This window comes from Pseudomonas sp. GX19020 (genome assembly GCF_023371075.1).
Classification (GTDB): domain Bacteria; phylum Pseudomonadota; class Alphaproteobacteria; order Rhodobacterales; family Rhodobacteraceae; genus Pseudogemmobacter.
Map to the genome: position 1 here is coordinate 566,504 of NZ_JAMCCR010000001.1, position 56,739 is coordinate 623,242.

Genomic DNA, 56,739 nt, shown 5'->3' on the forward strand with positions numbered 1-56,739 from the left:
TCGCGCCTGCGGCAAAGGCCCCCGCCTCGCCCGGAATATGGGCACGGATACCACTGGAAAACCAGGCCCTGAGCCGGCCGATCCATTCCTCTCCGTCGCGCGGCGGCTCCAGCAGCAGGACCGGGGTCTGGCTGTAGCCGACCGCGCCGAGGCCCTGGAAAAACGCCATGCGGCGGAAGTCAAAGCCCCCGGGTTCTGCCGCATCCTGAGGGGCCGAGAGATGCCCGGTCAGGATCACCGTCTCGCCGGCGGCGGGACTATGGCCATAGGCGTTTCCGTGCAGCGCAACCCGCACGCGATACGGCACCCGCGCGGGATCGGTGCGCTCCAGCACAACCTGGTCCAGTGTGATCCTGACCGCATCCGAGGCGGAAGTGTCGATCTCGACCACACGCCCCCCGATCGGACCGTAATATCGGAAATCAAGCATCGGGGCCGCGATCATATGCGCGCGCAGCCCCGCTGTCAGCAGGCCAAGCGACAGCGCCAGAACGGCGCCTCCGATGCTGCGAAAGGGAAAAGGCGCAATCCGGGCCGCGACTGCCGCCAGAACGGCGAGGGCGACAAGCGTGCCATAGACCAGCGCTCCCGGCTCGCTTTCCAGCGCGAACCACAGCCCGATGCCGCTGCCAAAAAGGATCACCGCCAGCGGCAGAAGATGCCCGCGCGCGTCTTCGAGCGCGATCAGCGGCGCGATCAGTGCCCCGTTCAGCGCCAGGATCAGCCTGCGGCAGAACCTGACAAGGTGACGCCAGACCTGCCGTGACAACGCAGCCGGATGATCCGGCCCCCCGGACACCGCCTCATTTGCGCCTGTGGCGGCAATGCTGTCAGCCACCTTGCCCTTCCCCCTCGACCGCGCATAAATGCAGCGCAACTGCGCCTGCCTTTGCCGCAGTCACCGATCTTCCTCCGGGAAAGCAGTCAACCGCTCCCCGACCCGCCAGAAATGTCCGCCAGATAACAGCCAGCCATCGCGGCGATCTTCCTCCGCCATGGTTTCCGAAAGGTTAACACCCGCCATGTCCACCTCCGCCGCCCCCGTCGTCACCCGTTTCGCGCCTTCGCCGACCGGCTATCTCCATATCGGTGGCGCGCGCACGGCGCTGTTCAACTGGCTTTATGCGCGCGGTCGGCGCGGCAAATTTCTCCTCAGGATCGAAGATACTGACCGCGAGCGCTCGACCCCCGAGGCGACGGCGGCGATCCTGCAGGGGCTGACCTGGCTCGGCCTTGACTGGGATGGCGACGTGGTCAGCCAGTTCGAACAGAAGGACCGCCATGCCGAGGTCGCACGCGAAATGCTGGCGCGCGGCACCGCCTATAAATGCTTTTCGACACCTGAAGAAATCGCCGCCTTCAAAGAGGCCGAAAAGGCGCGTGGCGTGAGCTATCCGGTGTTCGTCTCGCCCTGGCGCGATGCCGATCCGGCCAGTTTCCCCGATGCGCCCTATGCCATCCGCATGAAGGCACCGCGCGAAGGCGAGACCGTGATCCGCGATCAGGTCCAGGGCGATGTGGTGATCAGAAATGACACGCTCGACGACATGATCGTGTTACGCTCGGACGCTACGCCGACCTATATGCTGGCGGTGGTGGTGGATGATCATGATATGGGCGTGACCCATGTGATCCGGGGGGATGATCACCTCGTCAATGCCGCACGTCAGCAGATGGTTTACGATGCGATGGGCTGGGCTGTGCCGGTCTGGTCGCATATACCGCTGATCCACGGGCCGGATGGCAAAAAGCTCTCGAAACGCCATGGCGCGACCGGGCTCGAGGAATATCAGGCCATGGGCTACCCGGCCTCTGGTATGCGCAATTACCTGACCCGGCTGGGCTGGGCGAATGGCGATATGGAGATTTTCACCAGCCAGGAAGCGATGGAGGTTTTCGATCTGAAAGGTATCGGAAAAGCCCCGGCACGGCTGGATTTTAAGAAACTGGAAAACACCTGCGGCCATCATATCGCGATGGAGGAGGATGCCGCACTGCTGCATGAAATTGAGGCATATCTGGCGGCTGCCGGGAAGCCTGAATTGACGCAGACCCAGTCTGAGCTGCTGCACAAAGCGATGTACTGCGTGAAGGACCGCGCGAAGACTTTCCCGGAACTTATTGAAAAGGCGCATTTTGTGATGGTATCGCGCCCGATCACTCCCGATGAGAAAGCCGCGGCCAGCCTTGATGCGGTATCCCGTGGTATACTGAATTCATTGACGCCGCAGCTGCAAAATGCTAGCTGGACGACGGAAGCGCTTGAGACCATGCTCAATGCGGTGGCGGCCGAAAACGGCATCGGATTCGGCAAACTTGCTGCACCGCTGCGGGCTGCACTGGCGGGGCGGGCCGCGACGCCTTCGGTCTTTGACATGATGCTGGTCATCGGTCGCGACGAAACTATCGCCAGGCTCTCGGACGCCGCAGTCTGATCTGCGACGGCCCCCGGGGCCAGGTGTACGCTCCGCGAGGAGCAGCGAAGAAGCCACGAAACCGCCGCGCTTACGCGGGCGGTTTGCCACACGGGGAACCTGGGAAAATGTCTGACAGAAAAGCGACACTGACGCTCGACGGCAAGGAGTTCGACCTGCCGGTTATGAAACCGGTACTTGGCCCCGACGTGCTGGATATCCGCAAGCTCTATGGGCAGGCTGATGTCTTTACCTATGACCCCGGCTTCACCTCGACCGCATCCTGCGAAAGCGCGATCACCTATATCGACGGCGATCTGGGCGAGCTTCTGTATCGCGGCTATCCGATCGAACAGCTGGCCGAGAAATCCAGCCATCTCGAGACCTGTTTCCTGCTGATGTATGGTGAGCTGCCGACCGCGGCGCAGCTGGCCGACTTCAACACCCGCGTGACCCGTCATACGATGGTGCACGAGCAGATGATGAATTTTTTCCGCGGCTTCCGCCGCGATGCTCATCCGATGGCGACCATGGTGGGCGTGGTCGGCGCGATGTCGGCCTTCTATCATGACAGCCTCGACATCACCGATGAATGGCACCGCGAGGTCGCCTCGATCCGGATGATCGCGAAACTGCCGACCATTGCGGCCATGGCCTATAAATATTCGGTCGGCCAGCCCTTCGTCTATCCGAAGAATTCGCTCAGCTATGCCGGCAATTTCCTGCATATGTGCTTCTCGGTTCCGGCCGAGGATTATGTCGTCAATCCGGTCCTCGAAAAGGCCATGGACCGCATCATGATGCTCCATGCCGATCACGAGCAGAACGCCTCGACCTCGACCGTGCGTCTGGCGGGCTCTTCGGGCGCCAACCCCTTTGCCTGTATCGCGGCCGGCATCGCCTGTCTCTGGGGGCCGGCCCATGGCGGCGCCAACCAGGCCTGTCTCGAGATGCTGAAAGAAATTGGCACTGTCGAGCGGATCCCGGAATTCATCGCCAAGGCGAAAGACAAGAATTCCGGCTTCCGCCTGATGGGCTTTGGCCACCGGGTCTATAAGAATTTTGACCCGCGCGCCAAAGTGATGAAGGAATCGGCGGACGAGGTGCTCGAGCTTCTGGGTGTCCATAACAACCCGCTCCTGCAGGTCGCGAAAGAGCTGGAGCGCATCGCGCTGGAAGACGAATATTTCGTCTCGAAGAAGCTCTATCCGAATGTCGATTTCTATTCCGGCATCATCCTCGAAGCGATGGGTTTCCCGACCTCGATGTTCACCCCGATCTTCGCGATCTCGCGCACGGTCGGCTGGATCTCGCAATGGAAAGAGATGATTTCTGACCCGACCGGCAAGATCGGTCGCCCGCGCCAGCTCTATGTCGGCCCGCAGAAACGCGACTATACCGACCTGCGCTCGCGCTGAACGGATCAATATGTTGGGAAAGGCGGCTCCTGCGCGGGCCGCCTTTTGCATTGGCCGAACTAGACAGAAGGGGGGCCAGCCCCCCTCGGCTCTGCCGAGCCTCTCCCCCCGGGATATTTAAGGACAGATGAAATGGCCCTGGTCTTTGGCTTTTCATCTGTCCTTAAGTATCCCCGCCGGAGGCATCCCGCCAAAGGCGGGACAGGCCCTTGCCGGTCAGGGGATTTGGCGTCAGGTAAGAGGGGTGCTGCAAGAAGGCCAAATCCGTGTCGCAAAGACTGATCCTGATCGATCTCGCCCGCAGCCTTGCGCTTTTGTGCATGGTTATATTTCATTTCACCTGGGATTTGGGCATGTTCGGCCTGATCCCGCCCGGCACCGCCTTTACCGGCTTTTTCTGGTATTTCGCGCGTCTCACCGCCGGCAGTTTTATCTTCCTTGCCGGTATCGGATTTTACATTTCGCATGCATCCGCGATCCGCTGGCCCGCCTTTTTCCGCCGTCTGGTAAAGATCGCCGCAGCGGCGGCTCTGGTCTCTGTGGCGAGTTATCTCGCGATGCCGGAGGCCTGGATCTTTTACGGCATCCTGCATTCCATTGCGGTCTCCTCAATCCTCGGGCTCTTTTTCCTGCGCCTGCATGCGGTTGTCCTGCTTGCCATCGCGGCCCTGGTATTTGCCCTGCCCTGGTATTGGTCGCATCCGGCATTCGGCGGGGTGCTGGTCTGGACCGGGCTCTCAGGACAGGTGCCCCTCACGGCCGATTTCGAGCCGTTCTTTCCCTGGTTCGCGCCCTTCCTCGCCGGTATGGCTATGGCGCGGATGTTCGGGGATCTGAATCTGTGGCAGCGACTGTCCCTGCCGCCCTCGCGCATCCTGAACCGGCTGGCCTGGCCTGGCCGCCATTCGCTCGCGATCTATCTGATCCATCAGCCTTTGCTGATCGGAGCGCTGGCTTCACTGGTCTGGCTGATCTCAGTCGTCAGCTGATCCCCCGCCCCTTGCCGCGCCAGATGCCAGCGCAGCCGCTCCGTCTCCGGCACGCTTTCATGCAGCCGCTCGCTGGGATCGCGCCCGATCACACGTCGCCTGCGATAGAGAAAGGCTGCGCCAAGGCCGCGCCAGGTGCCGACCATCGGCGCGGCGGGGTCACAGGGAAACCGCCTGCGCCAGCCCTCTGGCAGCTCCAGCCCCGCCTGGGCCGCGCGGTCCAGCATCCAGACCAGCGGGATATTTGACAAAGGCCGCGCTGCGGCAAAATTCCCCAGATGGCCACCGATATCGCCATGCGCTCCGCGAAACCAGACCTGTTCGATATGGGTGCCACCGCCCGGATGGCCCTGCCAGAGCACCGGATCAAAAACCACGCGGGTCTCGTCCAGCGCCAGCGCCTGGAGCGCGAAATCCAGGTCCGCCACCGGATGCGGATCGTGGAAGGCATAGCGCCCCTCGGTCAGCATCCACAGAAGCGGAAAGCGCAGGCCGAGCGCCTTAACCGTCTCCCAGACCCCGATCATCCGGATCGGCGCCCGTGCATGGCAGGAGGCCTGGCGGAAGGCCTTCAGACCAGCATCATTGCCACGCCGCTGATACCAGCGCCAGGCGAGGTGCAGATTGCGCTCGGTCGCGGCCTCATGACGCAAAAGCCCCACTTTCGCGATCACCCCGGCCAGGCTGCGCACTGCGAATGCGCCGCGCGAATAGCCGAAGAGGAAAATGCGGTCTCCCTCGCGGTAATGGCTGGCGAGATGACCATAGGCGCGCAGAATCTGTTCCTCGATCCCCCGCCCTTCAACGAGATCCATGATGCGCTTCCAGCCACGCCAGGGAATGCCCTTGTCATAGTAAAGCGACCGCCCCGCCTGCGCCTTGCCGGTCGAGAGGAGCAGAAAAACCCTTCCCGCATTTGTGCGTTCGCCCTGGCGCAGGGAGGCCATGGTGCCGTCAAGGATCACCACATGATCCACCCGGCGGCGCGCAAAGCCCGGGACTGCGGGGCTCGCAGGCTCCACCTCGGCGCGCGGGCGCGGCCGGAAAAAGCGCGAGAAGAGAGCGCGCAGTCCTATGATACTGTCCTTTCCGGGCAATCCCTTGCGGGCGGCCCTGCCGGGCCTCTGTCCATGGAAAGACTAGCCCCGCCACAGGTTTTGTCCAGCGGCGGGGCGTGCAGAAGATATGGAAATCACGTCAGATTGTCAGCGCAGGCTCAGATCGCAAGGGACAGGACGGTCGCCATCTGCAATTCACCAAAGCCGTTGAAACGGCTGTTCGTGACGACCGAATAGGACCCCATGCCATGCAGCACGACGAAATCGCCTTCCTCGGCATCAACCGGGAAAGCCATCTCACCCGGCAGACGGTCAACCGAATCACAGGTCGGGCCAAAGGTGATGCGCGGGCTCGGATCGCCTGTCCGCAGCACACCCTCCGGCGAAATCACCTGAAGCCGGTCGATCATACCGATCTGCGGCATCTCATTCAGCGATCCATAAACCCCGTCATTGAGGAAGACATGGGCATCGTCGCGGATCGCCTTGATGCGGGCGACCAGGGTGAAAGCATCACCGCAAAGCGCGCGACCCGGCTCACAGACAAGCGCCGGACGGCCCTCGCCGAACGCTTCATCGGCGGTGCGGCCGATGGCGGCAAAAATCGCGTCATAGTCCGGCATCACCGCCGAAAGGCGATGATTCGGGAAGCCACCGCCGACATTGAGACGCGCGATCTTCACACCGGCCTCGGAGGCGATCTCAGCCGCCTTGCGGATATAGGTCGCCCAGGCTTCCGGATCGGTGCATTGGGTGCCCGGATGGAAGGTCAGCGAGGGGATATAACCGGCCCCGGCCACGGTTTTCAGCAGATCTACCGCCAGCTCGGCGGTCGCGCCGAATTTCGCGCCGAAATTATAGGCCGCGCCGCCCACCGGCAACTTGAAACGGACCGAGATCTCGCAGCCCTCCGCCGGCACCAGCGCGATCAGCTTGACCAGTTCAGAGCGCGAATCGACGCTGTAGCTTTTGACGTTTTTCGCAACCGCATGCGCGATCTCGGCGCGCGAACGAACCGGGTTATGGTAATGGATCGCCGCATCCGGCACGAGATCGCGGATCAGGTCGATCTCGAAGGGCGAAGCACAGTCAAATCCGCGGATCCCGGCGGCCGCCAGGTTCTCGACCATCTCTTCGCCCGGGTTCGATTTCACCGCATAGGTGACCAGCCCGGGGAAGCCCTGGAGAAAGCGCCGCGCCGCGGCCTGGGCCACGCTGGGCGCGAAAAAAAGGACCGGATTTTCAGGCTGATGCAGCCTGATGAATTCGGTCGGATTGTTGAAGATCGTCCGTGAAAGTCCCATCGGCGTTTCCCTTTCAGCCAACAAGACGCTTCGCCCTTCCCCTGCATTCCGGGTCGGGCACCTGCGTGGTTTAAAGAAACCAGGCCAGGTGCGTATGAGCCGCCCTTTTCCTGCCAGAAGGATGCTGCATATGTGTGACAATCTCACCGAACAAAACTATAGAAATGACTGAAATCATCGTTATTATGACGATACGGGGAGACAAACTGCATGGATGATCTCGACAGAAGCCTGATCGGCCTTCTCAGCGCCGATGCGCGGATCTCGGTAGCGACGCTGGCGCGGCGCCTCAAGGTCGCAAGATCCACGATCCAGGCAAGGCTTGAGCGGCTGGAAAACACCGGAATCATAGCGGGTTACACGCTGAAACTGGGGGAAGCCGCACGTGAAGGCCGGCTGCGGGCTTCGGTGCTGGTAACGATCGAGCCGCGTGGTCAGGCCGCGATTCTGACCCGGCTGAAATCGATCCATGAGGTCGAGAAGGTCTACACGACCTCGGGGCGGTTCGATCTTTTGCTGCAGATCTCCTGCCCCAATACGCAGATCCTCGATCAGGTGCTGGATCAGATCGGCGCGATGACCGGGGTGAAAAGCTCGGAAAGCCTGATCCACCTCTCGACCCGCATCGACCGGGCAGTGTAAGGCGGGCGCTGAACCTGGGGGCCTGTCATGCTGTCATATCAACACGCTTTTCACGCCGGAAACCTGGCCGATGTGCAAAAACACGCGCTCCTGGCCTGGGTGCTGGATTACATGGTGCAAAAGGACAAACCGGTTTCCTATATCGAGACCCATGCCGGGCGCGGCCTCTACCGGCTTTCCAGCCCCGAGGCGCTGAAGACCGGTGAGGCGGCTCAGGGCATCGGGCGCCTTGCGGATGCCTTCCCGGAAGGCCACCCCTATCCCGAGCGGCTGGAGGAAACCCGCGCGATGTTCGGCGCCGATGCCTATCCGGGCTCGCCCCTGATCGCGGCGCTTGGGCTGCGCGAGACCGACAAGCTGCATCTGGCAGAGCTGCATCCCCAGGAAAATGCGGCGCTGAAAGAGGTACTTGGCTCCTGGGGCGCACATATCCGCAAGGAAGACGGCTTTGATTTCGCGCTGTCCCTGACGCCGCCGACACCGCGGCGCGGGCTGATGCTGGTTGATCCGCCCTATGAGGTGAAATCCGACTATGACCATATCCCGAAGTTTTTCGCGCAGGTCTCGCGGAAATGGAATGTGGGGGTATTGATGCTCTGGTATCCGATCCTGCGCGATGCGCCGCATGTGCCAATGCTCAGGACACTGGCGGCGCAGTTCCCCGAGGCATTGCGCCACGAGCTGCGTTTCCCCCCCGCCCGCGAAGGCCATCGGATGATCGGCACGGGCATGTTCATCGTAAACCCACCTTTTGGCATCGAAACCGAGACCGCACGCCTGACCCGTATCTTCGCCGATCCGGGCTGAAGGCGCAAAGGGGGCCAGCCCCCTCGCGGCAAAGCCGCTCACCCCCGGGATATTTAGAGACAGATGAAGGAGCTGTTCATCTGTCCCTTAAATATCCCCGCCGGAGGCTCCCGCAGTTGTCAGGATCGCGGGGTTGCGGCGCTGGCGCGGGCCTTATCTTCGCGCTACTCTTGTGGGCATGATTCAGAACCTTCTACGCCATTTGCTGGCCCCCGCCCCCGAGCCCCTGAAAGATACCGATGCGAGGCTGGCGCTGGCGGCGCTTCTGGTGCGGCTGGCCCGCAGTGACGGGCTTTATGCCATTGAAGAGGTGGAGCGCATCGACCGGATCCTGATGACACGCTACGAGCTGGACGCTTTCGCTGCAGCCGCGCTCAGGACCGAGGCCGAGGCGGTGGAGGCCGAGGCGCCGGATACTGTCCGGTTTACACGCGCGCTGAAGGCCGCCACCTCGCCCGAAGAACGGGGCGAGCTGATGCAGGCGCTCTGGTCGGTGGCCCTGGCCGATGGCAGCCGTGATGCGGATGAGGACCGGCTTTTGCGCATGGTCTCAAGCCTGTTCGGCCTTTCCGATGTCGAAAGCGCCGAGGCGCGGCAGCGGGCGGCGCGCAGCCTGTGATTGCCGCGCTTGGCATGTATGATACCGATCGGACCGAAGGCGCGAATGACCGGCTCTGGGCGCTGATCCGCGAGGGGTTGCGCGCGCGCGGGATTGCCGCTCCAGAGGCGCTGACACGCGGCGACGGTGCTTATATGGCGGGCTGGCTTTCCCCCGATCTCGTGCTGGCGCAATGCTGCGGCTACCCGTTTCGCGCGCGGCTCAGAGGCCGGGTGACGCTGATCGGGGCAGGAGATCATCGCCTGGCCGGGACCCCTGCCGGGCGGTATCATTCGGTTCTGGTCGCCCGCGACGATGATCCGCGCGCGGATTTCACCGATTTTGACGGTGCGGCTTTTGCCTGGAATGATGATCTCTCACAATCAGGCTGGGCGGCGCCGGCGCATCATGCGGCCCGGTCCGGCATCCGGCTTGCGCCGGCCTGGCGCAGTGGCGGCCATCGCGCCTCGGCCAGGGCAGTGCGCGCCGGAAAGGCCGATCTCGCAGCGCTTGATGCGGTGACCTGGGCGATCATGTGCGAGGATGACAGCGGCGACGCCGCCGGGTTGAAAGAGATCGGCCGTACCGGGGCCACCCCTGCCTTACCTTTCATCGCGGGGAAGGATCTCGATGCGGAGGCGGTTTTTGCGGCGCTTGACGCTGCGATCCGGGGCCTGACGAATGAGGACCGTGCGGTTTTGCATCTCTACGGGCTTGTCACCGTCCCTGAGGCGGATTACCTCGCGGTGCCCGATCCCGGCGCGCCCGTCCCTGCAGCCTGATCCGATCCTCCGATCAGACAGATTGCCGCAGTTCAGACGACGGATTGCCGGAATGCAGGCGCAGGATGCTGCAAAACCACGTTGCAAACCGCGCAGATCTGCGTCCTACTGACAGAATTATACCTGCGACCTGTCATAGGGCGATCCGACAAAAAGACGGGCGCGGGCGAAAAGTACAACAGGGGAAGATATCAGGTTTATGGCAGAGGTGCCCGTAATCGAGATCCGGGGGCTGCATAAGTCCTATGGCCCGCTCGAAGTGCTCAAAGGTGTCGATCTTGTCGCGCCACGCGGTCATGTGATCTCGCTGATCGGCTCTTCGGGTTCGGGGAAATCCACGCTGTTGCGATGTTGCAATCTGCTGGAAGACAGCCAGCAGGGTGATGTGAAATTTGAAGGCGAAGCTGTGCGCTGGAAGGGCGAAGGCCTGCGCCGCCATCCATCCGACCGCGCCCAGGTCACCCGCATCCGCACCAATCTTTCGATGGTCTTCCAGCAGTTCAACCTCTGGGCCCATATGACGATTCTTCAGAATGTCATGGAGGCGCCGGTCACCGTGATGAAACGCGACCCGGCCGAGGTCGAAGCGAAAGCGCGTGAATATCTCGCAAAGGTGGGCATTGCCGATAAGGCCGATGCCTGGCCGGCGCAGCTTTCGGGCGGCCAGCAGCAGCGTGCCGCCATTGCCCGCGCCCTGTGCATGGAGCCGCGCGCGCTTTTGTTCGACGAGCCGACCTCGGCGCTTGACCCCGAACTGGAGCAGGAGGTCATCAAGGTGATCCGGGCGCTGGCCGATGAAGGCCGCACCATGATCCTTGTGACCCATGACATGAAACTGGCCTCGGATTGCTCGGATCATGTGATCTTCCTGCACCAAGGACGGATCGAAGAGGAAGGTGCGCCGGCGCAGCTTTTCGGCCAGCCAAAATCGGAACGCCTGCGCGGCTTCCTTTCGGCCACGATGGTCTGAGGCCGGCATGTCCTGCATCGCCACCATTTCTGCCATCACCGCCAGTGTCTGGCTTGCCTCGACCGGCGGGGACGGGACGCTGGTGATTGGCACCGAAGACACCTTTCCGCCCTATATCCTGCGCGATGAGGCGGGAGGGCTTTCGGGCTTTGATTACGATGTGATGACCGAGATCTGCAGCCGTACGCATCACGACTGCCAATGGGAGGTCGCGCAATTCGGCGAGCTGATCCCGGGCGTCGCCGAGGGGCGGTTCGATGTGGTGCTGGGTGGCATGGCGATCACGCCGGAGCGCCGCGCGGTGGTGGATATGTCGATCCCCTATACCTTTGGCAATTCGCTGGAATGGTTTGTCGGCTTTGCCACTGCGCCGCCGCCCGAAGCGGCCCGGATCGCAGTAGAGGCGGGCACCATGCATGAAACTTGGTTGCGCAAGGAAAAGCTGGATTATCGGTCCTATACCTCTGAGCCAGCAGTGCTGAACGCCGTGGCCCAGGGCGCGGCCGACCTGGCGCTCGGGCCCTTTTCAGACCGCACAGATCTTGAAACGCTGATCGCCGGCCAGGGTCTGGAATATGTCTACAGCCAGGAGATCCCCGATGAGGGCACCGGCATCGCCGTGTGCAAGGGGAATGCGCTCAAGGCTGAAATCGACAGCGCCATCGCCGCTATGGAAGCCGATGGCACGCTGGACTCTCTTCACGACACCTGGTTCTGACCCCGGAACCGGCACAAACCCCAGAAAAGCAACCTTCGGGAGATGACAATGAAGAAACTGCTGCTTGCGACCGCCCTCACCGCGCTTGGCGCCGGTGTAGCTGCTGCCGATCCGGTGCGGATCGCCACCGAGGGCGCCTATGAGCCCTATAACCTCATCAATGACAAGGGCGAGCTGGACGGGTTCGAGATCGCGCTTGGCAATGAGCTGTGCAAGCGCGCTGAGCTGGAATGCATCTTTGTCAAGAATGACTGGGATTCGATCATCCCGAACCTGCAATCGGGCAATTACGATGCTATCATGGCCGGCATGTCGATCACCGATGAGCGCCGCGAGAAGATCGCCTTCTCGGAAAACTACACCCAGCCCGCGCCCTCGTCCTATGCCGCAATGTCGGCTGATACGCCGCTCGACAGCGGTGTGATCGCGGCGCAGACCGGCACCATCCAGGCGGCGCATGTGGCGGCTTCGGGCGCCAAGCTCCTTGAATTCGCAACGCCTGACGAGACCATTGCCGCAGTGCGGAATGGTCAGGCGGCTGCGGTCATGGCCGATGAAGATTACCTCCTGTCGCAGATCGGCGATGGGCTGGAAATCATCGGCGATGATGTGCTGCTTGGCGACGGGATCGGCATCGGGCTGCGCAAATCCGACACCGAGCTGAAGGCAAAATTCGACGCGGCCATCCAGTCGATGAAAGCAGACGGCACGCTCAACAAACTGACGGATGAGTGGTTCGACGGCAATTACACGCCGTTCTGATCCGGGTCTCGCCCGCGTGATCTCCGGGAGGCTGCGGCCTTCCCGGGGCCCGCGCGGGCATCCCTTTCGCGCCTTGCACCCGGTCACCCAGACCGGGGCAAGGTGCCCCTCCTCACCCGTCTGCCACTGGTCAGCCGCATTGTGAATGCCCTGACCGGAGCCGCCGCGCCAGGGCAAGCCCATGTTCGAATTCTGCGCCGATCCGAAGACCATTGAAGGGCTGAGCTGGCTTTCCTGCTATCTCACCACGCCCAAACATATGGAGTTCTATTTCTCCTTCCTCACGGTGATGGCGCTCTTGCTGGTGACCGCTCCGGCAGCACTGGCCTTCGGCTTTGGCGGTGCCATGGCGGCGCGGTCGCATATCGCGCCCATCCGGTGGATCGGCAAGATCTACACCGCCATGGTGCGCGGCGTGCCCGATATCGTCTTTTTCCTGTTCTTCGTGATCGCGCTGGATCAGGGGATCGAATGGGTGATGCATCAGGTCCGGTGCCCGGACTGGTCTGAACCGATCCGCCAGGGGCTTGAATTCCGCGTCTGCCCGGCGGCGAAAGTGCCGCCCAATAACGCGTCGCTCTTTGTACATCAGGCCTATGCCTTCCTGCTTGCCGTGCTGACATTTGCCATTGTTTTCGGAGCCTTCGCTGCCAATGTTCTGAAAGGTGCGATGGATGCCGTGCCACGCGCCCAGATCGAGACCGCCGAGGCCTATGGCCTTTCGCCGCGCCAGACCTTCCGTCGTATTCTGGTGCCGCAGATGTGGACCTATGCCCTGCCCGGCCTTTCAAACCTCTGGCTGATCCTGATCAAGGCGACGCCTTTGCTGTTTCTTCTGGGGATCCAGGACATCGTCTATTGGGCGCGCGAACTGGGCGGCTCCAAATCCGCGCGGTTCGATTATCCGCATGGCGACTGGCGGCTTTATTACTTCCTTGCCCTGCTGGTCTTCTATCTCGCGCTGACCCGGGTGTCCGAGATCGGCCTCGGCCGCCTCACCCGCCGCCTTTCGCATGGCCAGGCCACCCGCGCCGGCGAAACCCTCAGGAAGGATGCGGCATGACCTGCTGGGATACCGTTCAGGCCTATTGGCTGCGCTCGCTGGGCTTTGGCGAAAACGCACTGCCCCTCACCAATATCTCGCTCTGCGATCAGTTCGTGCTGATCGGATCGGGGATGCTCTGGAACCTCTATTTCGGCCTGCTGGCGCTCTCCCTGGGCTTTGTCTTTGCCGTCGGCCTTGCCATGGCCAAAGCCTCGCGCAACAAATGGATCCGCAAGCCCGCCGAGTGGTATATCTTCATCTTCCGCGGCTCGCCGCTGTTTATCCAGTTTTTCCTCGTATATTTCTTCATCACTACCGTGCTGCGTGGTTCGGTCGATGTGTTCGGCCTTTTCACCATTCCAACCGCCTGGCTGGCCAATGCCTGGGCGGGTGCGGCCCTCACCCTCTTCCTCAACACATCCGCCTATAGTGCCGAGATCTTCTACGGGGCGCTGATGACCGTGCCGAAAGGCGATCTCGAGGCGGCCGATGCCTATGGCATCACCGGGCGTGACCGGTTTTTCCGCATTGAATGGCCGACCATGTTGCGGCTCGGCTGGCCCGCCTATACCAATGAGGCGATCTTTCTCTTCCACGCCACGACGCTGGTGTTCTTTTCCGGCTTCCCGGCATTTCAGCAACGCGGCGACGCGCTCTATTACGCGAATTACCTCGCCGACAAGACCTTCAACCCCTTTGTCCCCTATCCGATCGTCGCCTTCTATTTCATCATCCTGACACTGGTTCTGATCGGGATCTTCGGTCTGGTGAACCAGCGGCTGAACCGTCACCTGCCCTCGCATCAGAAGAAAAGAATTCGCTTGCGTCCTCAGCTGATCCGCTAGTATCCTATATTTGATCAAATTATCCGGGCACCCGCCCGGACCCGCTCGACCACAGCGTTTCAATCGGGGCCAATGCCCGGCGGGAGAGGCGATCAAACCAAGGGAAGGACCAGGGCATGGTCCGGCACCTTGCGCATCTTGTGGGCCGGCCGTCTTCCACGATGGTCGTCAGGCCACCACGAGCGATGGCGCGAGGGCGCGTCCATGCTTGCTGGTTTAAATCAATGATGAAGGACTGGCTCAGAAAACATCCGCAGGTCCGCACAATTCGTGTGGCCGCGGCTGATCTCAACGGGCAGGCGCGCGGCAAGCGCGTTCCGGCGCGCTTTGCCGATAATGTGGTGAAAAGCGGCGTACGTTTCCCCTATTCTGTCTTGAACCTCGACATCTGGGGTGAAGATATCGACGACAGCCCGCTGGTATTCGAAGAGGGTGACCAGGACGGCACCCTGCGCCCGACCGAGCGCGGCTTCATGCCGATGCCCTGGCTGGAAAGCCCCTCGGCTTTGCTGCCGATCTGGATGTACCGCGAAAACGGCAAACCCTATGAGGGCGATCCCCGCCATGCTTTGCGCGCGGTCGTCGATCGCTACAAGGCACGGGGCCTGACGCCCGTCTGCGCGATGGAGCTCGAATTCTTCCTGATCGACGATTCCGGCAAGACGATGCAGGTGCCGCTTTCGCCCCGTTCCGGCAAGCGCCGCAAGGCGGCCGAGGCACTGTCGATCCGCGCGCTGGACGCTTTCGACGTCTTCTTCACCGATCTCTATGACGCCTGTGAGGCGATGGATATCCCGGCCGATACCACAACCTCGGAAACCGGGCTTGGCCAGTTCGAAGTCAATCTGATGCATTGCGACGACGCGCTGCGCGCCGCAGATGATGCCTGGTTCTTCAAGATGCTGGTGAAGGGGCTGGCGCGCCGTCACGGCTTTGCGGCGTCTTTCATGGCGAAGCCCTATGCCGATTATTCGGGCTCGGGCCTGCATACGCATTTCTCGGTGCTGGACCAGAAGGGCGACAATATCTTCGATTCCGGCGGCCCCAAAGGCACCGCCCTGCTGCGCCATGCCGTGGCCGGCTGTCTCGAGGCGATGCATGATTCGACCCTTTTGTTCGCGCCGCATGCCAACAGCTTTGACCGGCTCGTGCCCGATGCCCATGCCCCCACCGCGATCTGCTGGGGCTATGAGAACCGCACCGCCGCGATCCGCATTCCCTCGGGCAACCCGGCGGCGCGGCGGATCGAGCATCGCGTGGCGGGGGGGGATGTAAACCCCTATCTGATGCTCGCAGCCATCCTTGGCGCGGCACTTTCGGGGATCGAAGACGGCAAGGAACCGGTCGCGCCGATCAGCGGCAATTCCTATGCGCTTGATCTGCCGCAGATCCCGACCACCTGGCAGGATGCCATCGACGCCTTTGAATTCTCGCCGCATGTCGCGCGGTTCCTGCCGCCCGAACTGATCGCCAATATGGTGATGACCAAGCGTCAGGAACTGCATTACACCGCCGAACTTTCGCCCGAGGAACTCGTCGAACTTTATCTCGATACCGTATGATCTGACCCGCGATACAGTCCGGCCCCCCTTGACCAGAGGCGGGGCCGCACCCACCATCCATATGACCGCAACTTCGTGACCCAGAGCGCCCCAATGATCATCGGCATCCTGCAAACCGGGGCCTCCCCCGACGCCCTCAAACCCACCATGGGCGATTATCCCGATTTCTTCGAGCGCCTGCTCGCGGATCGCGGGCTGGAATTCCGCCGCTTCACCGTGATGGAGATGGATTTCCCGTCTTCCGTCCATGACTGTGACGGCTGGCTGATCACCGGTTCGCGATTCGGCGCCTATGAGGATCACCCGTTCATCAAGCCACTCGAAGCCTTTATCCGCGAGGCCTATGCCGGACATGTGCCGGTCGTGGGCATCTGCTTTGGCCATCAGATCATCGCCCAGGCGATGGGCGGCCGCGTCGAGAAATATAAAGGCGGCTGGTCGGTCGGCCCGACCGATTACCATTTCGGCTCCGGCCCTGATGCCGAGACGATCACGCTGAACGCCTGGCACCAGGATCAGGTGGTCGAAAAGCCCGAAATGGCCGAGGTCATCGCCTCGACCGATTTCTGCTCCAATGCCGGGCTGCTTTACGATGACCGCATGTTCACCGTGCAGCCGCATCCGGAATTCAAGAAAGATTTCATCGAAGGTCTGATCAAGTATCGTGGCCCGGGCCTCGTGCCACAAGCGACACTGGATGCCGCGACAGAGAAGATCGACACGCCGCTTGGGACCACGACCATGGCGGAAAGAATCGCGGATTTCTTTCTCTCTCACCAGACAAGGGCCGCACAGCGCCGCGCGTGAAGCGCAGGCCAGGGCCCCAAACCAGAGTGTGAAACATGTCCAACTGGACGGAAAAACTGCCCAAAGCGGCACGGGACTATATCGGTAAACGTCGCGTCGATGAGGTGGAATGCGTGATCGGCGATATTGCCGGTGTGGCACGCGGTAAGGCGATGCCTGCCGCGAAATTCGCAAAACAAACCAATTACTTCCTGCCGAACTCCATCTTTCTGCAGACCATCACCGGTGAATGGGCTGACAGCCCCTTCGACGCCTTTACCGAGCCGGATATGATCCTGGAGCCCGACTGGTCCACCGCGACCGCCGCGCCCTGGACCGCCGATATCACGCTCCAGGTGATCCATGATGCGAAAGATCAGCAGGGCAATCTGGTGCCGTTTTCGCCCCGCAATGTGCTGCGCCGGATCGTTGGACTTTACGAGGAACAGGGCTGGAAACCGGTCGTTGCGCCCGAGATGGAATTCTTCCTGACCGCGCGCAATATCGACCCCAATATGCCGGTAATCCCGCCGATGGGGCGCACCGGGCGCCGCGCCGCCGGGAAACAGGCCTACAGCCTTTCCGCGATCGACGAATATGGCAAGGTGATCGACGACATCTATGATTTCGCCGAAGCCCAGGGGCTGGAAATCGACGGTATCCTGCAGGAAGGCGGCGCCGGACAGATCGAGCTGAACCTCGCGCATGGCGACCCGATTGAACTGGCGGACCATGTGTTCTTCTTCAAACGCCTGATCCGCGAGGCGGCACTGCGCCATGATTGTTTCGCGACCTTCATGGCCAAGCCCATCGCGGGCGAGCCTGGATCTGCCATGCATATCCACACCTCGGTCGTGGATCTGAAAACCGGCAAGAACATCTTCTCCGGTGCCAAGGGCGTCGAGACCGAAGAGTTCCAGCATTTCATCGCCGGGATGCAGAACCATATGGGCGCCGCAATCGCGCTGATGGCGCCCTATGTGAATTCTTACCGCCGTTACGTTCCGGATTTCGCGGCGCCGATCAATCTGGAATGGGGCCGCGACAACCGCACGACCGGCCTGCGGGTACCGATCTCTGGTCCGGCGGCGCGGCGCATCGAAAACCGCCTGCCGGGGATGGATTGCAACCCCTATCTCGGCATCGCGGCGACCCTGGCCTGCGGCTATCTCGGGCTGATGGAAAAGAAAGCCGCGCGCCCGGAATTCACCGGCTCCGCCTATATCGATTCGGATGAGATCCCGGTGAACCTTGGCGATGCGCTGGATCTTCTGGATGAGGACCTGGCCCTGAAAAACGTGATGGGCGTCGATTTCATCAAATGCTACGATTCGGTGAAACGCAACGAATACAAAGAGTTCCTCCAGGTCATCAGCCCATGGGAGCGTGAGCATCTGCTCCTGAACGTGTGATGGCGGTCAATCTTCTGCACGCCAATGACCAGCAAGGGCAATATCCCGACAGCTGGTATGCGGCGACCCGTGTAGCCCTTGCGCCCTTCCCGCGCGCCACGGGCGAAATCCGTGCAGATGTCTGCGTTGTGGGGGCCGGCTATACCGGCCTCTCAAGCGCGCTGCATCTGGCGCAAAAAGGGCTGAAGGTCGTGGTGCTCGAGGCGCATCGCGTCGGTTTTGGCGCCTCGGGCAGGAATGGCGGCCAGGTCGGCTCCGGCCAGCGCCAGGACCAGGACTGGCTGGAGAAGGTCGCCGGGCGCGAAAATGCACGGCGGCTCTGGGATATGGCGCAGGATGCCAAAGCGCTGGTGCGCGATCTCGCCGCCGGGATGGAAGCGGTCCATTACCGCCCGGGCATCGCCCATGCCTGCTGGCACCAGTCCGAGGTCGATCACGCGAAGCACTACTCCGAAAAGCTTGCCCGGGATTATGATTACCACGAGGTCGAGCCGCTCGACCGCGAGGGGCTGCGCGCGCTGGTGGGGTCTGAGGCGTTCAAAGGCGGTGATATCGACCGCGGCGCCGGCCATATTCATGCGCTGAATTTCGTGATCGGGCTGGCAAAGCTGGCAATGGCCGCCGGAGTGCAGATTTTCGAGGAAAGCGAAGTCACCAGGCTGATCTATGGCGACAAGCCGGTGGCCGAAACGGCCGGGGCCCGGGTCACGTGCGACCATATGGTGCTGGCGGTGAATGGCTATGTCGGCAGCCTGGAAAAGACCATCGCGGCGCGGGTGATGCCGATCAACAATTTCGTGGTGGCGACCGAGCCGCTGGGCGCGCGCGCGAAAGAGATCCTTGCCACGCCCATCGCCGTGCATGACACCAAATTCGTGGTGAATTACTGGCGTCTGTCGGAAGATGACCGGCTGATCTTTGGTGGCGCGGAAAGCTATGGCTACCGTTTTCCCGATGTTGCGAAGGTGGTCAGAAAGCCCTTGCTGGAGATCTATCCGCAGCTGGCTGAAACCCGGATCGATTACGCCTGGGGTGGCACGCTGGCGATCACCGTCAACCGGATGCCGTGCTTCGCGCGACCGGCGAAAAATGTGCTCTCGGCCTCGGGCTATTCGGGACATGGTGTCGCGCTGGCGACGCTTGCGGGCAAGATGATTGCCGAAGCGGTTTCCGCCGAGGCCTCCGGGCGGACGGGGGGAACAACAAGGGGCGGCTTTGATCTGCTGGCAGACCTGCCGCATCGCCGTTTTCCGGGTGGCCAGGCCTTGCGCTGGCCCCTGCTGGTCAGCGCCATGACCTGGTTCTCGCTGCGCGACCGGCTGGGCTGGTGACAATGTGCCCTGCGCACTGCAGGGGATGGCGGGCATAAGAATGACAACGGGCGGGGGCATAATGGCCCCCGCCCGTTGTCCGTTCAGAACCACTTACGGTGTCCGGATCCTTACTGGTCCTGGATCATCGCATAGATCTGATCTTTGATGCGCGAGCGCGACCGGCGCAGCGCGTCCTCATGTTCTTCCGACACGGTGTCGATCCGCGTCTCGGCGCGGTGAACCTGATCATTCACCGTGTCATATTCTTCGAGCAGCTTCGCGAAACGGGCATTCGAGACCTTAAGCTCGGTGATGCGGGCCTCTTTGCCCGGAAATTCCTCTTGCAGCGTGTGCGGCGTGTTCGACATCGGCAGTCTCCTTCTTCCGTGTTGAGAAGAGGTTAAAACATATGCCATCCCACCACTTTGACGCCGATCAAATAAGTGAAATTCAGCGTTGGCTGGTCGCCCAGGCGGGATTTATCCAGGGCTCGTTGTTCAGCGCCGGCAAGGGCTGGCGTCCCAGGATATGATCGGCGGCCTTTTCGCCGGTCATGATCGAGGGGCCATTGAGATTGCCATTGGTCACCTGCGGGAAGATCGAGCTGTCGGCAAGGCGCAGCCCTTCGACCCCGATCACCCGGCATTCCGGGTCTACCACCGCCATCGGGTCATCGCGCCGCCCCATGCGCGCAGTACCGCAGGGGTGATAGGCACTTTCAGCATGTTCGCGGATAAAGGCGTCGATCTCGGCATCGGTGCCGACAGCCGGGCCCGGCTGGATCTCGGATTTCACATATTGCGCCATGGGATCCTGCGCGAAAATCTCACGCGTGAGCCGCACACAGGCGCGGAAATCGACCCAGTCATCGGGATCCGACATATAGTTGAAGCGGATCACCGGCGCGTCTTCGGGACGGGACGAACGCAGCGTCACCGAGCCGCGCGACTTCGACCGCATCGGCCCGACATGTACCTGGAAGCCATGGCCGCCCGCCGCCGCCTTGCCATCGTAGCGCACGGCAATCGGCAGAAAATGGTACTGAATATCAGGATATTCGACGCCTGCGCGCGATCGGATAAAGCCGCAGGCCTCGAACTGGTTCGATGTTCCCGGGCCGCGCCCGAGGAACAGCCAGTTCGCACCAACCCAGGCCTTCCCGAATAAATTCCAGTATTTATAAAGCGTGATCGGCTGCGTCGCCTGGAATTGCATATAGATCTCCATATGGTCCTGGAGATTCGCGCCGACGCCCGGGCGGTCAGCCAGAACTTCGATCCCGTGTTCTTTCAGATGTGCCGCCGGTCCGATCCCGGACAGCATCAGGAGCTTTGGCGAATTGAGCGATGAGGCGGCGAGGATCACTTCCGAACCCGCGCGGATCACCTGACGCCCGGCCTTTGTATCGACCTCGACCCCGACCGCGCGGCCATTCTCGATCACCACCTTACGGGCAAGGCCGCGGATAACCTGAAGATTTCCGGTCTTCAGCGCCGGTTTCAGATAGGCATTGGCCGCCGACCAGCGCCGGCCTTTCCAGATCGTCGCCTCCATCGGGCCAAAGCCCTCCTGCTGGCGGCCGTTGTAATCCTGTGTCACCGGATAGCCGGCGGCCGCCCCCGCCTCGATAAAGGCGTCAAACAGCGGGTTGTCACGTGGCCCCCGGGTGATGTGCAGCGGGCCATCCGTGCCGCGCCATTCCGGCCCCTCGCCGCCATGGGAATGTTCCATCCGTTTAAAATAGGGGAGAACATCGGCATAGGACCAGCCATCCGCCCCCATCCTGGCCCAGGTGTCGTAATCCTTCGCATGACCGCGCACATAGACCATGCCATTGATCGAGGAAGACCCGCCGATCACCTTGCCGCGCGGTGTGGCAAGCACCCGGCCGCCAAGATGCGGCTCGGGTTCGGATTTCAGACCCCAGTCGTATATGCCCATATTCATCGGGTAAGAGAGCGCACCCGGCATCTGGATGAACGGCCCGAAATCCGATCCGCCATGTTCGATCACCGTCACACGCTTGCCGGCTTCGGTCAGCCGATACGCCATGGCGCATCCCGCCGAACCCGCACCGACGATGACATAATCAGCAACCATCTTCTTCCCTCCGGCCAGACAAGCCGTCTCCGCCTGCCGGAACGGGGTCCGACAGCCGGGCCAGGCGCCCTCTGTTTCATCGTTTCCGGGATCTGCGACCCGGCGCTTGTTCCGCTCAGTAAGGCGCGTCGACCGGGCCCAGACCCAGATAGACCGACTTTACCTGAGAGTAATGTTCGACAGCCGCATGGCCGTTTTCACGCCCGACACCCGACAGTTTCGACCCGCCAAAGGGCGCCTCTACCGGCGTCAGGTTATAGGCGTTGATCCAGCAGGTGCCGGCCTCAAGCTCTGCGATCACGCGATGCGCGCGGGCGATATCCCTGGTAAAGACCCCTGCCGCGAGACCGAATTCGGTCGCATTGGCGCGGGCGATCACCTCGTCCTCGGTCTCGAAATCAAGAACCGCCATCACCGGGCCGAAGACCTCTTCGCGCGCGATCTCCATCTGATCAGTGACATCGGCAAAAACCGTGGGCTCGACAAACCAGCCGTCATTCGAGGCCCCGCGCCCACCGCCGGTGACCAGCCGCGCACCCTCGGATTTTGCCCGCGAGATAAAGCCCGTGACCTTTTCCAGCTGCGCCTGCGAGACCAGCGGCCCCATCTGCACCGCCTCATCCAGCGGATCTCCCATCCGGATCTGCCGGGAACGCTCGGCCAGACGCGCGAGGAAGCGGTCTTTCAGCCCCTTTTGCACGAAGACCCGGGTGCCATTGGAACAGACCTGACCCGCCGAATAGAAATTCGCGAGCATCGCCGCGCCGACCGCATCCTCAAGGCTCGCGTCGTCAAAAATGATCAGGGGCGATTTGCCGCCAAGCTCCATCGTGACGTGACGCAGCCCTTCGGCGGCTTTGGCATAGACCTTTTGCCCGGTCGGAACCGAGCCGGTCAGCGAGACCTTGGCCACGCGGCTGTCAGAGATCAGGCTGGCGCCGACCGCGCCCCTGCCCTGCAGAACGTTGAAAAGCCCCGCCGGAAGACCTGCCTCAATGAAGATTTCCGCCAGTTTCAGCGCGCCAAGCGGCGTGACTTCCGAAGGTTTGAACACCATCGCATTGCCCATCGCCAGCGCCGGGGCCGATTTCCAGCAGGCGATCTGGCTGGGGTAGTTCCAGGCGCCGATGCCGACGCAAACGCCCAGAGGTTCGCGGATTGTATAGACCATATCCTGACCCAGCGGGATCGTCTCGCCGGTCACTGTGGGCGCGAGGCCCGCGAAATATTCCAGCGCATCGGCGCCTGATGGCCAGTCTGCGACCCGTGTCTCCTGGATCGGTTTGCCAGTATCGAGGGTTTCAAGCTGCGCGAGCTCCTCGCCGCGTTCGCGGATGATCGCGGCAGCGCGCGACAGCACCCGGGCGCGTTCGACCGGGCGCATGCGGCGCCATTCCTTCTGTGCCTGCACCGCAGATGCCACCGCCTGATCCACCAGTGCCGGCGTTGCCTCATGGAGCCGCGCGATCACCTCGCCGGTGCCGGGAAAGAGAACGGTGATCTCCGCCCCCGCACTGTCCTCGACATAAACGCCGCCGATAAAATGGCTCGCCTTCGGTTGCGCCTTCATGCCTTGTCTTTCCTTCCAAGTTCCGCATCCAGATAGGCCAGCGCCATCCGCGCCGCCCCTGCCCCGTCCGGCGTGCCCTTTTTCAGGACCTCGCGCAGATAGAGCCCGTCAATCATCGCACCAAGCGCCTCGGCCAGTTCCCCGGCCCGGCTGCCTGCCAGCCCGCGCAGGGGCGCCAGCAGATTCGACCTGAGCCGTCCCTGATAAATCGCCAGCAAACGCCGTGCGCCTTCAGATGTCTGGGCCAGAACCCAGAAATTCAGCCAGGCCCCGACCACCTCGCGCCGGAAGTTCCCGGGGCTGAAAGAGGCGCGCAAAATCGCCCTGACCCGCGCCTCGTCGCCCTCGGCCACCGCCAGCGCACCGCGCACCTCGGCGCCGTAAAGCGAAAGGATATGGCGCATCGCGGCCAGAAAGATTTCTTCTTTGGAACCAAAGTAATGATGCGCCAGCGCCGAAGACATGCCAGCCCGCTTTGCGATCTGACTGACCGTCACATCGAGCGAGCCGGTGCGCCCGATCTCGACAATGGTGGCTTTGATCAGCGCATCCTTTCGGATAGGCTCCATTCCAAGCTTCGGCATCGCCCATATCCAACAAAACTCTTGCCATATGGGAAAAGCATGAAGTTTATTGACTCGTCAATCAACAATAACTTTTAAATGACATCACCAGACAGACCGGCCGAGAGACTGGCCGCACAATGTCCAACAGACCGGGAGCCGAAATGACCCTGCGTTCCATCTTCCTCGCCAGTGCCGCAACCCTCACCCTTTCCGGCGCCGCCCAGGCGGCAGGCTGCGACAAGATCGTTTTCTCGGATGTCGGCTGGACCGATATCACCGCCACCACCGCCGCCACGACCGAAGTGCTCAAAGCGCTCGGTTATGAGACCGAGGTCAAGATCCTCTCGGTCCCGGTCACCTATGCCGGTCTCGCCCAGGGCGATATCGATATCTTCCTCGGCAACTGGATGCCAACGATGGAGGGCGATATCGCCTCTTACCGCGAGGCGGGCACGGTCGACACCGTGCGCACCAACCTGACCGGCGCGAAATACACCCTTGCGACCAATGAGGCCGGAGCGGCTGCAGGGATCTCGGATTTCTCGAATATCAAAGACCAGGCCGATGCGCTGGAAAGCAAGATCTACGGCATCGAGGCCGGCAATGACGGCAACCGCCTGATCCTCGACATGATCGGCGCTGACCAGTTTGGCCTTGGCAAATTCGATATCGTCGAAAGCTCGGAACAGGGCATGCTGGCCCAGGTGGAACGCAACAGCGCGGCCAGTAAACCGATCGTCTTCCTCGCCTGGGAGCCGCATCCGATGAACTCGAATTTCAAACTGACCTATCTTTCGGGCGGTGATGATGTCTTTGGCCCGGATTTCGGCGGTGCCATCGTGAACACCAATACCCGCAAGGGCTATGTCGCTGAATGCCCCAATACCGGCAAGTTCCTCGAAAACCTGGAATTCTCGCTGGCGATGGAAAATGAGATCATGGGGGCGATCCTCAATGACAGCACCGATCCGAATGAGGCGGCGAAAGCCTGGCTTAAAGCCAATCCCGACGCCTGGAAGCCCTGGCTTGCCGGTGTGACCACCAAAGACGGCGGCGACGCAGTGGCGGCGGTCGAAGCCGGCCTGAACTGATGCAGGCAGGGTCCGGGCCACGCGCCCGGCCCCCGTCTGACCGGCCCCGTTTTGCACCGGTAAACCCGGCCGGGGCCGCCCCTGACACCGCAGCCGGAGAGGGTCGCCTCAGGCGCAGCGCGCCGCCGCCGCCCGCTCCGTTTGCCCGGTTTCCTTCCTGGACAGGCAGCAATGGACTCATTCTTCGCCTCGGTTCTCGCCTTTTTCGGCTATGACAAGATCGCAAAAATCCCCATCGGCGCCATGGCGAAGACAGTGGTGGACTGGCTCAAGCTGAATCTCAGCTGGCTGTTCGACGCCATCAGTGACGCGCTGAGCTGGCTGATCAACAGCACGCTTGATGTGCTGCAATATCCGCATCCTTTGGTGGTGGTGGCGATCTTCATGGCGCTGACCTGGTGGCGGCAAAGATCCTGGCAGCTTTGCCTGCTGGTCCTCTTTGGCTTTTTGTTCATCCTGAACCAGGGATATTGGAAGGAAACCACGCAAACCCTTGTTTTGCTGTTTTATTCCTGCATCACCTGCATGGCTGTCGGCGTTCCCATCGGCATTGCCTGCGCCCATCGCCCAAAGCTCTATGCCGCGCTTTCGCCGGTGCTTGACCTGATGCAGACATTGCCGACCTTCGTCTATCTGATCCCTGCGGTCGTGTTCTTCGGCCTTGGCATGGTGCCCGGGCTTCTGGCCACGGTCGTCTTCGTGCTGCCGGCCCCGATCAGGCTGACCTATCTTGGCGTGTCCTCGACCCCCCTCGCCCTGACCGAAGCGGCCACCGCCTTCGGCGCGACACCGCGCCAGAAGCTGCTCAAGGTCGAACTGCCCTGGGCTTTGCCGCAGATCATGGTGGGGCTCAACCAGACCATCATGCTGTCTTTGTCGATGGTGGTGATCGCGGCCATGGTCGGCGCAAATGGGCTTGGCATTCCGGTGGTGCGCGCCTTGCAACAGGGCAATACCGCGCTCGGCTTTGAATCGGGGCTGATCATTGTGGTGGTCGCCGTCATGCTGGACCGTATGCTGCGGGTGAGACGCAAATGACCAGAAAAGCTGTAGAATTCGACCGCGTCTCTATCGTGTTCGGCGACCGGCCGGACCGCGCCCTGCCGCTGATGGACGAAGGGCTGTCGCGGGCCGAGATCCAGGCCCGCACCGGCCAGGTGCTGGGCGTGCATGACTGCAGCCTGAGCGTCGCAGAGGGCGAGATCCTCGTGCTGATGGGCCTCTCGGGGTCGGGCAAATCAACGTTGCTCCGGGGCGTCAATGCGCTCAATCCGGTGGTGCGCGGCGAGGTCAGGGTCCATGATGGCAGTCAGATGGTCTCGGTCACCAGAGCCAGCGCCGAAGAACTGCGCGGGTTGCGTGCCAACCGCATCGCCATGGTCTTCCAGCAATTCGGTCTGCTGCCCTGGCGCACCGTGCGCGACAATGTGGGCCTCGGCCTCGAACTTGCCGGGATCAGCCCGTCGGAACGCCGCGACCGCGTCGACACTCAGCTGAAGCTTGTGAACCTCAGCCAATGGGCCGACCGCAAGGTCGGAGAGCTTTCGGGCGGTATGCAGCAGCGTGTCGGCCTTGCGCGCGCCTTTGTCACCGAAGCGCCGATCCTTCTGATGGACGAGCCCTTCTCGGCCCTCGACCCGCTGATCCGCGCCCATCTTCAGGACGAGCTCCTCGACCTTCAGGCAAGGCTGAAACGCACCATCATCTTCGTCAGCCATGACCTTGATGAGGCCTTCAAACTCGGCAACCGCATCGCTTTGATGGAGGGCGGACGCATCGTGCAATGCGGCACCGCACGCGAGATCATCGCGAACCCGGTCTCGGATTACGTCGCCGACTTCGTGGCCCATATGAACCCGCTCGGCGTTCTCACCGCGCGCGATGTGATGGAGGCGGGCACCGCCCTCCCCGCCGGTCGCGAAATCCATCCCGAAATGCCGGTTCGCGAGGTGATGGAGGCGATCACCTCCGGCACCGAAACCCTCGCCGTCATTGAGAATGGCGCGCGCCTCGGCACGATCCGCGCCAATGCGCTCCTTGGGAAACTGCTGAACCCGCGCGCCTGATCCCAGGCCATACACGCCCCGTTCCCCCTGACCCAACACCTCCCGCCGGAGGCAACCGCTGAAAGCCGCAGATTTTAGTTCCCGGGTCAGGGACCAGAGCGAGAACAAAGGGCCCGCCGATCCCCCGGCGGGCCCTTTATCATTTCCCCGCGACTGTAACACGCCCGCCGGAGGCAGAGCGCCCCGAAGAGGCACCCCCTTTACCCAAGCGCATAGCCCGCGCCGCGCACCGTTCTGACCGGATCATCGCCGCCGAACTGCATCAGCGATTTGCGCAGACGCCCGACATGAACATCCACCGTCCGCGTATCGACATAGATGTCACGGCCCCAGACCCGGTCCAGAAGCTGCTCGCGCGACCAGACCCGCCCCGGTTTTTCCATCAGCGTGGTCAGCAGACGGAATTCGGTCGGCCCGAGCTTCAGCACCTTGTCCGAGCGGTAGACACGATGCGTCTCGGGATCGAGCCGGATATCGCCATATTCCAGCACCACACCGGCGGTCGAGGGCCTGACCCGGCGCAGCTGCGCGCGGGTACGGGCCATCAGTTCGAGAACCGAATAAGGCTTGATGACATAATCATCCGCCCCGGTTTCAAGGCCCCGGATCCGGTCCACCTCTTCGGCGCGGGCCGAGAGCATGATGATCGGGGTCGACCGGGTCTCGGGCCGCATTTTAAGCCGCCGGCACACTTCGATGCCGGAAAGCTTGGGCATCATCCAGTCAAGGATGATGATATCGGGCGCCTCTTCCTCGACAAGGATCAGGGCATCCTCGCCATTATCCGCCGGAACCACCCGGAATCCTTCGGCGTCGAGGTTATAGGCGAGGACCTCCCGCTGCGCGGGCTCGTCCTCGACCAGAAGCACGGTCGGTCTGCCGTCCTGTGCCATATGCTACTCCTTCACATTCCGTCCAGGTCAGACCGTCTCGGAAACGGCATCATGTTTCGGACGGTCATCAGAGGGCAGCTCGCCCTCGACCAGATAAATCACCTGCTCAGCGATGCCCGTGGCGTGATCGCCAACGCGCTCGATGTTTTTCGCAATGAAATGCAGATGCATACAGGCGGTGATGGTGCGCGGATCTTCCAGCATATAGGTCAGCAGCTGGCGGAAGAGACCGGAATACATCTGGTCGATTTCCTGATCACGGGCGCGGATCTCGCGGGCCCGCACCGCATCGCGCGCGATATAGGCGTCCAGCGCATCCGACATCTGCTGGACCACAAGTTTCGCCATCCGCCGCACGGTACCGGTGGCGGTGCCCACAGGCGCCATACCCATCAGAACGAGGCTGCGTTTCGCGAGGTTCTTCGCGTAATCGCCCGAGCGTTCCAGCGCGGTCGAAAGCCGCATCACCGTCAGGACGGTGCGCAGATCCGAGGCCGCCGGTGAGCGCTGTGCGATGATCCGGGCACATTCGGTCTGGATCAGCTCTTCCAGCCCATCGATTGCGCGGTCGCCCTGGCGCACCTTTTCCGCCAGCGCCTCGTCGCGCAGTTCCAGCGCTTCGGCCGCATCGAGAAGCGCCTTCTCAACCAGGCCACCCATCTTCATCACCTGGGCCTGGACACCTTCCAGATCGCGGTCAAAGGAAGAAACAATGTGACTGTCTTGCATGGTCTCTTCTCCCCTCAGCCGATGCGGCCGGTGATATAGGATTCAGTGCGCGGATCTTTCGGATTGGTGAAGATCTGCGAGGTTTCGCCATATTCCACCAGGTTGCCGAGGTGGAAGAAAGCGGTTTTCTGGCTGACACGGGCGGCCTGCTGCATCGAATGGGTCACGATCACCACCGAGAAATTCGAACGCAGCTCGTCGATCAGCTCCTCGACCTGTGCGGTCGCAATCGGGTCAAGCGCCGAACAGGGTTCATCCATCAACAGAACCTCCGGCGAGGTCGCCACGGCGCGCGCGATGCACAGACGCTGCTGCTGACCACCCGAAAGGCCGGTACCGGGCGCATGGAGGCGGTCCTTGACCTCATTCCACAAAGCGGCCTTCCGGAGGCTCGATTCCACAACCCCGTCAAGTTCCGCCTTGGAACGGGTCAGACCATGGATGCGCGGGCCGTAGGCCACATTGTCATAGATCGACTTCGGGAAGGGGTTCGGCTTCTGGAACACCATGCCGACCTTGGCGCGCAGCTGCACCGGGTCGACCCGCTTGTCGTAGATATTTTCGCCATCAAGCAGGATCTCACCCTGGACCTTACAGATCGGGATCGTGTCATTCATCCGGTTCAGCGTGCGCAGGAAGGTCGATTTTCCGCAGCCCGACGGCCCGATAAACGCGGTGACAGCCTTATCGGGGATATCGACCGAGACATCTTTGATGGCCTGGCTCTCGCCATAATAGACCTGGACAGTGCTGGCCTTGATCCGGATGCCGTTGGTCTCAACGGTGCGATCAGCAATACGCATATCATTCATGTTCATTACTCGCTTTCGCCTGTTCGCTGCTTACCAGCGGCGCTCGAACTTGCGGCGCAGGAAGATGGCCGTCAGGTTCATGATGAGAAGGAAGACCAGCAGGACGATGATGGCACCGTTCGACCGTTCGATAAAGGCCGGGTCCGAGCGCGAGGCCCAGGAATAGACCTGCACCGGCAGCGCAGTCGCGGGATCCGAAAAGCCACCATCCCAGGGCGCCGACGGATAGTTGGCGACGAAGGCCACCATGCCGATCAGCAGCAGGGGTGCGGTTTCGCCAAGCGCCGAGGCAAGGCCCAGAATGGTGCCGGTCAGGATGCCCGGCATCGCGAGCGGCAGCACATGGTGGAACACGGTCTGCATCTTTGAGGCGCCGATCCCAAGCGCCGCGTCACGGATCGAGGGCGGCACCGCGCGGATCGCCGAACGGGTCGCAATGATGATCGTCGGCAGGGTCTGCAGGCTGAGCACCAGGGCCCCCACAAGCGAGGCCGACATCTTCAGCGCCTCGACGCCCATCTGGCCGCCCATGACGTTGATGAAGATCGCAAGACCCAGGATCCCATAAACGATCGAGGGCACGGCTGCGAGGTTCGCGATATTCACCTCGATCAGATCGGTCCAGCGGTTCTTCGGCGCGAATTCCTCAAGATAGATCGAGGCCGCCACACCGACCGGCACACACATGATCAGCACGAGAAACATCATGTAAGCCGAGCCGAGGATCGCGACACCCAGACCGGCGGTCTCTGGACGGGTGTCCGAGCTGTCGGTATTGGTGATGAAATCCCAGTTCCAGACCGTAGCCAGCATCCCGGCCTCTTTCATCCGGTCTGCGATATCGAGCTGCCCGAGGGTCACATTCGAGTCGCGCTCTGCGCTTTCCCGGGTGACGCGGCCTTTCATATAGCCGTCGATCCGGCCGCCGAGCACGATGCTCGCATCAATGGTCTGGCCCACCAGCGCGGGATTGGCGAGCACATCGGCCCGCAGCTCCCCCGCCGCCCCTTTCGAGATCATGTCGGTGATTTCCTTTTGCGGAACATCATCGGTCTTGATCCCATTGGCTGCGAGCGCTGCCAGGAAGGCCTCATTGACGACCTTGTTATAGGTCATCGTGGTCTGTTTCGTCAGGTCATCGCGGTTGCGATTGCCGGCAGGGTCGATGACTTCGGCCGAAAGCGTGATCGGGAAGGTCGCCTTGGTCTGAAAGAAGGCCGAGGTACCGTCGCGGAAGATGGTGAAGAGCATCAGGGCAAGGACGGCGAGGCTGAACAGGATCGCCGAGAGGCCGAGTATCTTGAAGATGCTTTCGGTGCGGTTCCTTGCCTTCATCCGCGCCGACTGGCCGATGATCGAGACCTTCGGCTTGCCCGGCGCCGAAGCCGGGCCGCCGAGAGGGCCATTTGCGGAAATTTCGCTCATTCGTATTGCTCCCGGTATTTCCGCACAATCCAGACGGCCATCACATTCAGCAAAAGCGTGATGACAAAGAGCGTCATGCCCAGTGCGAAAGCCACAAGGGTTTCAGGGCTGTTGAAATCGGTATCCCCGGTCAGCTGACCGACGATTTTCACCGTCATTGTGGTCATGGCCTCAAAGGGGTTCAGGCTGAGCTTGGCCGCAGCCCCTGCCCCCATCACCACGATCATCGTCTCACCGATGGCGCGGGAGGCGCCCATCAGGATCGCACCGGCAATCCCCGGAAGGGCGGCGGGCAGCACGACCTGGCGGATGGTCTCGGATTTGGTCGAACCTAGGCCGAAGGCCCCGTCGCGCAGGCTCTGCGGCACTGCATTGATGATGTCATCCGACAGAGACGAGATGAACGGGATGTTCAGCAGACCGATCACGATACCGGCGGTCATCACCGAGGCCGCCGAATTCCCCAGCCCCATCGGTGCCGAGAAGAAGTCGCGCAGGAAGGGCCCGACCGTGATCAGGGCGAAAAGACCATAGACCACCGTCGGGATGCCGGCGATCACCTCAATCATCGGCTTGACCCAGGCCCGGGTGCGCCTCGAGGCATATTCCGCCAGATAGATCGCGGCGAAAAGACCCAGCGGCACCGCGACGAGAAGCGCGATGATGGTGATATAGATCGTGCCCCAGAAGAGCGGGATGAAGCCAAGATCCGAACCACCGCCGAATTTCGGGTTCCAGGTCAGACCGAAGAAGAAATCCCCGATCGGATACTGGCTGAAGAAGTTGAAGCTCTCGGACAGAAGCGACCAGATGATGCCGACCGTGGTCAGGATCGCGATCAGCGAGGCCAGCATCAAAAGCCAGAGCACGACCTTTTCAACGCGGTTCCGCGCCCAGAAATCCGGCGCGGTCAGCTTCAGCGCCCAGGCCAGTGCGGCCACGGCGATCAGAAGGATCACAACCGCACGCACCACCGAAGCCGAGGCGACCGACTCGCGATACTGGATCGCAGCCGCCAGAACCTCGGGCGATACGGGGGCAGCCAGCGCCACACCCACCGTGCCGAAAAAGGCGCGCAGATCTTCGGACGCATTAAGGGCCCGGATCCCGGCCTCATCAAGCGCCCCAGCCGAAACCGCGCCATCCAGACCACCTGCGATCTTGCGCACATCCGACATGGCCAGCGTGGCAGCGGTCGTATCCTGCGCCATGGCTGCCGGCAGATGCGTCAGCGCGGCGCTCTCAATGAAAAATGGTTGTATCAGCAACCAGGCGATCAACGCGATAAACGCGGGCACAAAGGCCATGATCGCGGCATGCCAGCCATAATAGGCGGGCAGAGAATGGAGTTTTTTCGTCTCACCCCCGGCCAGTGCCAGCGCGCGCTGGCGACCGAGGATGAAACCGGCGGCAGCGAGCACCGCGAGGATCATCAATAGAGGCAGGACCGTCATGACCACGTCCGTTCGGGTTACAGGAAGCCCTCATACGGGCAGTTCCCTTCTGCGGCCGTGATGCTTCGGTTTTGTAACCCCAGTGTGACAGTTTCGCAAAAACTTGACCGGACGGAGGATATCGCCACCAGAGCCACAGCGCCGTTTCCCAATGCGAAACCTCAGAAAGGGGGCGCTGCCCCCCACGCGCATTCGCGCTCCCCCCGGGATATTTAAGAGACAGATGAAAAGGGGCATCTTTTTCATCTGTCTTTAAATATCCCCGCCGGAGGCTCCCGAAAGCAGCAAAAGGGCGGATGTCAGTCTTTTGCCAGCAGCGCGTCAATTTCATCGCGCCCGGCCATGGCAGAGGCGGCCCCTGCACGGATGACGCTGAGACCCGCTGTTGCATTGCCGAATCGCAACGCAGTTTCGATCTCCATCCCTTCGGAAAGCGCGACCGCGAAGCCTCCGTTAAAGGCATCACCCGCGCCTGTTGTCTCAACCACCGGGCCAGCGCTGACGACCGGGATATGCAGCTGTGTCTCACGGTCACGATAGAGAACACCATTCGCGCCGAGCGTCACCACCACCGCGCCAACCCCGCGCGCGAGGAGCGCATCCGCCGCAGAAACGGCGGAGGCGATATCAGTGACCGGAATGCCGGTCAGCAGCTCGGCCTCGGATTCGTTTGGCGTCAGATAATCGCAAAGCGCCAGCAGCGCGTCATCAAGCTCTGCCGCCGGGGCCGGGTTGAGGATAGTGGTCACGCCCGCTTCGCGCGCGAGGCGCAGCCCGGTCCGCGCCGCCTCGATCGGTTGTTCGAGCTGCGTGATGAAAACGCCCGCGCCCCGGATCAGATCTGCCCGGGCCTCGAGATCCCCGGGCGTGATCCGCCCTCCTGCCCCGGCGGCCACGATGATCGCATTATTGCCGGTCGCCGCCTCGATGAAGATGAAGGCCGAGCCGGTATGGCTTGTTGCATCTTCGGTGACTTCAGGAATCACACCGGCGTCGGACCAGACCGTGCGCGCCATTTTCGCGAAATCATCCCGGCCGAGTCGGGTGATGATATGGGCACCGCCGCCCGGCCCTGCGGCTTTTGCCGCCGCCACAGCCTGGTTCGACCCTTTGCCGCCCGGCTCCAGCTTGAAATCCTCGCCCATGATCGTCTCGCCGATCTTGGGCTGACGGCTGGCGCGATAGACCGCATCGGCATTGAAAATGCCAAGCACCACCACAGGTTTGACTGCACTCATCATCAGCTCCGGTCTTGAAGGTCACGCCTCGGGCGCGATGACGCCCTTGCGCAACATGAAACAGCCGTAGAACCGGCGCTCTCCGGTGACCACCACCGCATAGGCCTGTTTCGCGAGATCGTAAAAGGCGAAACGGTCGATCCCCGGCAGCGGGCGGGCGCGACCTTCGGCACGGTCGATCTCGGCCTGGACCTCTGCCTGCACCTCGGGGCGGGCATCGGCGTCGCCGACAACCTCCATCCGGCCCGCGAAATCCGGCACGAAATCATCGAGCGGCAGTACCGAGAGGATCGCATTCGCCGCCTCGGCCGCCGTCAGGTTCTCCATCAGCAGGGGCCGGCCCAGCACGGTCTCTTTCGCCACCGAATGGGCGGGGAAATTGGTGTCGACGAGGATCAGCATATCGCCATGTCCCATCGCGCGTAGTGTGCCCAGCACATCGGCATTCAGCCGGTGGTCAATTCCCTTGAGCATCCATATTCTCCCTGAACCTGCGGCGAAGATATGTCGCCGGGTCGGCGGCGTCCAGAACCCCGCTCGGCCAGAACCCCGCCCGGGAGGATACAGATGCAGATCCGCGATGAGAGACGTGAGGACGAGGATCTCATCTCCGCCCTGATCACCACAGCCTTTCTGGAGGCGCCGCACAGGGATGGCAATGAGGCCTGTCTGGTCAGCGGTCTGCGCGCGGCGCAGGCACTGTTGCTGTCGCTGGTCGCCGAAAAAGACGGCCAGCTGATCGGCCATATCGCGGCCTCACCCTGCAGGATAGGGGGGCAAAGCGGGTATGCGCTGATTGCACCCGTCTCTGTTTTGCCTTCCCGCCAGGGTCAGGGCATGGGTTCCGCCCTGATGCAGGCAGCGCTGCAACGGCTGGAGGCGGCGCGGTCTCCCGGCGCGGCGCTGGTCGGTGATCCGCACTATTATCAGCGCTTTGGTTTTGCGGCGCGCGCGGGCCTCGGCTGCGCCGGGATCCCGTCAGATTATGTGCTCTCACGCGGGCTGACCGGAGCGGCACCGGTGGGAGAGCTGGATCTCCACCCGGTTTTCAGCGGTTGAAACGCAAAAAGGGCCGCGAGGTTTCCACCGCGGCCCCTGATGTCACCTGAAACGGGATCAGCCGAAAACGCGGGTCAGGGCGACGTCGATGGCCCCGGTGATCTCGTCGATATTGTCCGGCGTCGCGATCAGCGCCGGTGCAAGGCAGAGCGTGTTGTTGAAGCCCGGCAGTGAGCGGTTCGTCACCCCGATGATCACCCCCTGCGCGCCGCATTCCGCCACAACCTGGGCCGCGAGCTTTTCGGCCACCGGCTCTTTGGTGCCGCGATCCGCCACCAGCTCGGCGCCAAGGAACAGGCCTTTGCCGCGCACATCGCCGATCACCTTGTGCTTTTCCATCAGCGCCTGGAGATTCGCGAGGCAGCGATCGCCCATGGCGACCGTATTGCCGATCAGATCCTCGTCCTCGATGATCCGCATGTTTTCCAGCGCCGCTGCCGGGCCGGAGGTGCAGCCGCCAAAGGTCGAAATGTCGCGGAAATAGCTCAGCGGATCCGAGGCATCATCCTTGAACATTTCGAACACGCGCTCGGTGGTCACGGTGCAGGAGATCGCCGCATAGCCCGAGGCAAGGCCCTTCGCCATGGTCACGAAATCGGGCTTGATGCCGTAATGCTGATAGCCGAACCAGGCACCGGCGCGGCCCATACCGCAGACGACCTCGTCGATATGCAGCAGGATATTGTATTTCGTGCAAATCTCCTGCACGCGTTCCCAATAACCTTTCGGGGGCACGATCACGCCGCCGCCTGCGGTCACCGGTTCCAGAACGATGGCACCGACCGTGTCCGGGCCTTCGCGCAGGATCACTTCCTCAATGGCGTCAGCGGCGCGCTCGCCGTAATTCTCGACATCCCACTGCTTGCGGTATTCCAGACAATGCGGCACCCGCACGAATCCGTCGGGGAACGGCCCGTATTGGCTGGACCGCTCGTCCTGGCCGCCACTCGCCAAGGCGGCGATGGTGGTGCCGTGATAGTCGCGGTCACGGTAGAGGATCTTCCATTTCTTGCCGCCGTGATGACGCGCTGAAATCTGGCGCACCATCTTATAGACCTTCTCATTCGCCTCGGAGCCCGAGTTCGAATAATATACCCGGGTCAGGCCCGGCATTTTGGTGATCAGCTTTTCGGCAAACAGCGCGCCCGGGACCGTGCCCGCCGCACCGGCGAAATAGTTCATTTTGATCAGCTGGTCACGCACGGCATTGGCGATGGACTCGCGGCCATAGCCGACATTCACCGTCCAGACACCGCCCGAAACCGCGTCGATATATTCCTTGCCTTTGGCATCCCAGACCCGGATGCCCTTGCCCTCGACGATCACGCGCGGGTCAGCGGTTTCAAACGCCTTATGCTGCGCCAGATGGTGCCAGACATGGGCGCGGTCGGCTTCGACCACGCGCCCCATATCGTTCATGCCCTGAATGCCTTCCATGGCTCTGCCTTTCCCTGCGAGATCGCCTTCGCCGCGAGTATCGCGGAAATCGCGCTGCGTCATTAGGGCCAGACGCAAAATGGCCCTAAGACCAGAAGCCCGATTGCCGGCGGATGCATAAAATCTGCGAAAGATCGACGAATTTTCAGGCAGCTGACCGGGCCGGAACAACCTTTCCTTAAGTTTCAGCGGTCTATCCATATCCGGATCAGAGGTGTTGCTAACAGGGGGCCATGGCCATGCCAGGTTCAGAGCTGCCAGTTTCGGGGCTGCCAGATTCGGGTATCGCGGATGCAGGCTCTCCGGATTCGGACCCGCCAGACCCGGATCGTCCGGCGTCAGACCTGGCGGGTTCAGAGACCCGCGCGCAATCTGCAAAGCTCGAACTGACGGAGCGGGCCGATCCGCTGGGCGATCCTGCAATTCTGGCTTTCCTGCGCCGCCATCAGCACCAGCCGGTCGAGGTCGATGCCAGCCGGCTCCGCCTCCCCAATGGGCCACTGATCGAAACACTACTTGTTGCGGCCAGAACCTGGCGCGCCAGGGGAATCGCGTTTTCCATAACCGGCCTCGCGCCCGGTCACATCGAACAACTGCGCTGGCTGGGTCTCGCGGCCCCTCTCGGCCTTGATCCCGGGGCGGAGGTGCTGCCGGTATGACCCTGCGTATCCTGGCAATTGATGATTCCCTGACCATCCGCACATTGCTCCGGCAGGCGGTCGAGAATGCCGGCTTCGCCTGTGCCACTGCGAATGATGGCAAAGACGGTGTCGATATGTTCAGCGAGGTCGATCCTGACGTTGTGATCACCGACATCAATATGCCCCGGCTCGACGGTTTCGGCGTGATCGAGGCCATTCGCACCGGCACACATAATACCCGCGTGCCGATTCTGGTGCTTTCCACCGAAAGCGGCGAGGCACTGAAAGCGCGTGCCCGGGCCGCAGGCGCCACCGGCTGGCTGGTAAAGCCTTTCGAGGATCTGCAACTGATCGCCATCTTGCGCCGTGTCACCGGTTATGCCGGCCCCGGCCATTCCGAACGGGAACAGGCCTGACCATGTCAATGCAATCCATTCGTGACACGTTTTTCGAAGAATGCGAGGATCTGCTTGAGGCGCTGGCCGAAGGTCTCGCCAGGATGGAGACCGGCGAGGCCGACAGTGAATGTCTCAATGCCGTCTTCCGCGCCGTTCATTCGATCAAAGGCGGGGCCGGTGCCTTCGCGCTCTCGGATCTGGTCGCCTTTGCCCATCGGTTCGAGACGGTCCTTGATGAAATCCGTTCGGACCGGCTCGATCTGAGCGATGAGGTAATGCATATATTGTTGCGTTCGGCAGATCATCTCGCCGATCAGGTCGAGGCCGCGCGCGAAGAACGCAGCATCGATGCAGAGGTCACAGCCGCGTTTCTTGTCAATCTTGGCACCTGCCTCGGTGATGCCGGTTTCGCGCAGCCGGCCGCCGATGAAGATTTCGGCTTCAGTGCCATCACGCTGGATTTCGGCGCAAGTCCCGGTCTGCCCGCCCTTGACCTTCCGGACCAGGAATTCCCAATCCCGGATCTGTCCCTCCCCGATCCTCTGATGTCTGGCTCCGGGGTGAGGGCGGCGCCTGCGCCCGCCGGTCTCCCCCCCGACAAGACCATCAGCGCTCCCCGCCACCGGATCCGCTTCATTCCCTGGCCGCAGCTTTACAGCAATGGCCATGATCCGCTGGTATTGATCACAAGCCTCGCAGCCCCCGGCGAGCTCGAGATCAGACCGGATCTCTCCTCCTTGCCGGAACTGGCTGAGTTCGACCCGGCAAAGCCTTGTCTTGCATGGGATATTCTGGTTGCAAGCCATCTGCCCCAAGCGGCAGTCGAGGCCCATTTCGAATTCGTGCGTGGCCTGTGTGAGCTTTCCGTCGCGGCGGAAATCACGCCTGCGAGCGGGATCGAAGACCCGGCTGTCGCGCTCCCCTCGCCTGCGCCTCTGACAGAGCCTCTGAGGGAGCCTCTGACATTTCAGACGCGCGCCCCCGAACCAGAGCAGGTCGCCCTCTCCCCCTCAGCCGGCCCTGCACCGGATGCGGAGATCGGGACCTCCGCACCTCCGCCAGATAAAGACACGGCGAGAGAAACAATTGGCGAAGGCGCCAGCGCCCTTCTCCGGCGCCGTCTTCCGAAAAGCGAGGATGATGCCGAAGGGCGTGGTCCAAAACCCACATTGCGTGTCGATCTGGAGCGGGTGGACCGGCTGATCAACGCGGTAGGCGAGCTGATCATCAACCAGGCGATGATCGAACAGAGCGTGACCGACCTGTCCCTGCCCGCAGACACAGAAATCATCTCCCATACCGAGGATTACCGCCTGCTTGCGCGTGACCTGCAAGAGGCGGTGATGGCAATCCGTGCCCAGCCGGTGAAACCGCTCTTCCAGCGCATGTCCCGCATCGTGCGCGAGGCGGCCGAAGCAACCGGTAAAGCCGCGCATCTGGTCACCATTGGCGATGCGACCGAAGTCGACAAGACAGTGGTTGAGAGGCTGGCGGATCCGCTGACCCATATGATCCGCAATGCTGTTGATCACGGGCTCGAAAGTGCCGCAGCTCGTGCGGCGGCTGGCAAGGATCCTGAAGGCACTATTCGCCTCTCTGCCGCACACCGTTCCGGCAGCGTGATCATCACCATCAGCGACGATGGCGGCGGGCTGGACCGCAGTCGCATCCTCGCAAAAGCAATCTCACACGGCCTGGTGGCAGAGGGTGCCGAACTGACCGATGCAGAGATTGATAACCTCTTATTCCTGCCTGGTTTTTCTACGGCCGAGAAAATCTCGAATCTCTCCGGGCGGGGGGTTGGCCTTGACGTGGTGAAAAACGCTGTTGCAGCCCTTGGCGGTCGGATTGCGATCAGCTCGACCCTTGGCAGCGGCACCGAGTTTACCATTTCACTGCCCCTGACCCTTGCCGTGATGGATGGCATGGTCATTTCCGTAGCCGGCCAAACCATGGTCATTCCGATCGCATCGGTGATCGAAACCATCCGCCCGACTGCCGCCGATCTGCATCTCCTTGGAACCTCCGACCGATTGCTCTCCATCCGTGGCCGTTTCCTGCCGATGATCGATGTCGCCGAATGCCTTGGTTTCGGTCGACGGGATCCGGCTCAGGCCTCACTTGCCCTTCTGGTGGAAACCGATGCCCAGGCCCATTGCGCACTGATGGTGGATGCCGTGCTGGATCAACGGCAGGTGGTGATCAAGGGCCTCGATTCAAATTACGGCGCCATTCCCGGCGTCTCGGCGGCAACTGTGCTGGGCGACGGCCAGATCGCCCTGATCCTCGATACCGAAGCCCTGACCTCGAACATGTCCGGGCTGATCAATGGGCGCAACGGCGCAAACTATCTGCCGCCTGCGGCCGGCGCCACAGCGGACCCGGCCTCTCAGTCCTTCCATCCGCTGGCCGCGCGGGCCCAGGCCCTGCCCCAGCCCCAAACCGGAGGCCCCCATGCAATCCATTGATCCCGCGAGCCGCCTTGACGTCGAATTCGTCACCTTCTTCGCCGGCGCGCAGAGCTTCTCGCTCGATATCTCCCATGTCCGCGAGATCCGTCGCTGGAGCACGGTCACGCCCCTGCCCCATGCGCCGAAAGAGGTTCTTGGCGTGATGAACCTGCGCGGCTCGGTCATCCCGATCTATGATCTCTCCGCCCGGTTCGGCCTTGGCCCCACCCAGGACAATCCGCGCAATGTGGTCGTGGTCGCCACCATCGGCAATCAGACCGTCGGTCTCCTCGTCGAGGCGGTCTCAGAAATCCTCTCGGTCGCCAGAAACCAGATCCAGGAGACACCCGATATCCGCTCTGAAAGCACGCGCGCCTCCATCACCGGCATCATCCAGATGGAGGAAGGCATGACCCGGGTGATCGATCTCGAGGCGGTCATTCAATGCAAATCGAAACAGGCAGCATGACCCGGACCGCCCCCCGTCCCCTCATCCCCCCCGAACCCGAAATCAGCGATTTCAGCAATGCCGAATTTCGCCGGGTCGCCGATTATGCACAACGCGAATTCGGCCTCGTCTTACAGGAAAACAAAAAACAGGTCGTCCAGTCCCGGATCACCCGGCTGTTGCAGGAGTTTCAGTGCAGAGATATCGCCTCTTTCTGCTCAAGACTGGAATCGGGCGATTTCCAGGCCGAACGTGAGGCCTTCGTCACTGCGCTGACCACCAATGTGACCAGCTTCTTCCGTGAAGCGCATCACTTCGACATCTTCGCAGAAAACCTGCTGAAACCCAGCCTGTCCGGCCTCAGATCAGGCCAGAGGCTCCGGGTCTGGTCAGCCGGATGCTCTGCCGGCCAGGAACCATATTCGGTCGCGATGCGGATCCTTGATCTGCTGCCCGATGCGGCAAAGCTCAATATCCGCATTCTCGCCACCGATATTGACCCGGCCATTATCGCAAAGGCACGAGCTGCGGTCTATCCCGCAGAGGAAGCGCGCGGCATCCCGCCCGCCTTTCGCAAGAGTTTTATCACCACCCGGGCCGCAGGATGTTTCTCTCCGGATCCATGTGTCACCGGCCTGATCCGCTTTGCAGAGCTTAACCTTGTTGGAGACTGGCCGATGCGCGGGCCATTTGACGCGATCTTTTGCCGCAATGTGGCAATCTATTTCGACAAGCCAACCCAGGCCCGCCTCTGGAGCAGATTTGCAGCCTTGCTGCGCCCAGGCGGGCTGCTCTTCATCGGCCATTCCGAACGCATCTCAGGACCGGCCATGAACCACCTCGTCAGCGCAGGGATCACCACCTATCGCCGCAGCAAGGACATAAAAGGATAAACCAATGAGTTTGAAAGAAAACCTTCGCGTGATGGTTGTTGACGACATGTCCGTCAGCCGCGCTTTGATCTCGCAATCCCTCGAAGAAATCGGCATCAGACATTTCGCCACTGAATCCGACAGCGGCGCGGTCCTGGGCAAGCTCGCAACCAGCCCAGTGCATCTCGTCATATCCGACATGAATATGCCGGGGCTTTCCGGTCTCGATCTGCTCGCGGCCCTGCGCGGGAACACCGCGACGCAGAAGATCGGTTTCATTCTGATCACCGGAACCCCCTCTCCCGAGGTCCTTAAACGCGGCCAGGAGCTGGGCCTGAACAATCTGATCCGAAAACCGTTCACCGCTGCCACGGTAAAAACGGCAATCGAAAGGGTGGTGGGGCCGCTATGACGCAATCTGGATCTGCCTGTCCGAAGGTGCAGGCGCAATATGATCGCAATGGTCTCGCTGCACTGCTGACAGCGATATCCCGTGGGCTATGCGACAGCCGCGATATGCTATTGCGAGTCGAAAAGGCAATTCTCACCACCAATGGGAACGCGCCCGCCGGCATGCAAGATATCGACCGTATCGGGCAACGGCTCGACGATCTGCGACGGCTGCTTGAGGATCTCGCTGCTGCCAGTGACAATATTCCCCCACCGCTCCCGGCGCCCAAACTGGCCAGCCGCATCAGACTCGCCGAAATCCGCAGGATAATTCCGGGCCTTGCCACAGAAATGACCCGCCCTGAGCCGGCACCGGATGATCCGGTTCTGTTCTGAACTCTCACAACCAAGCGGATAAAATACGCCATGACCCGCCTGCCAGGATTGCACTTCTCCAGCACAGGCCACCGCATTTGCAGCCGGGTCAGCCCTGCCCCTGTCCTGTTCACAGAGGGAGGCCGCGCATGAAAAGGCAGAAAGTCATGATTGCCACGGCCCGTGCCATCAGCGGTGCAAGGCTGAGCCGGCGTATTGGCGAGCTGCCCGGCTATGAGATCTGCGGCCAGGTACAAGACCTTTCCTCCGCCTATATGCTCAGCGAGAGCAGTGAGCCAGCACTTGCACTGATCGGAAGCGACCTCACACGCTTGCCGGAATTCGAAGGTCTTTTGTCGCTGTTTCGCGTCGCACAAACCGCCTGGCTGGAAATTCCGGACAGCCTTACCGGCGAAATCCGCCAGAACGGCAGCGATCCCACGGCCTTGCCAGGCCTGGTCCAGTGGCTGGAAAGCGCCAAAAGACAATGCCCTGTTACTTCCCCTGTGTCCTCCCGCCCAAATGCAATTGCTGCACAAAACGAGGCCGGCGGTACATTTTTGGCCGACCGCATCATTCTGATCGGCGCCTCAACCGGCGGGATCGATGCCCTTTTGACGATTCTGTCGGCCTTTCCCGCGAATTGTCCGCCCTGTGCCATCGTCCAGCATACCGGCGCGGGTTTCTCAGACAGTCTCGTGCGCCTCTTTTCCCGTTGCTGCGCGGCGAAGGTTGTGCCCGCCGCGCCTGGACGGGCGCTGCTTCCCGGCACGGTTGTGATTGGCGCGGGCTGCCCTGGCCATCTGATCGTGAAACACGGCACGCCCCATATCTGCGACCTGGATTCAGGGCCACCGGTCTCGGGCCATACGCCCTCGGTGGATATCCTGTTTCAATCCGCGCTCAGCTTTGCGCCTTCGGTCACCGCGGCGCTCCTGACCGGCATGGGGCGTGACGGGGCGGCGGGGCTCCTTGATCTGCGCCGCGCCGGGGCCGTGACCTTCGCCCAGGATGAGGCAAGTTCCACGGTCTATGGTATGCCCCGCGCAGCGGTCGAAATCGGCGCCGCGATGGAGAGCCTGCCGCTGAACCGCATCGCCGGTCAACTGTTGGGCCATTGCCGCAAACGCCAGCCAATGCCCCTGGCGCGCTGACTGCAGGCATGAACACCCCTGATTGCCAGGAGGTCTCTGTCGGAAACCCATATGTAGCATAGTGGCTCAGCCGTTCCCGTTAGCCCTGTCAGTTCAGATCGATAGCAAGGAAGCGTCGCCGGCGGTTCCTTCTCATCTGCGAAGGTGTTCAGACCAAACAGACCCCGCACAGAAAACCGTCCGGGCGGGTCACTCCGCCTGAGATCCCCTGCTCCGGTCCCTTCTTCAAGCGCTGCAGCGCCCCCGGCGGGAAACCGCCCTTCAGGCCGCTGCACCTGTTTCAGTCATCCAGCCGGATGGTGATCCGCCGGTTATTGCGGCCTTTGTTGACGATTTCACCGACCGTGAGACGCCCGACCTCGCCGATACGCGCGACATGGGTGCCACTGCAGGGCTGCAGGTCGATTTGTGCCGGCCCTTCCCCGATCCCGACCAGCCGCAACCGGCCATGACCCTGGGGCGGCCGGACTGAAAGCGTGCGGATCAGCTCCGGCCTTGCCTCAAGTTCCTCTTCGGTGATCCAGCCCGTGGTCACTTTCAGATCGGTATCAATCAGCAGGTTCAGCTGCGCGGTCAGCCGCTGCACATCCGGCAACGGGTCGGGAATATCAAAATCCAGCCGGCTCTTCGCTGCGCCGATCTGGCCGCCCGTGACCGGACGCGCCACCACTGCCGCGAGCAGATGCAGCGCCGTATGCATCCGCATATGGCGATATCGCCGGCCCCAGTCGAGGCGTTGCACCACCCTCGTTCCCACCGCCGGCAGCGCCTGCGGCAGGCCTGGCACCAGCACGACATTCCCATCGCCGGTGCGGGTGGTCGTGCCGACCGGGATCCTGCCGCCCTCCCAGATCAACTGGCCGGAATCGCCGGGCTGGCCACCGCCGGTCGGGAAAAAAATGGACCGCTCAAGCACGATGCCGCCTTCGGGGGAATGGCCGGTGACAAGCGTTTCACACTGCTGAAGATAGGGCTCGGTCCTGTAATGATGCTGCATCTTACCCCTGCCCGGTGCCGCGCAGCGCTGCCCCGATTTCGCCTGCATTCCCAAGCGTGATCTCGGCGCTGGTCGAGGGCAACTTTATCCCCTCGGCAATAAAACGCTGCACGATCATATGGTTGATATCACTGCGCACCGAGCCCTGGAAATTCACATCGCGCAGAATGACCCTGATCTCGAAATTCAGCCCGCCGTTGAACCCCTGCAAAACGATGGTCGGCGCCGGGTTCAGGATCACCATGGGCTGTGCTTCTGCAATCTCGCGCAAAAGCTTCTCGACCCGCCTCGTATCCTCGGTCCAGGCCACGGTCACCGGCACAATCAGGCGCCCGGCCAGACCAAATCGGGTCCAGTTGGTGACGCGCTGGCTGACCAGATCGGCATTTGGCACGACGACGACATTGCGGTCAAAGGTCTGAATGCGGGTCGAGCGCACCGAGATCGTTTTCACGATGCCCTGGGTGGTACCGACCTCGATCCAGTCACCCTCGGAAACCGGGCGCTCGATCATCAGGATGATGCCGGAAACGAAGTTCTGCACGATGTTTTGCAGGCCGAAACCGATACCGACCGAAAGCGCCGAGGCGACGATGGCGAGGCCAGAGAGGTCTATCCCGGTCGCATTGATCGCCACCAGCGCCGCAAAGAAAATGCCGACATAACCGGTTCCCGAGACCAGCGCGTTCTGGCCGCCGCGATCCATCCGGGTACGCGGCAGGATAGAATTGCGCAACGCGCCCTGAAACAGCCGCGTGATCAGGTAGCCGATGACGAAAATCACTGCGAAAAGCAGGAAATCCGAGGGCGAGACCCTGGTGTCGCCCAGCTGAAAGCCTTCGCGGAACCGGGTCCAGATCTCGCTTAAATCCGCGATCCGACTGCCCCAGATCAGTGCGAAAAGCGGGATCGACATCAGCGCGAGCGCAAATCCTGCAAGCACCGGCACAAGGCGTTCATTCTCGGCCTCGGCATCGGCGGCGGGGTAGACCACCGCCCAGATATCAGCGAGTAGCCGTTGCAGGATGATCAGAACCGCCATCAGCCCAAGCGACATGATCGCCGGATAGACCAGCGCCGCGCCGGCCGTCACATAGCCGAGGGCCGCAAGCCCCGGGCCCGCAACTGCGATCAGTTTCAGCGCCCGTCCCAAAAGGCCGATCAGCTTTTCGCCATAGCCGTTCTGTTCGCCCTGTTCTTGGCTGAGCCGCAGGATCCGCCCCATGCGCCACAAAAGGATGCCACCACCGGCCAGCATCGGGAAGCTAGCAACCGCCGTGACGGCATCGGGGTAATTCTGACCGTCCATGGTCAGCCGGCGCAGCGCCTCAAGGGACAGCACCACCCCCATCAACGCGGCAAGGATACGGCCTTCCTGGCGCTGATTGCGCTGCAAGGGCAGGATCGCCTGGTCGACATCGACCCGGGGAAATACCCGCGCCGCCAGCCAGAAAGCAACAAAGACCACGCCCCCCAGCACCGGCAGCGCCAGCGCCACCTCGCCGGTGGTGCGGCCCATAAAGCCGGTGCGGATCAGCGCCGCCGACAGGGCCACCATACCGATTGACGGCACGATGATCTGCCCGAGCGAGGCCAGCAGGCCAAAGATCCGCCGCCGCGCCTCGGTCTTGCCGATGCGGAGCCGGTCGGCAAAAGCCTCGATCCAGGGCCGGGCGAAAATCGTGGTGGCGACAGTCACCGCCAGCAGCAAAAGGATCAGCGGCAGCGCATTCCAGAACTGCGCTCTGGCGCGGCTGTCATGGAGTTTGGTGCTCAGCTCGCCCCAGAGCCGCAGGGCGGTGTCGGTCAGGCCACCCGCCGCTTCGGGCCAGTTGGCCGGGTTCAGCGGCGAGGGCCAGAGCTGCAAAAGCTGGTCAGTGTGACGGCTGCGGGCCTTGCCGTCGATTTCCCGGATCAGACCATCGGCGCGGCGGTAAGCCTCTTCTGCCGCAATGCCCGGCGCCTGCAACAAGGAAAGCTGCTGGCCAAGATCTTTGCGTTTCTGCGCGATTTCAGGCGCTTCTGTGGCATCCCCCGTCGGGGCCGGGCCTAGCGCGCTGATCTGTTCACGCACCGTGGCAATGCGGGACGCATTGGTGGTCTGCGCCAGGGTCAGTTTGGCGCGCCAGTCGACGATAAGGCCGCGCAACTCATCAAGCCGCGCATCGGTGACGGTGTCGGAGCCCAGTTCGGCCTCGGCAGTGGTCGCAATCTCGCCCCAGGCCGCATAGTCCAGCGGCTGGGTCTGATCATCGCCTTCGGCCCGGACCGGCGCTGGCGCAAGCGCAGCGACGCCAAGCCAGAGCGCCAGCAGGCAGTGCAGGATGCAAAGTGGCAGCCTCATGCGGGCCGCCTCGCAAAAGACCAGACCGCCACCGCGCCCCCCTTCAGAGATCCTGATAGACCGCCGGCAGCGGGCGGTTGCCGCGCGCCAGCCATTCCGGCACCGGCAGGCCCTTATCCTTCAGGAAAGCCGGGTTGAACATCTTAGACTGATACCGGTTGCCGTAATCGCAAAGCACCGTGACAATGGTATGGCCAGGCCCCATTTCCTGCGCCATGCGGATCGCACCGGCGATATTGATCGCCGACGATCCACCGACGCAAAGCCCTTCTTCGGTCAGGAGGTCAAATGCCAGCGGCAGCGCCTCGGCATCCGGGATCCGCCAGGCCATATCGGGGCGGAAGCCTTCAAGATTGGCGGTGATACGGCCCTGGCCAATGCCTTCGGTGATCGAATTGCCGGGGCTCTCGAACACGCCACTGGTGTAATAGCTGTAAAGCGCCGCGCCTTCCGGATCGGCAAGGCCGATCTTCACGCCTTTGGGCTGGAGCGCCATCGCAACCCCCGCCAGCGTGCCACCCGAGCCGACTGCCGCAACAAAGCCGTCGACCTTGCCGCCGGTCTGTTCCCAGATCTCGGGCCCGGTCGTCTCGATATGGGCCTGGCGGTTCGCGGTATTGTCGAACTGGTTGGCCCAGATCACGCCATTGGCCTCGGTCCTGGCCAGTTCTTCCGCCAGGCGCCCGGAATAGCGGATATAGTTGTTCAGGTTTTTGTAAGGCGCCGCCGGCACCTGGACGAGTTCAGCCCCGGCGAGGCGGATCATGTCCTTTTTCTCCTGGCTCTGGGTCTCGGGGATCACGATCACTGTGCGAAAGCCCAGCGAATTCCCGACCAGTGCAAGGCCGATCCCGGTGTTCCCGGCCGTGCCTTCGACAATGGTGCCGCCGGGCTGCAAAAGCCCCTTCGCCACCGCATCACGGATGATATACAGCGCCGCCCGGTCCTTGACCGACTGGCCCGGGTTCATGAATTCGCATTTCCCAAGGATGGTGCAGCCGGTCAGCTCAGACGCCTTCTTCAGTTTCAGAAGCGGCGTATTGCCAATGATGCCCGCCAGATCGCTGTGAATTCGCATGGGTCTTTCCCCCGGGGTCTTTCTCCGGGCGCCATGCCCGCTTTCATGCTTCAGGTGTAAAAGCGCGGGCGCTCAAACTCAAGTCATCCGCGCATCGGCCAGAGCGTGAAGCAGGCCTGATATTCCATAATTCGCCGATCCCGGGCACCAGCCTCGCGCGGTGTCCCCTCTAGGGCCGAGGATCTCCTTAAATTGCCACGAACTTAAGAGAAATTTTCTGCTTCCCGCGGCCCGGTATGCGCCTGAAAAAGCGCAGATCAGCCAGCTCAACACAGGCCATGCCGGTCCTGGAAGTACGTCATTTTTTCCCCGGGCAGCGCAGCTGCGGACAGCCTGACCCCGATTGCCGGCAGCGCATCAAAAAAGGCGGGCCAGCCGGCCCGCCTTGATTTCCATCGCCAGGCGATCAGCCCGCTTTCGCGACCAGAAGCCCGTCTTTTTGCAGCCCCGCATAGCATTCATCCAGCGATTTGGTCGCGCGCTGGATCAGCGTGTCAATCTCGGCCGTCGTGATCACCAGCGGCGGCGAGATGATCATGCGGTCGCCGACATGGCGCATCACCAGATCATTGGCAAAGCAACGCTCGCGCGCCCGCAGACCAACGGTGCCCTCTTCCGATGCAAAGCGCGCGCGGGTCGCCTTGTCCGGGGTCAGCACCAGCGAGCCCATCAGGCCGACAAGTTTCGTCTCGCCGACCAGCGGGTGATCGGCCAGCGCCGCCCAGCGTTCCGCCAGATAGGGATTGGCGATCTTCTGCACATGTTCGACCACATTCTCGTCTTGCATGATGCGCAGGTTTTCCAGCGCGACAGCTGCCGCAACCGGATGGCCCGAATAGGTATAGCCATGGTTGAAATCGCCGCCCGAACCGACGACCTCGGCCACGTCATCCGATACGATCGAACCGCCGATCGGCGCATAGCCCGAGGAGAGGCCCTTGGCGATGGTCATGATGTCGGGCTTGATGTCAAAGGTCTGGCTGCCGAACCAGTTTCCGGTGCGGCCAAAGCCGGTGATCACTTCATCAACGATCAGCAAGATATTGTATTTCTTGCAGATCCGCTGAATTTCCGGCCAATAGGTTTTCGGCGGGATGATCACGCCACCCGCACCCTGTACCGGCTCGCCGATGAAGGCTGCGACCTTGTCGGCGCCAATCTCATTGATCTTTGCTTCCAGCTCCTGCGCACGGGCAAGGCCGAAGGCGTCTTCGTCCTGGTCACCACCCTCGCCCCACCAATAGGGCTGGTTGATATGCTCGATACCGTCGATTTTGCCGCCATGGGCATGGATCGGTTTCATGCCGCCAAGGCTGCCGCCGCCCATGGTCGAGCCATGATAGCCATTCCAGCGCGCGATGATCACCTGCTTTTCAGGCTGGCCCTTGACCTGCCAATAGCGGCGGACAAGGCGGATATTGGTGTCATTGGCCTCGGATCCCGAGCCGGCAAAGAACACATGGTTCAGATCGCCCGGCGCCAGTTCCGCAAGCTTTGCCGCCAGCGCAATCGCTGGCACATGCGTCGTCTGGAAGAAGGTGTTGTAATAGGGCAGCTCCATCATCTGGCGCGCGGCAACCTCACCCAGTTCCTTGCGGCCATAGCCGATATTGACGCACCACAGGCCCGCCATACCGTCCAGAATGCGGTGCCCTTCCGAATCCGTCAGCCAGCAGCCCTCGCCGCGCAGGATCACCCGCGCGCCTTTTTTCGCCAGCGCCGCCTTATCGGTGAAAGGGTGGAAGTGATGCGCCGCGTCAAGCTTTTGCAGCTCGGCCGTAGGCGTGTTGTTGTTGATCATATTCATGGTGACCACCCTTTCCGTCAGGAAGAATCAGCAGGCGCCTGGCGCCCTCACCTCGCAGGATAGGAACAATCCCGACCGGCATCAAGAAATTTGATCAAATTATTTCCGCCTCGCGACGGCCCGCGCGAAAGCCGCGCGGCGATCTCAGCTCCCCTCGCCGGACCGGCTGCACCAGCCGCGTTCAAAGGCTGCCGCCTCGCCCCAGCCACTCGCATTCAGCGCCTCGGGGTTCAGAGGCGGCAGGTTGCGCATCCTGCCATTCTCGACCACGCGGCCTGCCAGCGTGTCGACCACACATTGCGTCTCTTCGGCCGGGCCATCGATGCCCTGGAAAGAGGCCTGCAGCGCATAGCCGACAATCGTATACTGAAAATCGATAAAACGGATTTCCACGACCTCGCGCCCCTCGCCCTCCTCATCGGCGAATTCGGTGATCACCTGCAGCGTGCTGCCATCCGGGGTCTCGACCACTTCCAGCCGCTGCGAGGTCGCAAAGGCCGCAACGGCGAAATCGGCGACGTCCAGGTCCGGCGCGTCATTGCCATCCGGCACCGCCCCCATTCCATTCCAGATCTTCAGCGCTGCCAGATCGGCCTCGGTCTCCAGCTGCGCGCGGAACCAGAACCCATCGCCCGCTGCACCGGCCCAGTTGCCGGTCACCTCGTTGTCCGCCTGCCGGGCCAGACCGGGAAGCGCCGGGAGCGAAATCCCGACCGCCGCCATCATCGCCAGAACTGTAGCTTGCCGCATTGCCGACCTCCTGAACAGGTAACTGCCAAGCCTTAGGACGGGCCAGGCGGCAAAGCAAAGGTGGAATCCCCCACCTCTGCACCTCTGCAAATGCTCTGGAAGGATTTTCCGGGTGCAATGGTCCGGGCGTCAGCGAGCAGAGCGTGTGACCGCCGGAATAAAATGCCTTATCTTCCAGAGCGAACGTCGGGGTCAGGACCCGGCCTTCCCCCGGGCCCACCCGAGGCCGGTCACATGCCCTGAAGACCGGTGCCGAAAAAGACCCACCCAAAGCACCGCCACGCAGACCGGCCGCATTGACAAATAGCGCAGCAAAGGCGTTCCGCTGCCAGCCAGTGGCCCGAACAGAACACCACCTCAGCGTTTGCCGAAGATCGTCCCGAGCACGCCACGCACAACGGCCTGGCCGCTTTTGCTGCCCAGCTGGCGTGCGAAACTCTTGGCGAATGCCTCACCGACCGAATCCGAGCGCGAAGAACTGCTCTTTTTCTTCGGAGCCGGCTCTGTCGTCCTGGTCGGCGCCTCATAGCGCCGCGAGGAGTTTTCGCCGCCATAGCGCCTGCCACGGCTGAACTCTTCGCCCGTGGCCCCGTCGACCACCGCTTCTTGCGAACGTGACGCTTCTGCCGCCGCCTTCCCGGCGCGCGCCCGCAAAATCTCGAACGCGCTTTCACGGTCAATCTCGGTATCGTATTTCCCGGCCAGCGGCGAGGCGGCAAAAGCCGCCGCCCTTGCGCTTTCCTCCGCAGGCCCAAGCCGGCTGAAGGGCGGGCGGACCAGGGTACGCTCGGCCATGCCCGGCACGCCCTTGGCCTCCAGCAGCGAGGTCACCGCCTCGCCGGTGCCGACCTCACGGATCGCCTCTTCAATCGGAAAGCGCGGATTGGCGCGATAGGTGCGCGCCGCCCGCGCCAGATCGGTCTGGTCCTTCGCGGTGAAAGTGCGCAGCGCATGCTGCACCCGGTTCCCCAGCTGGCCCAGCACGGTATCGGGCACATCGGCAGGATTTTGCGTGATGAAATAAACGCCGACGCCTTTTGACCGGATCAGTCGTGCCACCTGTTCAATCCGCGAAATCAGCGCCTTAGGCGCATCATTGAACAGAAGATGCGCCTCATCAAAGAAAAAGACGAGCTTCGGCTTATCGGGATCGCCCACTTCCGGCAGCGCCTCGAACAGCTCGGACAGGAGCCACAGGAGGAAAGTCGCGTAAAGCCGCGTGCTGTTGATCAGCCTGTCGGCGACAAGGATCGAGATCCGCCCCGTCCCGTCGGGATCCACAGTCATGAGATCCGCAAGTTCCAGCGCAGGCTCCCCAAAGAGTTGGGTCCCCCCCTCGTTTTCCAGCATCAGGAGCCGGCGCTGGATCGCGCCCACCGATTGCGACGAGACCAGGCCATAGGTGGAGGAGATCTCGGCGGAATTCTCCGCAATAAAGGTCAGAAGCGCGCGCAGATCCTTCATATCGAGAAGCGCGAGTTTCTCGTCATCGGCCAGTCGGAAGGCGACATTCATCACGCCTTCCTGCACCTCGGTCAGCTCCAGCAGCCTCGACAAAAGCAAAGGCCCCATCTCGGCGATGGTGGTGCGCACGGGGTGGCCGCGCTGGCCAAAGAGATCCCAGAACAGCACCGGATAAGCGCGATAGGCCAGATCAATGCCGATGGTTTCGGCGCGGGCCGCAAAGGCTGCATGGGTCTTTGCCGCCGGATCGCCCGGCTGGCAGATCCCGGAAAGATCGCCCTTGATATCTGAAAGGAACACCGGCACGCCCGCCGCCGCAAAGCCCTCGGCCAGCACCTGGAGCGTCACCGTCTTGCCGGTCCCGGTTGCACCGGCGATCAGCCCGTGCCGGTTGCCGTATTTCAGCAGCAGCTCCTGCGCGACACCGTAGCCCTCGCCGCCTCCGCCCAGGAAAATCCGGTCCTGCGCTGCGGCGGGTGTGGCTGGATCAATCTGTGCTGTCACCGGGTAAACTCCTGTCTCGGGGCCTGAGATCCGGGCAGGCAACGAGGGCCATACCATTTCAGATCTGCCGTTTCCGACCTTACATTGCGGCATGGACCATACCCTTTTCCGCTGTCGAAACCAGCCTCGTTCTTGCCGGGCCGGCTGCGGGCAGGACGCCGTCCGGTTGTCTCGCGTCGCGCTCTCGCAAGGCGGGCCTCCGCCCCGGTTCCGCCTGCGCAGAAGGGAAGCGGTGATGGCATAAAATCACAGAAATCCTGACCAAATGGTTAGATTTTTTTCTCTGTCTCTGGCTGCCAGATGTAACAGATTTCCTGTTGACGCAGTGCAGAAAGCTGCTTAGCGTCCCTTTACGTGAAGTCGGCCAGTCCGACAGGGAGCAAAAAATATAAGCGTAAGGGGCCCGCCCCGCAGCGCATGCAAAGGGCCGGTCATTCCGGCCCTTTGTTTTTTCTGCCCGCCCATTTCCCCTCGCATTCCGACCTTCAGACGGGTGGCCATCGCCCCTGTGCCAGTCCAGGTGCAGAGGTCACTACTATATCCAGGGTTGAAGCCGCTTTTACCGGAACGCTGTCCGGCAACAACCCGCCGCTGGTCGCGCAAATGAGACCTGACACTGCCATTTCAGCGTGATATTCAGCCTGCGGCAGCCAGGCAAATTTCCACCGGCTACAGTCACCGTTCAAAGGACATGACTATATGTTGAACCCGCGTATCTCGCTTCTCGCTCTTGCACTTGCATTCGGCAGCCCCTTTGCCGCGCTCGCCCAGGACACGACAGAAGCACCCGCTGAAGCAACCGCCGACACCACCGCTCCGGCAGAAGCCGCCGGGCAACCGGCCGGGGGCAGCGATCTGTCGATGGGCTCCGAGATCGGTGGCCAGAGCGCGATCTACACCGCCTCGACCCATGAGAAATGGGAGCTGCGCTGCGAGCGCGTCGGCCTCGAAGCCGATCCCTGCCAGCTTTACCAGCTGCTGAAAGATGCCGATGGCTCGCCAGTGGCCGAACTCGCGATCTTCTCGCTGCCTGCAGGCGCCCCCGGCCCGGCGGTTGCCGGTGCGAACTTTATCGCTCCCTTGGAGACCCTGCTGACCGAGGGAATGCAGCTGACGGTCGATACCGCAAAGGCGCGCGCCTATCCGTTCACCGTCTGCACCCAGATCGGTTGCGTGGCGCGGATCGGTTTCACCGCCGAAGAAATCGCCGGCTTCAAGAAGGGCGCCACCGCGAAATTCGCGATCTCGCCCTTCGTGGCACCGGATCAGAAAGTCAGCCTCGATGTCTCGCTGAAAGGCTTCACCTCGGGCTATGACGCAATGGTCGCGGCCAATGTGAAGGCCGATGCAGCCGCCGCGGCTGCCGCTGCCGCTGCGCCGGCTCCTGCCGCCGCCGAGTAAGGACCTTACCGGGCCGCGCGCAGTGCAAGCACCGCGTTCAGCCCGCCAAAGGCAAAGGAATTCGACAACGCCGCGCCCGTCCGGGCGCGGCGTGCTTCATTCGGGACATGGTCAAGGTCACAATCGGGATCAGCGCGGTCCAGCCCGAGCGTCGGCGCGATTACGCCCTGATCCAGCGCCATCAGGCAGGCGATCAGTTCCAGCGCACCGGTCGCGCCGATCGCGTGACCATGGGCCGCCTTGGTCGATGAAACCATTAGCCCAGTGCCCGCCCCGAACACCTCACGGATCGCCGCAACCTCATTGCGGTCATTGACCCTTGTGCCGGTGCCATGGGCGTTGATATAGCCAATCTCTTCGGGGGCAAGGCCGGCCTCGGCCAATGCGGCCCGCATCGCCCCCGCGGCGCCGCTGACCGAGGGCACCACGATATCGCCCGCATCCGCCGTCATGCCGAAACCGGCAATCTCGGCCAGAACCGTTGCGCCGCGCGCCCGGGCGCGGGCCTCGTCTTCCAGCACGAAGACCGCCGCGCCCTCACCCATCACCATGCCATTACGGCTGGCCGAAAACGGGCGGCATCCGTCGGGGGACAGCACCCGCAGCCCCTCCCAGGCCTTGATGCCGCTGAAACACAGCATCGCCTCGGCGCCCCCCGCCAGCATCGCGGGCGCATGCCCGTCGCGGATCAGGCGGAAGGCCTGGCCAATCGCATGGTTTGAGCTGGAACAGGCTGAAGACACTGCGAAAGTCGGTCCGGTCAGCCCGTGCCGCATTCCGATATGCGAGGCGGCGGCGTTCATCATCAGGCGCGGCACCGTCAGCGGCGGCACACGGTTCCGACCGCCCTCGAACACCGCACGGTAGTTTTCTTCCCAGGTATGGATGCCGCCGGAGGCCGAACCGATCAGCACCCCCGCCCCTTCTGCAGCGCCCGGCCCGGCCATGGCCAGCGCCTCTTCCGTCGCAGCAAGCGCGTAGCGGGTAAAGGGGTCGTAAAGCGACTGTTCCTGCTGGGTCAGGCCCTGATCCCAGGTCCAGCCCCGGATCTGCGCGCCGATGCGGATCGTCAGCCGGTCGGCATCGCGAAATTCCAGTGGCCCGATGCCCGAGCGCCCCGCCGCCAGCGCCGCATAAGTGCCGGGAAGATCATGGGCCAGCGCATTCACCGTTCCCGCGCCGGTGATGACCACCCGCCTCATAGGTGCCCGACCGGTCTTTGCGCCGCGATCAGTGCCTCGATGCCGCGAATTATGCCGCCGATATCCGAGACGTCCAGATCTTCCGGTCCGGCCTGCCCCGGGTCATTCGGGTTGAAAGGGACCGAGATGTCGAACCTTTCTTCAATGGCGAAAATCGCCTCCACCAGGCCGAGGCTGTCGATGCCCAGATCCTCGGGCCGGTCGCTTTCATTTATGCCGGCAGGATCGATCAGCGCCTGGGCGGCGAGGATCGCGATCACCTGGCTCCCTGTCTCGCTGCGGCTCATCGGGGTGACCCTCAGTCTTCCGTCCCGGCATCAGTGCCGGAGGTCAGTTTTTCCAGCGCGGCGACCCGTGCGGCAAGGCGCGGCAAACGGCGCAGATATTTCTGGATCTCGACATGGGTCTCCATCTTCACCGCAGGATACCCGAGAAGCACCCGCCCCGCCGGCGCATTGGTGAAGATCTTGGTGCCACCACCGCAAATCACATCATCGCCCACAAAAATATTGTCGCTGACGCCGACCTGCCCGGCCAGCACCACGCGGCTGCCGATCTTTGACGAGCCGGCAATGCCGACCTGGCCGCAGATCAGACTGTCCTCGCCAATCTGCACATTATGGCCGACATGAACGAGGTTATCGAGCTTGGTGCCGCGCCCGATGGTGGTGTCGCGGATGGTGCCGCGGTCGATACAGGTATTGGCACCGATCTCGACATCATCGCCGATGGTCACTGCGCCCAGCGAATGAATGCGGGTCCAGCTTTGTTCCAGAATCTGGTCGCGCTGTCCGAGCGTCTCGCGGATCTCTTCGACGCCGGATTTCTCGGGCGTGACAAAGGAGAACCCGTCCGAGCCGATCACCGCGCCGGGCTGGCAGATGAACCTTGCGCCGATGGTGACGCGTGCGCCGATCTTTGCGCCTTGCAGGATCATCGCATCTTCGCCGATACGCGCGCCTTCGGCGATCGAGACATGGCTTGCGATCCGGGCATTGGCACCGAGGATCACATCGCGCCCGATCACCACAAAGGGGCCAATCGCCGCGCCCTCGCCAATCTGCGCCGTCGCGTGCACCACGGCCAGCGGGTGGATGCCCGGCGCGATCTCCGGCCCCGGATCCATCAGATGTGTGAGCCCCGCCATCGCGAGCCGCCCGCGCGGCGCGAAAATCGCGGCCTCCAGCCCCATCGCGCGCCAGTCCGCCCCCGGCCAGACCACGGCCGCACGCGCCCGGCCCTCAGAGATCCGGCCTGCGTAACGCGGATCCATCGCCAGAGCGAGACTTTGCGGCCCGGCGGCCTGCGGCTCGGATGCCTCAGAGACGCGGATCGTCAGATCGCCTTCGGCCACCGCATCAAGTGCGGCTGCAATCTCGCCAATACTATGCTCAGCCATCGCAAATCCCTCCGGAACCCGAAGAGACAGTTACTGCGAAACCGTCCGCGCGACCACCCCTTCGGCGCTGAGCGCCGACCAGAGCTTTGCGTCGCGGCCGTAAACGTCGCGCCGATAGCCCATCACGCCATGCCCCTGCGGATAGGCCGTGAAATAGACCAGATGGATCGGCACTTTTTTCTCAAGCTTTACAGGCGTTTCCCGCCCACCCTTGAGAGTTTGATTGAACTCACTTTCGATTTCCGGCGCCTGGTTGCGGAACAGGGCATGGGCGAAATCAAAGGGATCGGCGAGCCGGATACAGCCATGGCTGTAAGCCCGCTTGTCATGGGCAAACAGGGATTTTGCAGGCGTATCATGCAGATAGATGTTATGCTTATTAGGGAACATGAACTTGACCTTGCCGAGCGCATTATTGTCGCCCGGCGGCTGGCGCATGCCAAAGGGGAAGCTGCGCGCGGTATAGCCCGCGAAATTCACCGATCCACGCGGCACGACGCGGCCATTCCTGTCCACGATCTGCATATGGCTGACCGCATTCGGGTTCGAGCGCAAAAGCGGCAGATATTCCCCCACGATGATCGAGCGCGGCACCCCCCAGGACGGGTTCACCACCATATGATCCATCATATCCGAGAATTCCGGCGTGCGGCGGTCCATCTCCTCGCGCCCGATCACCGAGCGCGTGCGGAATGTCACCCGCCCGTCGTCAATGATTTCGGCAGAGAAATCCGTCAGGTTGACCCAGATCATCCGACCCGCGCGGTCGATATCCATCCACCGCTCGCGTTCCATCGCGACAAGCACGGATTTCATCCGGTCTTCGGGCTCTTTGTTGATCTCGGCCAGGGTATCGCCCCCGGCCACGCCATCAGCGGGCAGACCATGCGCCCGCTGGAAATTCATCACCGCATTTTGCACCATGCGGTCATAAACCGCGGTCGGTGTGGGCGAAAGCCAGCCCATCGCGATCAGCCGGTCGCGCAGGATCACCACACGCTCGCCGGTCGCACCCGGCTCCAGCGCGCCGGCGGGCACCTGCGGCCCCCAGCCCCCCGCAGCGCTCAGCTCCTCAAGGTCAAAACGCGTCTTCATCAGCTGCACATAGGCGTCGGAATCAGGCAGCAGCCGACGCGCCACCGTGGCAGGGTCGCGCGTCGCAATCGCGCGCAGCAATGCATAGGAATCGGGCCGGATGAT

Annotated in this window: 55 protein-coding genes (2 of these 55 only partly in view); 29 read left to right on the top strand and 26 right to left on the bottom strand. The window is 62.3% G+C overall.

Features of this window, described 5'->3' with window-relative positions; genetic code table 11:
* Both M3484_RS02770 and M3484_RS23560 read right to left on the bottom strand, forming a co-directional pair.
* Positions 1-838 carry the 5' end (the start) of a ComEC/Rec2 family competence protein gene (locus tag M3484_RS02770; protein ID WP_249495655.1) on the bottom strand. The gene continues 1,385 nt to the left of window position 1, outside the view, so the window shows 838 of its 2,223 coding nt (coding positions 1-838); its start codon is at positions 836-838; its stop codon lies off the left edge, out of view.
* A gap of 60 nt (positions 839-898) precedes the next feature.
* Entirely contained in the window at positions 899-1,024 is a 126-nt protein-coding gene (locus tag M3484_RS23560; RefSeq protein WP_283258270.1) for a hypothetical protein, read from the bottom strand.
* Here M3484_RS23560 and gltX point away from each other — a divergent pair.
* The 3 genes from gltX (at position 1,023) to M3484_RS02785 (ending at position 4,821) form a co-directional block, all read left to right on the top strand.
* A complete protein-coding gene (gene gltX / locus M3484_RS02775; protein ID WP_249495656.1) occupies positions 1,023-2,435 on the top strand; it encodes a glutamate--tRNA ligase in 1,413 nt (470 codons plus the stop codon). The genes M3484_RS23560 and gltX overlap by 2 nt on opposite strands.
* Positions 2,436-2,542: 107 nt before the next feature.
* A complete protein-coding gene (locus M3484_RS02780) occupies positions 2,543-3,832 on the top strand; it encodes a citrate synthase (RefSeq protein ID WP_249495657.1) in 1,290 nt (429 codons plus the stop codon).
* Positions 3,833-4,098: 266 nt separating this feature from the next.
* Positions 4,099-4,821 (top strand): acetyltransferase domain-containing protein, encoded by a 723-nt coding sequence (locus M3484_RS02785; RefSeq protein ID WP_249495658.1) that lies wholly within the window; start codon positions 4,099-4,101, stop codon positions 4,819-4,821.
* Here the strand turns inward: M3484_RS02785 and M3484_RS02790 are convergent.
* Together M3484_RS02790 and M3484_RS02795 are read right to left on the bottom strand one after the other, a co-directional pair.
* The gene (locus tag M3484_RS02790; protein ID WP_249495659.1) at positions 4,761-5,786 is read right to left on the bottom strand and encodes a T6SS phospholipase effector Tle1-like catalytic domain-containing protein; all 1,026 of its coding nucleotides are present in this window, start codon (positions 5,784-5,786) and stop codon (positions 4,761-4,763) included. The genes M3484_RS02785 and M3484_RS02790 overlap by 61 nt on opposite strands.
* 251 nt (positions 5,787-6,037) lie before the next feature.
* Positions 6,038-7,183, bottom strand: a complete 1,146-nt coding sequence (locus M3484_RS02795; protein ID WP_249495660.1) for a type III PLP-dependent enzyme — start codon at positions 7,181-7,183, stop codon at positions 6,038-6,040.
* A 210-nt stretch (positions 7,184-7,393) separates the two neighbouring features.
* On the opposite strand from M3484_RS02795, the gene M3484_RS02800 reads away from it, so the two are divergent.
* From M3484_RS02800 to M3484_RS02860, 13 genes are all read left to right on the top strand, one after another.
* Positions 7,394-7,825 (top strand): Lrp/AsnC family transcriptional regulator, encoded by a 432-nt coding sequence (locus tag M3484_RS02800; RefSeq protein ID WP_092897328.1) that lies wholly within the window; start codon positions 7,394-7,396, stop codon positions 7,823-7,825.
* Positions 7,826-7,852: 27 nt separating this feature from the next.
* Complete coding sequence (locus tag M3484_RS02805) at positions 7,853-8,632, top strand: 23S rRNA (adenine(2030)-N(6))-methyltransferase RlmJ (protein ID WP_249495661.1); 780 nt, start codon at positions 7,853-7,855, stop codon at positions 8,630-8,632.
* Between the two features lie 178 nt (positions 8,633-8,810).
* A complete protein-coding gene (locus M3484_RS02810; RefSeq protein ID WP_092901610.1) occupies positions 8,811-9,251 on the top strand; it encodes a tellurite resistance TerB family protein in 441 nt (146 codons plus the stop codon).
* A 14-nt stretch (positions 9,252-9,265) separates the two neighbouring features.
* On the top strand, positions 9,266-10,012 hold the full coding sequence (locus M3484_RS02815; protein WP_249495662.1) for a phosphate/phosphite/phosphonate ABC transporter substrate-binding protein: 747 nt from the start codon (positions 9,266-9,268) through the stop codon (positions 10,010-10,012).
* 199 nt (positions 10,013-10,211) lie between these two features.
* On the top strand, positions 10,212-10,982 hold the full coding sequence (locus M3484_RS02820; RefSeq protein WP_092897322.1) for an ABC transporter ATP-binding protein: 771 nt from the start codon (positions 10,212-10,214) through the stop codon (positions 10,980-10,982).
* Positions 10,983-10,989: 7 nt separating this feature from the next.
* Positions 10,990-11,700: an ABC transporter substrate-binding protein gene (locus M3484_RS02825; protein ID WP_249495663.1), complete on the top strand. Its 711-nt coding sequence runs from the start codon at positions 10,990-10,992 to the stop codon at positions 11,698-11,700.
* Positions 11,701-11,748: 48 nt separating this feature from the next.
* Entirely contained in the window at positions 11,749-12,462 is a 714-nt protein-coding gene (locus M3484_RS02830) for a transporter substrate-binding domain-containing protein (protein WP_249495664.1), read from the top strand.
* A 181-nt stretch (positions 12,463-12,643) separates the two neighbouring features.
* Positions 12,644-13,525 (top strand): ABC transporter permease, encoded by an 882-nt coding sequence (locus M3484_RS02835; RefSeq protein ID WP_249495665.1) that lies wholly within the window; start codon positions 12,644-12,646, stop codon positions 13,523-13,525.
* The gene (locus tag M3484_RS02840; RefSeq protein ID WP_249495666.1) at positions 13,522-14,352 is read left to right on the top strand and encodes an ABC transporter permease; all 831 of its coding nucleotides are present in this window, start codon (positions 13,522-13,524) and stop codon (positions 14,350-14,352) included. The genes M3484_RS02835 and M3484_RS02840 overlap by 4 nt, the downstream gene beginning before the upstream one ends.
* A gap of 272 nt (positions 14,353-14,624) precedes the next feature.
* Positions 14,625-15,914, top strand: a complete 1,290-nt coding sequence (locus tag M3484_RS02845) for a glutamine synthetase family protein (RefSeq protein WP_249495667.1) — start codon at positions 14,625-14,627, stop codon at positions 15,912-15,914.
* Between the two features lie 93 nt (positions 15,915-16,007).
* Positions 16,008-16,721, top strand: coding sequence for a type 1 glutamine amidotransferase (locus M3484_RS02850; protein WP_249495668.1), 714 nt, complete (start codon positions 16,008-16,010; stop codon positions 16,719-16,721).
* Between the two features lie 35 nt (positions 16,722-16,756).
* Positions 16,757-18,112 carry a glutamine synthetase family protein gene (locus M3484_RS02855; RefSeq protein ID WP_249495669.1) on the top strand — a complete coding sequence of 452 codons (1,356 nt, stop codon included), beginning with the start codon at positions 16,757-16,759 and terminating at the stop codon, positions 18,110-18,112.
* The gene (locus M3484_RS02860; protein WP_249495670.1) at positions 18,112-19,443 is read left to right on the top strand and encodes an NAD(P)/FAD-dependent oxidoreductase; all 1,332 of its coding nucleotides are present in this window, start codon (positions 18,112-18,114) and stop codon (positions 19,441-19,443) included. Before M3484_RS02855 ends, M3484_RS02860 begins: the two co-directional genes overlap by 1 nt.
* A gap of 110 nt (positions 19,444-19,553) precedes the next feature.
* Here M3484_RS02860 and M3484_RS02865 read toward each other — a convergent pair whose 3' ends face one another.
* From M3484_RS02865 to betI, 4 genes are all read right to left on the bottom strand, one after another.
* Positions 19,554-19,793 carry an HP1242/YdcH family protein gene (locus tag M3484_RS02865; protein WP_092897308.1) on the bottom strand — a complete coding sequence of 80 codons (240 nt, stop codon included), beginning with the start codon at positions 19,791-19,793 and terminating at the stop codon, positions 19,554-19,556.
* Between the two features lie 82 nt (positions 19,794-19,875).
* On the bottom strand, positions 19,876-21,525 hold the full coding sequence (gene betA, locus M3484_RS02870; protein ID WP_249495671.1) for a choline dehydrogenase: 1,650 nt from the start codon (positions 21,523-21,525) through the stop codon (positions 19,876-19,878).
* 115 nt (positions 21,526-21,640) lie between these two features.
* A complete protein-coding gene (gene betB / locus M3484_RS02875; RefSeq protein WP_249495672.1) occupies positions 21,641-23,095 on the bottom strand; it encodes a betaine-aldehyde dehydrogenase in 1,455 nt (484 codons plus the stop codon).
* Positions 23,092-23,679 (bottom strand): choline-binding transcriptional repressor BetI, encoded by a 588-nt coding sequence (gene betI / locus M3484_RS02880; RefSeq protein WP_092897302.1) that lies wholly within the window; start codon positions 23,677-23,679, stop codon positions 23,092-23,094. The genes betB and betI overlap by 4 nt, the downstream gene beginning before the upstream one ends.
* A 143-nt stretch (positions 23,680-23,822) precedes the next feature.
* Between betI and choX the strand changes: the two genes are divergently transcribed.
* The 3 genes from choX (at position 23,823) to choV (ending at position 26,818) form a co-directional block, all read left to right on the top strand.
* A complete protein-coding gene (gene choX / locus M3484_RS02885; RefSeq protein ID WP_249495673.1) occupies positions 23,823-24,752 on the top strand; it encodes a choline ABC transporter substrate-binding protein in 930 nt (309 codons plus the stop codon).
* A gap of 171 nt (positions 24,753-24,923) precedes the next feature.
* On the top strand, positions 24,924-25,790 hold the full coding sequence (choW, locus tag M3484_RS02890; RefSeq protein ID WP_283258272.1) for a choline ABC transporter permease subunit: 867 nt from the start codon (positions 24,924-24,926) through the stop codon (positions 25,788-25,790).
* Positions 25,787-26,818, top strand: coding sequence for a choline ABC transporter ATP-binding protein (gene choV / locus M3484_RS02895; protein ID WP_249495674.1), 1,032 nt, complete (start codon positions 25,787-25,789; stop codon positions 26,816-26,818). The genes choW and choV overlap by 4 nt, the downstream gene beginning before the upstream one ends.
* Positions 26,819-27,018: 200 nt before the next feature.
* Here choV and phoB read toward each other — a convergent pair whose 3' ends face one another.
* The 7 genes from phoB to M3484_RS02930 form a co-directional block, all read right to left on the bottom strand.
* Positions 27,019-27,711 (bottom strand): phosphate regulon transcriptional regulator PhoB, encoded by a 693-nt coding sequence (gene phoB, locus M3484_RS02900; RefSeq protein WP_092897294.1) that lies wholly within the window; start codon positions 27,709-27,711, stop codon positions 27,019-27,021.
* A gap of 27 nt (positions 27,712-27,738) precedes the next feature.
* Positions 27,739-28,440 (bottom strand): phosphate signaling complex protein PhoU, encoded by a 702-nt coding sequence (phoU, locus tag M3484_RS02905; RefSeq protein ID WP_092897292.1) that lies wholly within the window; start codon positions 28,438-28,440, stop codon positions 27,739-27,741.
* 14 nt (positions 28,441-28,454) lie between these two features.
* Positions 28,455-29,258: a phosphate ABC transporter ATP-binding protein PstB gene (pstB, locus tag M3484_RS02910; protein ID WP_502942418.1), complete on the bottom strand. Its 804-nt coding sequence runs from the start codon at positions 29,256-29,258 to the stop codon at positions 28,455-28,457.
* A 24-nt stretch (positions 29,259-29,282) separates the two neighbouring features.
* Positions 29,283-30,677 (bottom strand): phosphate ABC transporter permease PstA, encoded by a 1,395-nt coding sequence (gene pstA, locus M3484_RS02915; RefSeq protein WP_249495676.1) that lies wholly within the window; start codon positions 30,675-30,677, stop codon positions 29,283-29,285.
* On the bottom strand, positions 30,674-32,131 hold the full coding sequence (gene pstC / locus M3484_RS02920; RefSeq protein ID WP_092897288.1) for a phosphate ABC transporter permease subunit PstC: 1,458 nt from the start codon (positions 32,129-32,131) through the stop codon (positions 30,674-30,676). The genes pstA and pstC overlap by 4 nt, the downstream gene beginning before the upstream one ends.
* Positions 32,132-32,430: 299 nt before the next feature.
* On the bottom strand, positions 32,431-33,369 hold the full coding sequence (locus tag M3484_RS02925; RefSeq protein WP_249495677.1) for a ribokinase: 939 nt from the start codon (positions 33,367-33,369) through the stop codon (positions 32,431-32,433).
* Between the two features lie 21 nt (positions 33,370-33,390).
* On the bottom strand, positions 33,391-33,843 hold the full coding sequence (locus tag M3484_RS02930) for an RbsD/FucU family protein (protein WP_249495678.1): 453 nt from the start codon (positions 33,841-33,843) through the stop codon (positions 33,391-33,393).
* 93 nt (positions 33,844-33,936) lie between these two features.
* Between M3484_RS02930 and M3484_RS02935 the strand changes: the two genes are divergently transcribed.
* Positions 33,937-34,428, top strand: coding sequence for a GNAT family N-acetyltransferase (locus M3484_RS02935; protein WP_249495679.1), 492 nt, complete (start codon positions 33,937-33,939; stop codon positions 34,426-34,428).
* Between the two features lie 57 nt (positions 34,429-34,485).
* On the opposite strand, the gene tpa is transcribed toward M3484_RS02935, so the two are convergent.
* Positions 34,486-35,865 (bottom strand): hypotaurine--pyruvate aminotransferase Tpa, encoded by a 1,380-nt coding sequence (tpa, locus tag M3484_RS02940; RefSeq protein WP_092897282.1) that lies wholly within the window; start codon positions 35,863-35,865, stop codon positions 34,486-34,488.
* 239 nt (positions 35,866-36,104) lie between these two features.
* Between tpa and M3484_RS02945 the strand changes: the two genes are divergently transcribed.
* From M3484_RS02945 to M3484_RS02980, 8 genes are all read left to right on the top strand, one after another.
* The gene (locus M3484_RS02945) at positions 36,105-36,524 is read left to right on the top strand and encodes an STAS domain-containing protein (protein ID WP_249495680.1); all 420 of its coding nucleotides are present in this window, start codon (positions 36,105-36,107) and stop codon (positions 36,522-36,524) included.
* Positions 36,521-36,922 (top strand): response regulator, encoded by a 402-nt coding sequence (locus tag M3484_RS02950; protein WP_092897278.1) that lies wholly within the window; start codon positions 36,521-36,523, stop codon positions 36,920-36,922. The genes M3484_RS02945 and M3484_RS02950 overlap by 4 nt, the downstream gene beginning before the upstream one ends.
* Before the next feature lie 8 nt (positions 36,923-36,930).
* Positions 36,931-39,372, top strand: a complete 2,442-nt coding sequence (locus tag M3484_RS02955) for a chemotaxis protein CheA (protein WP_249495681.1) — start codon at positions 36,931-36,933, stop codon at positions 39,370-39,372.
* A complete protein-coding gene (locus M3484_RS02960; protein ID WP_249495682.1) occupies positions 39,359-39,823 on the top strand; it encodes a chemotaxis protein CheW in 465 nt (154 codons plus the stop codon). Before M3484_RS02955 ends, M3484_RS02960 begins: the two co-directional genes overlap by 14 nt.
* Entirely contained in the window at positions 39,820-40,695 is an 876-nt protein-coding gene (locus tag M3484_RS02965) for a CheR family methyltransferase (RefSeq protein ID WP_249495683.1), read from the top strand. The genes M3484_RS02960 and M3484_RS02965 overlap by 4 nt, the downstream gene beginning before the upstream one ends.
* A gap of 4 nt (positions 40,696-40,699) precedes the next feature.
* Positions 40,700-41,086, top strand: a complete 387-nt coding sequence (locus tag M3484_RS02970) for a response regulator (protein ID WP_092897272.1) — start codon at positions 40,700-40,702, stop codon at positions 41,084-41,086.
* Positions 41,083-41,460: a hypothetical protein gene (locus M3484_RS02975; RefSeq protein ID WP_092897270.1), complete on the top strand. Its 378-nt coding sequence runs from the start codon at positions 41,083-41,085 to the stop codon at positions 41,458-41,460. The genes M3484_RS02970 and M3484_RS02975 overlap by 4 nt, the downstream gene beginning before the upstream one ends.
* Positions 41,461-41,588: 128 nt before the next feature.
* Positions 41,589-42,593 carry a CheB methylesterase domain-containing protein gene (locus M3484_RS02980; RefSeq protein WP_249495684.1) on the top strand — a complete coding sequence of 335 codons (1,005 nt, stop codon included), beginning with the start codon at positions 41,589-41,591 and terminating at the stop codon, positions 42,591-42,593.
* Positions 42,594-42,873: 280 nt separating this feature from the next.
* Here M3484_RS02980 and M3484_RS02985 read toward each other — a convergent pair whose 3' ends face one another.
* The 6 genes from M3484_RS02985 to M3484_RS03010 form a co-directional block, all read right to left on the bottom strand.
* Complete coding sequence (locus tag M3484_RS02985; protein ID WP_249495685.1) at positions 42,874-43,590, bottom strand: alanyl-tRNA editing protein; 717 nt, start codon at positions 43,588-43,590, stop codon at positions 42,874-42,876.
* Between the two features lies 1 nt (position 43,591).
* Positions 43,592-45,934 carry a DUF3772 domain-containing protein gene (locus M3484_RS02990; RefSeq protein WP_249495686.1) on the bottom strand — a complete coding sequence of 781 codons (2,343 nt, stop codon included), beginning with the start codon at positions 45,932-45,934 and terminating at the stop codon, positions 43,592-43,594.
* A gap of 43 nt (positions 45,935-45,977) precedes the next feature.
* Positions 45,978-47,012, bottom strand: coding sequence for a cysteine synthase A (locus M3484_RS02995; protein ID WP_092897262.1), 1,035 nt, complete (start codon positions 47,010-47,012; stop codon positions 45,978-45,980).
* 406 nt (positions 47,013-47,418) lie between these two features.
* Entirely contained in the window at positions 47,419-48,819 is a 1,401-nt protein-coding gene (locus tag M3484_RS03000; protein ID WP_249495687.1) for an aspartate aminotransferase family protein, read from the bottom strand.
* Positions 48,820-48,963: 144 nt separating this feature from the next.
* Complete coding sequence (locus tag M3484_RS03005; RefSeq protein ID WP_249495688.1) at positions 48,964-49,569, bottom strand: hypothetical protein; 606 nt, start codon at positions 49,567-49,569, stop codon at positions 48,964-48,966.
* A 357-nt stretch (positions 49,570-49,926) separates the two neighbouring features.
* A complete protein-coding gene (locus tag M3484_RS03010; protein ID WP_249495689.1) occupies positions 49,927-51,537 on the bottom strand; it encodes a helicase HerA-like domain-containing protein in 1,611 nt (536 codons plus the stop codon).
* A 699-nt stretch (positions 51,538-52,236) separates the two neighbouring features.
* Between M3484_RS03010 and M3484_RS03015 the strand changes: the two genes are divergently transcribed.
* Positions 52,237-52,938, top strand: coding sequence for an invasion associated locus B family protein (locus M3484_RS03015; protein WP_092897254.1), 702 nt, complete (start codon positions 52,237-52,239; stop codon positions 52,936-52,938).
* 5 nt (positions 52,939-52,943) lie between these two features.
* Here M3484_RS03015 and M3484_RS03020 read toward each other — a convergent pair whose 3' ends face one another.
* The 4 genes in view from M3484_RS03020 to M3484_RS03035 are tightly spaced (at most 30 nt apart) and all read right to left on the bottom strand, a layout consistent with a single transcriptional unit that may run on beyond the window.
* On the bottom strand, positions 52,944-54,140 hold the full coding sequence (locus M3484_RS03020) for a beta-ketoacyl-[acyl-carrier-protein] synthase family protein (protein WP_249495690.1): 1,197 nt from the start codon (positions 54,138-54,140) through the stop codon (positions 52,944-52,946).
* The gene (locus M3484_RS03025) at positions 54,137-54,427 is read right to left on the bottom strand and encodes an acyl carrier protein (protein WP_092897250.1); all 291 of its coding nucleotides are present in this window, start codon (positions 54,425-54,427) and stop codon (positions 54,137-54,139) included. Before M3484_RS03025 ends, M3484_RS03020 begins: the two co-directional genes overlap by 4 nt.
* A gap of 11 nt (positions 54,428-54,438) precedes the next feature.
* Positions 54,439-55,539: a UDP-3-O-(3-hydroxymyristoyl)glucosamine N-acyltransferase gene (locus M3484_RS03030; RefSeq protein WP_249495691.1), complete on the bottom strand. Its 1,101-nt coding sequence runs from the start codon at positions 55,537-55,539 to the stop codon at positions 54,439-54,441.
* A gap of 30 nt (positions 55,540-55,569) precedes the next feature.
* Positions 55,570-56,739, bottom strand: the 3' portion of a protein-coding gene (locus M3484_RS03035) for a L,D-transpeptidase family protein (RefSeq protein ID WP_249495692.1). Its footprint extends 462 nt past the window's final position; only the last 1,170 of its 1,632 coding nucleotides appear in the window; its start codon lies beyond the right edge, outside the window — the gene reads right to left on this strand; its stop codon occupies positions 55,570-55,572.

Coding starts and splice junctions, on each gene's coding strand:
- M3484_RS02945 (WP_249495680.1), top strand. CDS start 36,105: ATGCCAGGTTCAGAGCTGCCAGTTTCGGGGCTGCCAGATTCGGGTATC.
- pstC (WP_092897288.1), bottom strand. CDS start 32,131: ATGACGGTCCTGCCTCTATTGATGATCCTCGCGGTGCTCGCTGCCGCC.
- M3484_RS02860 (WP_249495670.1), top strand. CDS start 18,112: ATGGCGGTCAATCTTCTGCACGCCAATGACCAGCAAGGGCAATATCCC.
- M3484_RS02850 (WP_249495668.1), top strand. CDS start 16,008: ATGATCATCGGCATCCTGCAAACCGGGGCCTCCCCCGACGCCCTCAAA.
- M3484_RS02815 (WP_249495662.1), top strand. CDS start 9,266: ATGTATGATACCGATCGGACCGAAGGCGCGAATGACCGGCTCTGGGCG.
- betB (WP_249495672.1), bottom strand. CDS start 23,095: ATGAAGGCGCAACCGAAGGCGAGCCATTTTATCGGCGGCGTTTATGTC.
- tpa (WP_092897282.1), bottom strand. CDS start 35,865: ATGGAAGGCATTCAGGGCATGAACGATATGGGGCGCGTGGTCGAAGCC.
- M3484_RS02990 (WP_249495686.1), bottom strand. CDS start 45,934: ATGAGGCTGCCACTTTGCATCCTGCACTGCCTGCTGGCGCTCTGGCTT.
- betI (WP_092897302.1), bottom strand. CDS start 23,679: ATGCCGAAGCTTGGAATGGAGCCTATCCGAAAGGATGCGCTGATCAAA.
- M3484_RS02805 (WP_249495661.1), top strand. CDS start 7,853: ATGCTGTCATATCAACACGCTTTTCACGCCGGAAACCTGGCCGATGTG.
- M3484_RS02935 (WP_249495679.1), top strand. CDS start 33,937: ATGCAGATCCGCGATGAGAGACGTGAGGACGAGGATCTCATCTCCGCC.
- M3484_RS03005 (WP_249495688.1), bottom strand. CDS start 49,569: ATGCGGCAAGCTACAGTTCTGGCGATGATGGCGGCGGTCGGGATTTCG.
- M3484_RS02835 (WP_249495665.1), top strand. CDS start 12,644: ATGTTCGAATTCTGCGCCGATCCGAAGACCATTGAAGGGCTGAGCTGG.
- M3484_RS02840 (WP_249495666.1), top strand. CDS start 13,522: ATGACCTGCTGGGATACCGTTCAGGCCTATTGGCTGCGCTCGCTGGGC.
- M3484_RS02995 (WP_092897262.1), bottom strand. CDS start 47,012: ATGCGAATTCACAGCGATCTGGCGGGCATCATTGGCAATACGCCGCTT.
- M3484_RS02980 (WP_249495684.1), top strand. CDS start 41,589: ATGAAAAGGCAGAAAGTCATGATTGCCACGGCCCGTGCCATCAGCGGT.
- M3484_RS02955 (WP_249495681.1), top strand. CDS start 36,931: ATGCAATCCATTCGTGACACGTTTTTCGAAGAATGCGAGGATCTGCTT.
- M3484_RS02950 (WP_092897278.1), top strand. CDS start 36,521: ATGACCCTGCGTATCCTGGCAATTGATGATTCCCTGACCATCCGCACA.
- M3484_RS03000 (WP_249495687.1), bottom strand. CDS start 48,819: ATGAATATGATCAACAACAACACGCCTACGGCCGAGCTGCAAAAGCTT.
- M3484_RS02820 (WP_092897322.1), top strand. CDS start 10,212: ATGGCAGAGGTGCCCGTAATCGAGATCCGGGGGCTGCATAAGTCCTAT.
- M3484_RS02830 (WP_249495664.1), top strand. CDS start 11,749: ATGAAGAAACTGCTGCTTGCGACCGCCCTCACCGCGCTTGGCGCCGGT.
- M3484_RS02960 (WP_249495682.1), top strand. CDS start 39,359: ATGCAATCCATTGATCCCGCGAGCCGCCTTGACGTCGAATTCGTCACC.
- M3484_RS03025 (WP_092897250.1), bottom strand. CDS start 54,427: ATGAGCCGCAGCGAGACAGGGAGCCAGGTGATCGCGATCCTCGCCGCC.
- M3484_RS03015 (WP_092897254.1), top strand. CDS start 52,237: ATGTTGAACCCGCGTATCTCGCTTCTCGCTCTTGCACTTGCATTCGGC.
- M3484_RS02925 (WP_249495677.1), bottom strand. CDS start 33,369: ATGAGTGCAGTCAAACCTGTGGTGGTGCTTGGCATTTTCAATGCCGAT.
- M3484_RS02975 (WP_092897270.1), top strand. CDS start 41,083: ATGACGCAATCTGGATCTGCCTGTCCGAAGGTGCAGGCGCAATATGAT.
- M3484_RS02985 (WP_249495685.1), bottom strand. CDS start 43,590: ATGCAGCATCATTACAGGACCGAGCCCTATCTTCAGCAGTGTGAAACG.
- M3484_RS02795 (WP_249495660.1), bottom strand. CDS start 7,183: ATGGGACTTTCACGGACGATCTTCAACAATCCGACCGAATTCATCAGG.
- phoB (WP_092897294.1), bottom strand. CDS start 27,711: ATGGCACAGGACGGCAGACCGACCGTGCTTCTGGTCGAGGACGAGCCC.
- phoU (WP_092897292.1), bottom strand. CDS start 28,440: ATGCAAGACAGTCACATTGTTTCTTCCTTTGACCGCGATCTGGAAGGT.
- M3484_RS03020 (WP_249495690.1), bottom strand. CDS start 54,140: ATGAGGCGGGTGGTCATCACCGGCGCGGGAACGGTGAATGCGCTGGCC.
- M3484_RS02855 (WP_249495669.1), top strand. CDS start 16,757: ATGTCCAACTGGACGGAAAAACTGCCCAAAGCGGCACGGGACTATATC.
- M3484_RS02780 (WP_249495657.1), top strand. CDS start 2,543: ATGTCTGACAGAAAAGCGACACTGACGCTCGACGGCAAGGAGTTCGAC.
- M3484_RS02865 (WP_092897308.1), bottom strand. CDS start 19,793: ATGTCGAACACGCCGCACACGCTGCAAGAGGAATTTCCGGGCAAAGAG.
- pstA (WP_249495676.1), bottom strand. CDS start 30,677: ATGAGCGAAATTTCCGCAAATGGCCCTCTCGGCGGCCCGGCTTCGGCG.
- pstB (WP_502942418.1), bottom strand. CDS start 29,258: ATGAACATGAATGATATGCGTATTGCTGATCGCACCGTTGAGACCAAC.
- gltX (WP_249495656.1), top strand. CDS start 1,023: ATGTCCACCTCCGCCGCCCCCGTCGTCACCCGTTTCGCGCCTTCGCCG.
- M3484_RS02800 (WP_092897328.1), top strand. CDS start 7,394: ATGGATGATCTCGACAGAAGCCTGATCGGCCTTCTCAGCGCCGATGCG.
- M3484_RS02970 (WP_092897272.1), top strand. CDS start 40,700: ATGAGTTTGAAAGAAAACCTTCGCGTGATGGTTGTTGACGACATGTCC.
- M3484_RS02965 (WP_249495683.1), top strand. CDS start 39,820: ATGACCCGGACCGCCCCCCGTCCCCTCATCCCCCCCGAACCCGAAATC.
- M3484_RS23560 (WP_283258270.1), bottom strand. CDS start 1,024: ATGGCGGGTGTTAACCTTTCGGAAACCATGGCGGAGGAAGATCGCCGC.
- M3484_RS02930 (WP_249495678.1), bottom strand. CDS start 33,843: ATGCTCAAGGGAATTGACCACCGGCTGAATGCCGATGTGCTGGGCACA.
- betA (WP_249495671.1), bottom strand. CDS start 21,525: ATGGTTGCTGATTATGTCATCGTCGGTGCGGGTTCGGCGGGATGCGCC.
- M3484_RS02810 (WP_092901610.1), top strand. CDS start 8,811: ATGATTCAGAACCTTCTACGCCATTTGCTGGCCCCCGCCCCCGAGCCC.
- M3484_RS02825 (WP_249495663.1), top strand. CDS start 10,990: ATGTCCTGCATCGCCACCATTTCTGCCATCACCGCCAGTGTCTGGCTT.
- choX (WP_249495673.1), top strand. CDS start 23,823: ATGACCCTGCGTTCCATCTTCCTCGCCAGTGCCGCAACCCTCACCCTT.
- choW (WP_283258272.1), top strand. CDS start 24,924: ATGGACTCATTCTTCGCCTCGGTTCTCGCCTTTTTCGGCTATGACAAG.
- M3484_RS03030 (WP_249495691.1), bottom strand. CDS start 55,539: ATGGCTGAGCATAGTATTGGCGAGATTGCAGCCGCACTTGATGCGGTG.
- choV (WP_249495674.1), top strand. CDS start 25,787: ATGACCAGAAAAGCTGTAGAATTCGACCGCGTCTCTATCGTGTTCGGC.